61 protein-coding genes, 1 tRNA gene, 1 other RNA gene, 1 pseudogene and 1 riboswitch are annotated in these 55279 nt (G+C 56.8%); of the genes and pseudogenes, 26 read left to right on the top strand and 38 right to left on the bottom strand.

The genetic code is table 11. The annotated features are described in order from the left end of the window. Positions 1-320: 320 nt before the first annotated feature. From AKL27_RS16195 to fnr, 3 genes are all read left to right on the top strand, one after another. On the top strand, positions 321-932 hold the full coding sequence (locus AKL27_RS16195; RefSeq protein WP_050463889.1) for an OmpW/AlkL family protein: 612 nt from the start codon (positions 321-323) through the stop codon (positions 930-932). Positions 933-1087: 155 nt separating this feature from the next. Next, the gene (locus AKL27_RS16190) at positions 1088-2152 is read left to right on the top strand and encodes a fatty acid desaturase (RefSeq protein ID WP_050463888.1); all 1065 of its coding nucleotides are present in this window, start codon (positions 1088-1090) and stop codon (positions 2150-2152) included. A gap of 128 nt (positions 2153-2280) precedes the next feature. Then, positions 2281-3042, top strand: coding sequence for a fumarate/nitrate reduction transcriptional regulator Fnr (gene fnr / locus AKL27_RS16185; protein ID WP_050463887.1), 762 nt, complete (start codon positions 2281-2283; stop codon positions 3040-3042). 12 nt (positions 3043-3054) lie between these two features. Here the strand turns inward: fnr and AKL27_RS16180 are convergent, their stop codons facing one another. The 10 genes from AKL27_RS16180 to hemN form a co-directional block, all read right to left on the bottom strand. After that, positions 3055-3618 (bottom strand): FixH family protein, encoded by a 564-nt coding sequence (locus tag AKL27_RS16180; RefSeq protein ID WP_050463886.1) that lies wholly within the window; start codon positions 3616-3618, stop codon positions 3055-3057. Between the two features lie 37 nt (positions 3619-3655). After that, positions 3656-5068, bottom strand: a complete 1413-nt coding sequence (gene ccoG, locus AKL27_RS16175) for a cytochrome c oxidase accessory protein CcoG (protein ID WP_050463885.1) — start codon at positions 5066-5068, stop codon at positions 3656-3658. Beyond that, positions 5055-6008 carry a cytochrome-c oxidase, cbb3-type subunit III gene (ccoP, locus tag AKL27_RS16170; protein ID WP_050463884.1) on the bottom strand — a complete coding sequence of 318 codons (954 nt, stop codon included), beginning with the start codon at positions 6006-6008 and terminating at the stop codon, positions 5055-5057. Before ccoP ends, ccoG begins: the two co-directional genes overlap by 14 nt. Then, the gene (locus AKL27_RS16165; RefSeq protein ID WP_050463883.1) at positions 6001-6201 is read right to left on the bottom strand and encodes a cbb3-type cytochrome oxidase subunit 3; all 201 of its coding nucleotides are present in this window, start codon (positions 6199-6201) and stop codon (positions 6001-6003) included. Before AKL27_RS16165 ends, ccoP begins: the two co-directional genes overlap by 8 nt. Positions 6202-6203: 2 nt before the next feature. Next, positions 6204-6818, bottom strand: a complete 615-nt coding sequence (gene ccoO / locus AKL27_RS16160) for a cytochrome-c oxidase, cbb3-type subunit II (RefSeq protein WP_050463882.1) — start codon at positions 6816-6818, stop codon at positions 6204-6206. Continuing rightward, positions 6815-8281, bottom strand: a complete 1467-nt coding sequence (ccoN, locus tag AKL27_RS16155) for a cytochrome-c oxidase, cbb3-type subunit I (RefSeq protein ID WP_050463881.1) — start codon at positions 8279-8281, stop codon at positions 6815-6817. The genes ccoO and ccoN overlap by 4 nt, the downstream gene beginning before the upstream one ends. 97 nt (positions 8282-8378) lie before the next feature. Next, the gene (gene ccoS / locus AKL27_RS16150) at positions 8379-8603 is read right to left on the bottom strand and encodes a cbb3-type cytochrome oxidase assembly protein CcoS (protein ID WP_050463880.1); all 225 of its coding nucleotides are present in this window, start codon (positions 8601-8603) and stop codon (positions 8379-8381) included. Further along, a complete protein-coding gene (locus AKL27_RS16145) occupies positions 8572-11139 on the bottom strand; it encodes a heavy metal translocating P-type ATPase (protein ID WP_083439094.1) in 2568 nt (855 codons plus the stop codon). Before AKL27_RS16145 ends, ccoS begins: the two co-directional genes overlap by 32 nt. Beyond that, entirely contained in the window at positions 11136-11915 is a 780-nt protein-coding gene (locus tag AKL27_RS16140) for a sulfite exporter TauE/SafE family protein (RefSeq protein ID WP_050463879.1), read from the bottom strand. Before AKL27_RS16140 ends, AKL27_RS16145 begins: the two co-directional genes overlap by 4 nt. Positions 11916-11964: 49 nt before the next feature. Continuing rightward, complete coding sequence (gene hemN / locus AKL27_RS16135) at positions 11965-13383, bottom strand: oxygen-independent coproporphyrinogen III oxidase (protein ID WP_050463878.1); 1419 nt, start codon at positions 13381-13383, stop codon at positions 11965-11967. 331 nt (positions 13384-13714) lie between these two features. Here hemN and AKL27_RS16130 point away from each other — a divergent pair, with 331 nt between their 5' ends. The 3 genes from AKL27_RS16130 to ssrS all read left to right on the top strand — a co-directional run bounded on the left by AKL27_RS16130 (position 13715) and on the right by ssrS (position 14587). Next, a complete protein-coding gene (locus tag AKL27_RS16130; protein WP_050463877.1) occupies positions 13715-13945 on the top strand; it encodes a BRLZ domain containing protein in 231 nt (76 codons plus the stop codon). Next, positions 13942-14253, top strand: coding sequence for a cell division protein ZapA (locus AKL27_RS16125; RefSeq protein ID WP_050463876.1), 312 nt, complete (start codon positions 13942-13944; stop codon positions 14251-14253). The genes AKL27_RS16130 and AKL27_RS16125 overlap by 4 nt, the downstream gene beginning before the upstream one ends. Before the next feature lie 154 nt (positions 14254-14407). Next, a non-coding RNA gene (gene ssrS, locus AKL27_RS27225) (6S RNA) lies at positions 14408-14587 on the top strand. 188 nt (positions 14588-14775) lie between these two features. Here the strand turns inward: ssrS and nrdR are convergent. Beyond that, positions 14776-15252, bottom strand: coding sequence for a transcriptional regulator NrdR (gene nrdR / locus AKL27_RS16120; protein ID WP_050463935.1), 477 nt, complete (start codon positions 15250-15252; stop codon positions 14776-14778). 170 nt (positions 15253-15422) lie between these two features. Then, positions 15423-16670, bottom strand: a complete 1248-nt coding sequence (gene glyA / locus AKL27_RS16115) for a serine hydroxymethyltransferase (RefSeq protein ID WP_050463875.1) — start codon at positions 16668-16670, stop codon at positions 15423-15425. A gap of 141 nt (positions 16671-16811) precedes the next feature. Beyond that, positions 16812-16913, bottom strand: a riboswitch (ZMP/ZTP riboswitch). A gap of 157 nt (positions 16914-17070) precedes the next feature. Between glyA and AKL27_RS16105 the strand changes: the two genes are divergently transcribed. From AKL27_RS16105 to AKL27_RS16050, 12 genes are all read left to right on the top strand, one after another. Beyond that, positions 17071-17820 (top strand): SDR family oxidoreductase, encoded by a 750-nt coding sequence (locus tag AKL27_RS16105; RefSeq protein ID WP_050463873.1) that lies wholly within the window; start codon positions 17071-17073, stop codon positions 17818-17820. Position 17821: 1 nt separating this feature from the next. Beyond that, entirely contained in the window at positions 17822-18283 is a 462-nt protein-coding gene (gene ybgC, locus AKL27_RS16100) for a tol-pal system-associated acyl-CoA thioesterase (RefSeq protein WP_050463872.1), read from the top strand. Positions 18284-18441: 158 nt separating this feature from the next. After that, positions 18442-19149 (top strand): protein TolQ, encoded by a 708-nt coding sequence (tolQ, locus tag AKL27_RS16095; protein ID WP_050463871.1) that lies wholly within the window; start codon positions 18442-18444, stop codon positions 19147-19149. Then, the gene (locus AKL27_RS16090) at positions 19149-19586 is read left to right on the top strand and encodes an ExbD/TolR family protein (protein ID WP_050463870.1); all 438 of its coding nucleotides are present in this window, start codon (positions 19149-19151) and stop codon (positions 19584-19586) included. The genes tolQ and AKL27_RS16090 overlap by 1 nt, the downstream gene beginning before the upstream one ends. 1 nt (position 19587) lies before the next feature. Next, on the top strand, positions 19588-20508 hold the full coding sequence (gene tolA / locus AKL27_RS16085; protein ID WP_050463869.1) for a cell envelope integrity protein TolA: 921 nt from the start codon (positions 19588-19590) through the stop codon (positions 20506-20508). A gap of 3 nt (positions 20509-20511) precedes the next feature. Beyond that, positions 20512-21792 (top strand): Tol-Pal system beta propeller repeat protein TolB, encoded by a 1281-nt coding sequence (gene tolB / locus AKL27_RS16080; RefSeq protein WP_050463868.1) that lies wholly within the window; start codon positions 20512-20514, stop codon positions 21790-21792. 36 nt (positions 21793-21828) lie between these two features. Further along, a complete protein-coding gene (gene pal / locus AKL27_RS16075) occupies positions 21829-22359 on the top strand; it encodes a peptidoglycan-associated lipoprotein Pal (protein ID WP_050463867.1) in 531 nt (176 codons plus the stop codon). 5 nt (positions 22360-22364) lie between these two features. Continuing rightward, positions 22365-23126 carry a tol-pal system protein YbgF gene (gene ybgF, locus AKL27_RS16070; RefSeq protein WP_050463866.1) on the top strand — a complete coding sequence of 254 codons (762 nt, stop codon included), beginning with the start codon at positions 22365-22367 and terminating at the stop codon, positions 23124-23126. Positions 23127-23180: 54 nt separating this feature from the next. Beyond that, positions 23181-23256: transfer RNA gene (locus AKL27_RS16065), tRNA-Lys, on the top strand. 436 nt (positions 23257-23692) lie between these two features. Continuing rightward, positions 23693-25036 carry an MFS transporter gene (locus AKL27_RS16060; protein WP_050463865.1) on the top strand — a complete coding sequence of 448 codons (1344 nt, stop codon included), beginning with the start codon at positions 23693-23695 and terminating at the stop codon, positions 25034-25036. A 275-nt stretch (positions 25037-25311) separates the two neighbouring features. Further along, entirely contained in the window at positions 25312-26340 is a 1029-nt protein-coding gene (locus AKL27_RS16055; protein WP_083439093.1) for a ChuX/HutX family heme-like substrate-binding protein, read from the top strand. Between the two features lie 130 nt (positions 26341-26470). After that, complete coding sequence (locus tag AKL27_RS16050) at positions 26471-26845, top strand: DUF423 domain-containing protein (protein ID WP_050463864.1); 375 nt, start codon at positions 26471-26473, stop codon at positions 26843-26845. A 200-nt stretch (positions 26846-27045) separates the two neighbouring features. Here AKL27_RS16050 and AKL27_RS16045 read toward each other — a convergent pair whose 3' ends face one another. From AKL27_RS16045 to AKL27_RS16030, 4 genes are all read right to left on the bottom strand, one after another. Then, on the bottom strand, positions 27046-28374 hold the full coding sequence (locus tag AKL27_RS16045) for a DUF3100 domain-containing protein (RefSeq protein ID WP_050463863.1): 1329 nt from the start codon (positions 28372-28374) through the stop codon (positions 27046-27048). Positions 28375-28547: 173 nt separating this feature from the next. Then, on the bottom strand, positions 28548-30059 hold the full coding sequence (locus tag AKL27_RS16040) for an aldehyde dehydrogenase family protein (RefSeq protein WP_050463862.1): 1512 nt from the start codon (positions 30057-30059) through the stop codon (positions 28548-28550). Between the two features lie 47 nt (positions 30060-30106). Further along, a complete protein-coding gene (locus tag AKL27_RS16035) occupies positions 30107-31024 on the bottom strand; it encodes an NAD(P)-dependent oxidoreductase (protein WP_269749235.1) in 918 nt (305 codons plus the stop codon). A 98-nt stretch (positions 31025-31122) separates the two neighbouring features. Beyond that, positions 31123-32037, bottom strand: a complete 915-nt coding sequence (locus AKL27_RS16030; RefSeq protein WP_050463860.1) for a LysR family transcriptional regulator — start codon at positions 32035-32037, stop codon at positions 31123-31125. A gap of 172 nt (positions 32038-32209) precedes the next feature. Between AKL27_RS16030 and AKL27_RS16025 the strand changes: the two genes are divergently transcribed. Next, a complete protein-coding gene (locus AKL27_RS16025; RefSeq protein ID WP_232311006.1) occupies positions 32210-33412 on the top strand; it encodes an amidohydrolase in 1203 nt (400 codons plus the stop codon). Between the two features lie 14 nt (positions 33413-33426). Here the strand turns inward: AKL27_RS16025 and AKL27_RS16020 are convergent, their stop codons facing one another. The 4 genes from AKL27_RS16020 to AKL27_RS16005 form a co-directional block, all read right to left on the bottom strand. Further along, positions 33427-34239 carry an ABC transporter ATP-binding protein gene (locus AKL27_RS16020; protein ID WP_050463859.1) on the bottom strand — a complete coding sequence of 271 codons (813 nt, stop codon included), beginning with the start codon at positions 34237-34239 and terminating at the stop codon, positions 33427-33429. A 27-nt stretch (positions 34240-34266) separates the two neighbouring features. Further along, positions 34267-35181, bottom strand: a complete 915-nt coding sequence (gene ntrB / locus AKL27_RS16015) for a nitrate ABC transporter permease (RefSeq protein WP_050463858.1) — start codon at positions 35179-35181, stop codon at positions 34267-34269. Positions 35182-35247: 66 nt separating this feature from the next. Then, entirely contained in the window at positions 35248-36420 is a 1173-nt protein-coding gene (locus AKL27_RS16010; protein ID WP_408609775.1) for a CmpA/NrtA family ABC transporter substrate-binding protein, read from the bottom strand. A 448-nt stretch (positions 36421-36868) separates the two neighbouring features. Continuing rightward, positions 36869-37492: an ANTAR domain-containing response regulator gene (locus AKL27_RS16005; RefSeq protein WP_050463932.1), complete on the bottom strand. Its 624-nt coding sequence runs from the start codon at positions 37490-37492 to the stop codon at positions 36869-36871. A gap of 252 nt (positions 37493-37744) precedes the next feature. On the opposite strand from AKL27_RS16005, the gene AKL27_RS16000 reads away from it, so the two are divergent. The 3 genes from AKL27_RS16000 (at position 37745) to AKL27_RS15995 (ending at position 39357) form a co-directional block, all read left to right on the top strand. Continuing rightward, a complete protein-coding gene (locus tag AKL27_RS16000; RefSeq protein WP_050463856.1) occupies positions 37745-38602 on the top strand; it encodes a hypothetical protein in 858 nt (285 codons plus the stop codon). Positions 38603-38698: 96 nt separating this feature from the next. Next, positions 38699-38857 (top strand): DUF3309 family protein, encoded by a 159-nt coding sequence (locus AKL27_RS27220; RefSeq protein ID WP_083439092.1) that lies wholly within the window; start codon positions 38699-38701, stop codon positions 38855-38857. Positions 38858-39051: 194 nt separating this feature from the next. Beyond that, a complete protein-coding gene (locus tag AKL27_RS15995; protein WP_050463855.1) occupies positions 39052-39357 on the top strand; it encodes a hypothetical protein in 306 nt (101 codons plus the stop codon). Positions 39358-39596: 239 nt separating this feature from the next. On the opposite strand, the gene AKL27_RS15990 is transcribed toward AKL27_RS15995, so the two are convergent. From AKL27_RS15990 to AKL27_RS15935, 12 genes are all read right to left on the bottom strand, one after another. Beyond that, positions 39597-39812, bottom strand: coding sequence for a glycine zipper 2TM domain-containing protein (locus tag AKL27_RS15990; RefSeq protein WP_050463854.1), 216 nt, complete (start codon positions 39810-39812; stop codon positions 39597-39599). 172 nt (positions 39813-39984) lie between these two features. Beyond that, positions 39985-40212, bottom strand: a complete 228-nt coding sequence (locus AKL27_RS15985; protein ID WP_157056956.1) for a hypothetical protein — start codon at positions 40210-40212, stop codon at positions 39985-39987. Between the two features lie 193 nt (positions 40213-40405). Further along, positions 40406-40579, bottom strand: coding sequence for a CsbD family protein (locus AKL27_RS15980; RefSeq protein WP_050463852.1), 174 nt, complete (start codon positions 40577-40579; stop codon positions 40406-40408). Positions 40580-40745: 166 nt separating this feature from the next. Next, positions 40746-42782, bottom strand: coding sequence for a PAS domain-containing sensor histidine kinase (locus AKL27_RS15975; RefSeq protein WP_050463851.1), 2037 nt, complete (start codon positions 42780-42782; stop codon positions 40746-40748). 189 nt (positions 42783-42971) lie between these two features. Then, positions 42972-43412: a response regulator gene (locus AKL27_RS15970; protein WP_050463850.1), complete on the bottom strand. Its 441-nt coding sequence runs from the start codon at positions 43410-43412 to the stop codon at positions 42972-42974. 94 nt (positions 43413-43506) lie between these two features. Next, entirely contained in the window at positions 43507-44136 is a 630-nt protein-coding gene (locus AKL27_RS15965) for a response regulator (protein ID WP_050463849.1), read from the bottom strand. Between the two features lie 305 nt (positions 44137-44441). After that, positions 44442-44768, bottom strand: coding sequence for a BON domain-containing protein (locus tag AKL27_RS15960; protein WP_050463848.1), 327 nt, complete (start codon positions 44766-44768; stop codon positions 44442-44444). A gap of 105 nt (positions 44769-44873) precedes the next feature. Then, positions 44874-45251, bottom strand: coding sequence for a hypothetical protein (locus tag AKL27_RS15955; protein ID WP_050463847.1), 378 nt, complete (start codon positions 45249-45251; stop codon positions 44874-44876). 77 nt (positions 45252-45328) lie between these two features. Next, positions 45329-45907: a ferritin-like domain-containing protein gene (locus tag AKL27_RS15950; protein WP_083439099.1), complete on the bottom strand. Its 579-nt coding sequence runs from the start codon at positions 45905-45907 to the stop codon at positions 45329-45331. A 49-nt stretch (positions 45908-45956) separates the two neighbouring features. Continuing rightward, positions 45957-46268 (bottom strand): DUF883 family protein, encoded by a 312-nt coding sequence (locus AKL27_RS15945; RefSeq protein WP_050463846.1) that lies wholly within the window; start codon positions 46266-46268, stop codon positions 45957-45959. 184 nt (positions 46269-46452) lie between these two features. After that, a complete protein-coding gene (locus tag AKL27_RS15940) occupies positions 46453-46650 on the bottom strand; it encodes a hypothetical protein (RefSeq protein ID WP_050463845.1) in 198 nt (65 codons plus the stop codon). Positions 46651-46674: 24 nt separating this feature from the next. After that, complete coding sequence (locus AKL27_RS15935) at positions 46675-46869, bottom strand: CsbD family protein (protein ID WP_050463844.1); 195 nt, start codon at positions 46867-46869, stop codon at positions 46675-46677. A gap of 496 nt (positions 46870-47365) precedes the next feature. Here AKL27_RS15935 and AKL27_RS15930 point away from each other — a divergent pair, with 496 nt between their 5' ends. Beyond that, complete coding sequence (locus tag AKL27_RS15930) at positions 47366-47830, top strand: PA2169 family four-helix-bundle protein (RefSeq protein WP_050463843.1); 465 nt, start codon at positions 47366-47368, stop codon at positions 47828-47830. A gap of 121 nt (positions 47831-47951) precedes the next feature. Here the strand turns inward: AKL27_RS15930 and ispH are convergent, their stop codons facing one another. Next, a complete protein-coding gene (ispH, locus tag AKL27_RS15925) occupies positions 47952-48914 on the bottom strand; it encodes a 4-hydroxy-3-methylbut-2-enyl diphosphate reductase (RefSeq protein WP_050463842.1) in 963 nt (320 codons plus the stop codon). Positions 48915-48954: 40 nt separating this feature from the next. Beyond that, positions 48955-49410: an FKBP-type peptidyl-prolyl cis-trans isomerase gene (locus AKL27_RS15920; RefSeq protein ID WP_050463841.1), complete on the bottom strand. Its 456-nt coding sequence runs from the start codon at positions 49408-49410 to the stop codon at positions 48955-48957. 90 nt (positions 49411-49500) lie between these two features. Here AKL27_RS15920 and radC point away from each other — a divergent pair, with 90 nt between their 5' ends. From radC to rpmG, 3 genes are all read left to right on the top strand, one after another. Continuing rightward, a complete protein-coding gene (radC, locus tag AKL27_RS15915) occupies positions 49501-50175 on the top strand; it encodes a RadC family protein (RefSeq protein WP_050463840.1) in 675 nt (224 codons plus the stop codon). Positions 50176-50308: 133 nt separating this feature from the next. Beyond that, positions 50309-50545, top strand: coding sequence for a 50S ribosomal protein L28 (gene rpmB, locus AKL27_RS15910; protein ID WP_011871857.1), 237 nt, complete (start codon positions 50309-50311; stop codon positions 50543-50545). Positions 50546-50570: 25 nt separating this feature from the next. Beyond that, on the top strand, positions 50571-50738 hold the full coding sequence (rpmG, locus tag AKL27_RS15905) for a 50S ribosomal protein L33 (protein WP_007877024.1): 168 nt from the start codon (positions 50571-50573) through the stop codon (positions 50736-50738). Positions 50739-51191: 453 nt separating this feature from the next. On the opposite strand, the gene AKL27_RS15900 is transcribed toward rpmG, so the two are convergent. The 4 genes and pseudogenes from AKL27_RS15900 to AKL27_RS28460 all read right to left on the bottom strand — a co-directional run. Next, a complete protein-coding gene (locus AKL27_RS15900) occupies positions 51192-52388 on the bottom strand; it encodes a DesA family fatty acid desaturase (protein WP_050463839.1) in 1197 nt (398 codons plus the stop codon). 87 nt (positions 52389-52475) lie between these two features. Continuing rightward, positions 52476-53816 carry a mechanosensitive ion channel family protein gene (locus AKL27_RS15895; RefSeq protein ID WP_050463838.1) on the bottom strand — a complete coding sequence of 447 codons (1341 nt, stop codon included), beginning with the start codon at positions 53814-53816 and terminating at the stop codon, positions 52476-52478. A gap of 67 nt (positions 53817-53883) precedes the next feature. Continuing rightward, complete coding sequence (locus tag AKL27_RS15890) at positions 53884-55140, bottom strand: RsmB/NOP family class I SAM-dependent RNA methyltransferase (protein ID WP_050463837.1); 1257 nt, start codon at positions 55138-55140, stop codon at positions 53884-53886. 21 nt (positions 55141-55161) lie between these two features. Continuing rightward, positions 55162-55279, bottom strand: a pseudogene (locus AKL27_RS28460) (phosphoribosylglycinamide formyltransferase); the annotation flags it as partial.

Raw genomic sequence — 55279 nt, 5'->3', positions numbered from 1 at the left:
TCGGTGGTGAAAGTCCGCCTCTGTTGAACGCCATTGGCGGCATTTCCGTTGCCGCTCACCGGCCGGGGTTCGGAGTTACCGTGCTCTGGAATACCGGCTGTTGCCGCTGTCATTGACCAACAATCAGGCCACCGTGCCGGACCTGTGATCAGCATCCACCTCCCCTTCCAATCTGACAACGCACTTGCCGGCGCTGCAACACCTGGCGTCATCAGATTTGTCATGCACACCGGTGATCGCCTGTTTTTTGATCGACATCAATGTCACGATCGGCGCGTCGTCGTACCTTGTGATGGTCTTGCAACCAACACCATCACATCATGAAAAAAGCACTTCTCATTGCCGGCGTCATCGCCTTGTCCACTGCATCCGGTTTCACTCAGGCACAGGAAAGCCCATGGCTGGTCCGGGTGCGCGCCGTACATATCAATCCAGCCGACAAATCGGATCCGGTCGGTGGCGTCGGTGCATCGGATCGTCTTACCGTCAGCTCCAAGACGATTCCCGAAGTCGATATCAGCTATTTCTTCACGCCCAACTGGGCAGCAGAACTGATCCTGACTTACCCGCAAAAACATGACGTCTATCTGGACGGCAAATCCATCGGCACGTTCAAGCACCTGCCGCCGACACTGACTTTGCAATACCACTTCACACCGCAATACAGTTTCAGCCCTTACGTTGGCGCCGGCATCAACTACACCCGCATCTCCAATGTCGATCTGCTCAACGGCGCAGCCACACTGGATAACAACAGCTTCGGCCTGGCGCTGCAAGCGGGTATCGACTACAAGATCGATCGTCACTGGCTGGTCAACTTCGACATCAAGAAAGTGCAGATCCGCAGCGATGTCAACACTGCCGCCGGCAAGATCAGCAACGTTCAGGTTGATCCATGGCTGATCGGTGTCGGCGTCGGCTATCGCTTCTGATCACTGCCTGTCAGTCATCTTCCGGCCAGTGCGCGCTGCCAGCACAGCGCGTACTGGTCCGACGTTCATCGCAAGGATATCCATCCTGACCATTTCCCATACCAATGCCTGATACCCAACTCTCTGCTTCCGTTTCCATCCCGCCGGATACACCGATGCCACATCGCAAGGTCATTCGCTCATGGCTGCTGCCAATCTCCGAACGCAATACCGCACTGGCTTTGTTGCTGGTCGCTGTTGATCTGGTTTTATTTGCATTGGCCATCGGCGCCACGGTCTGGATCGCCAATCCCTGGCTCAAGACCGGCTTCGGCCTGATCGCCGGCTTCATCATCGGCCGCCTGTTCATCCTCGGTCACGATGCCTGCCATCAAAGCTATACCGTCCATCGTCGCCTCAATGTCTGGCTCGGGCGGCTGGTCTTCCTGCCGTCGCTGACGCCGTTCAGCCTGTGGCATACCGGCCATAATGTGGTGCACCATGGCTACACCAATCTGAAGGGTTTCGATTTCGTCTGGCAACCGCATTCACTCGAAGAGTTCCGTGCCTTGCCAGTCTGGCGGCGCGCATTGGAACGCATCTATCGCAGCGGCTGGGCGCCGTGGTTGTATTACTTCGTCGATATGTGGTGGAAGCGCATGTACTTTCCGTCGCGTCGCCAGATGCCGACCCGTCGCCGCGAATTTGTCGCCGACGGGATTCTGGTCACCTGCGCCGCATTGATCTGGATCGCGGCACTGACCTGGGCTGCCTATGCTACGGAACAATCAGTATGGCTGACGTTGTGCGCCGGATTTGTGGTGCCATTTCTGTTCTGGAATGCCATGATCGGTTTCGTTGTCTATGTCCACCACACGCATACCGGTGTCGCCTGGTATCAAAACAAGACGGAGTGGGCCGCAGCACAACCCTTCGTTTCCACTACCGTTCATCTGCAATTCAACTATCGCATCGGGGCCCTGTTGCATCACATCATGGAACACACCGCACATCACGTGGATATGGGTGTGCCGCTGTACCGGCTAAAACAGGCGCAGGCCTTGCTGGAGAAAAAATTGCCGGGCCGGATCGTGATTCAGAAATTTTCCTGGCGTTGGTATTTCGATACCGCACGCCGTTGCAAACTGTACGATTTTGATCGTTTGTGCTGGACCGATTTTTCCGGCAAAGCGACCAGCGAGTCACTAACGACACCAAGTCAGACCACAGCAACAATCTGATCGCAAGAATACAGTTAATTGTGCGAAGAAACGGGTGATTTATCGCCCGTTAGGCTCCCGTTCGTTCCTCGGATACCTTAAAATAGCGGCATTGAATTGCACCGCACAATCTGGCCGGGGAGCAGGAAATGAATCAGTCTTACTGCAGCGAAACTTCGCTGTCGAATTCACCGCTGTCGAATGCACACGTGGCGCACAATAGTTGTTCTTCGTGCGGCCTGCATCAGCTGTGTCTGCCGATGGGACTGGAAGAATCCGATATGCAGCGGCTCGACAAGATCATCGGCCGCCGCAAGGTAGCGCGCGACTGTCATCTGTATCGTATCGGCGACCGCTTCACTGCGCTGTATGCAGTACGTGTGGGACATTTCAAAACCTACCGCGCCAACCTCAATGGCGACCGGCAAGTCATCGGTTTTCAGATGAATGGTGAGTTGCTCGGCATGGATGCCATCGGCACCGACCAACATCAATGCGATGCCATTGCACTCGAAGACAGTGAAATCTGCGAGATCCCGTTTGCCCGGCTGGAGGAATTGTTTGTCGAGATTCCGACCTTGTTGCGCCATTACCATCGGATCATGAGCCAGGAAATCACGCGCGAACAAAGCGTGATCGTATTGCTCGGCAATATGCGGGCGGAACAGCGTATCGCCGCGTTCCTGGTGAACTTGTCATCACGCTATTTTGCGCGCGGTTATTCCGCCAATCGTTTTCTGTTGCGCATGACCCGCGAAGACATCGGCAATTATCTGGGACTGACTATAGAAAGCGTCAGCCGCCTGATCACCAAACTGCGCAAGGATGGTCTGCTCAAGGTCAACAACCGTGAACTGGAAGTGGTCGATTTACCGGCGCTAAAGCGGCTCGCCGCCGGCACCGACCAGTAACGCCCACCGCCGTCAATCGTCGGCGGCACTCCAGTCTTGCGCTTTCAGGTTGATCTGCGTTTGCGCGGGCAATGCCAGATTGCCGTGCAAACGCCAATTACGTTTTCCATCTTCAATCAGTACCCGCCAGCGTGCGTGATCCAGTGCAGGCACCGGCACACTGAAACGGCCGTCTGCCATCGGGTAAACAATCAGGCGGATATCCTTTTCAGGCAATGTCGGGTGCAACAACTGCAACTCCACCGCTCGCGGCAACGTTGAATTTCCAGTCGCCGCCGTCGGCTTGCTGTGCACGATGCCGTTGAGCTTGCCACTGCCGGCGTCGTAATTCAACCCGACCGTGATGCCTTGCCGCGAAGCTTCGCGGTCGCGACGCAAATCAAGATTGATGGCCTTGCCTTCCTTGTAATAATCATCCACCACCAAGGCGTCGGGCCGGCTGAACGCCAGCCAACCGGTATAGGTGCCGGCCACTACCACCACGGCCGGTCCCAGCATCAGCAGCCACGGCCAGCACTGGCGATACCACGGCGTTGAAGCGGGCTTGCGGGATGAAGACAAAACGTGTGCGGGCATGATAGATATCCGGCTGATGAGCGCTAAACCCGAAGGCTTAGCGCGGAATATAAAAGGCGGCTTTTTCAGAAGCCTTGTAACGCTCATTGTCCAGCGACTGCAAATCGAACACGATCTTGTTGGAACCGGGATGACCGATACCTGGCGGCACTCTGACACGCACCGGCAATGCCAGCGTTTCAGTCGCAGCCACCTCAACCACTTCCGGACTGGCCAGTGCAATGCCATCGACGCCGCTGACGCGAATACGATATCGATGCGCTGCTTCGTCGGTGTTGATGATTTGCAAGCGGTAGACATTTTCGATGATGCCGTCTTCGACTTCCCGCCCCATCACGCCGCGATCACGAATCACATCAAGCTTGAGCGGTATGCGAAACAGCAGCGTGCCGAAAAATGCAATCAGGATCAGCCACATGACGAGCGTGTAGATCACCACCCGCGGACGGAAGATGCGGCGCCGGATTTCTGCCATCGACAGTTTTTCCTTCATCGCATTTTCGGTGGCATAGCGCACCAACCCCGGTGCGCGTCCGATTTTTTTCATCACCGAATTGCAGGCATCGACGCAGGCGGCGCAACCAATACACATGTATTGCAAGCCGTCGCGGATATCGATCCCGGTCGGACACACTTGCACGCACAGGGTGCAGTCGATGCAATCGCCGCTGGCCTTGCCGACCGGTCCGCGTTGTTCACCGCGCTCGGCGTCATAGGTGATGATCAGCGAATCGCGGTCGAACATGGCGCTCTGAAAACGCGCATAGGGACACATGTACTTGCATACCTGCTCGCGCATCCAGCCGGCATTGCCATAGGTGGCAATCGCATAGAACACGATCCAGAACGATTCCCAGGGTCCGAGCGACCAGCTGATGACATCGCTCCACAAGGTGTGTATCGGCGAAAAGTAGCCGACGAAACTGAAACCGGTCCACAGCGCCAGCGCGCCCCACACCAGATGCTTGGCAAACTTGCGCGCCAGCTTGGACAGCGTCCATGACTGGCGGTCGCGACGCATGCGGGCGCTGCGGGTGCCTTCAATGCGATGCTCGATCCACATGAAGATTTCGGTATAGACCGTTTGCGGACAAGCGTAGCCACACCAGACCCGGCCGGCGACAGCGGTAAACAAAAACAAGGCGAATGCGCAGATGATCAGCAAGCCCGCCAGATAAATGAAATCCTGCGGCCACAGCACCAGCCCGAACAGATAAAACTTGCGCGCCGCCAGATCAAACAATACTGCCTGACGGCCGTTCCAGTTCAGCCACGGCAAACCGTAAAACAACAACTGGGTCAGCCAGACAAACAACCAGCGCAGACGCGTGTAGCGGCCATCGATCTGGCGCGAATAGATTTCTTCGCGGGCCGCATACATCTTGATGACTTGTACATCGTCATCGCCGCCGGCATTGCTGCCGGCGACCGTCGTGTCATCTCTTTTCATATTCACCGGTCTTGCTGTTGAAGCCGCTGTCAGTATTCGACAGACTCCAGACATACGCCGCCAGCACATGCACCTTCGGCTCACCGAGGAAGTCCTTGAATGCCGGCATGGTGTTGTCGCGACCCTTGCGGATGGTTTCCATGATGGTGTCAACACCACCGCCGTAGAGCCAGATCTTGTCGGTCAGATTGGGGGCGCCCAAGGCCTGATTGCCGGTACCGCCGGGACCATGACACGCCATGCAGGCGCCGAACTTCGACTTGCCGAATACCGCCTTGATCGGATCATGGCTGGAACCGGACAAACTCAGCACATAGTGCGCCACGTTCTTGACATCATCATCCGAACCGACTGCCGCGCCCATTGGCGGCATCACGCCATGACGGCCTTCCATGATGGTGGTCTTGATGATTTCGGGTGTGCCGCCGTGCAGCCAGTCGTTATCAGTCAGATTCGGAAAACCTTTGCTGCCGCGCGCATCCGAGCCATGGCATTGCGCGCAATAGGTCAGGAACAGGCGCTGACCGATGGCGTGCGCCTGCGGATCGGCGGCCACGGTTTTCAAATCCTGCTGCATGTATTGCGCAAACAGCGGACCGTATTGGGCATCGGCGGCTTTCAGCTCTTCCTTGTACTCACCGGTGGAGGCCCAGCTGAGTTTGCCGGCATACGAACCCAGTCCCGGATACAGCACCAGGTAACCGACCGAAAACACGATGGTGAGATAGAACAGCCACATCCACCAGCGTGGCAACGGATTGTTCAGTTCTGCCAGATCCTCGTCCCAGATATGACCGGTACTCGGATCAATTTTGCCGTCGGCAGTCCGGCGCACGGTACTGGTCGATTGCGACCACAATAGCAAGCCGCAGCCGACGATGCCGAGTACCGTCAGGACAATGATGAAGCCATCCCAGAAACCGCTGGTAAAGTCAGCCATGATGACGCTCCGCAGAAATGGAAGCGGCACCTGGCACGACTTCCGGTTCATCATCAAACGGCAACATCGCAGCGCGGTCAAAATCGTGCGCGCCACGGGTGACATACGTCCACCACAGGATACCAACGAAGGTGATAAAGCTGATGAGCGTGACCAGGCTGCGCACATCTGTCAGAAATTCGATTAACCGCATGATTACCTCTCCGCCTTGATCAATGTGCCCATTTCTTGCAGGTACGCGATCAGCGCATCCTGCTCGGTCTTGCCTTCCAGTGCCGCCGGCGCAGCAGCAATTTCCGCATCGCTGTACGGATCGCCCAGCCGTTGCAAGGCGCGCAGGCGCGGCACGATCTCTTGCGGATTGAGACGGCGCGTGGCCAGCCACGGATAACCCGGCATGTTGGATTCCGGCACCACATCGCGCGGATTATTCAAATGGGCGCGATGCCACTCGTCGCTGTAGCGACCGCCGACACGTGCCAGATCAGGCCCGGTGCGTTTCGATCCCCATTGGAACGGGCGGTCATACACCGACTCACCCGCCACCGAGTAATGTCCATAACGTTCGGTCTCGGCCCGGAACGGGCGAATCATTTGCGAGTGGCAGTTGTAGCAACCTTCCCGCACATAAATGTCACGCCCGGCCAGACGCAATGGTGAATAGGGCTTGAGGCCGTCAATCGGTTCCGTGGTCGACTTCTGGAAAAACAACGGCACGATTTCAGCCAGGCCGCCGACACTGACAACCAGTACCACCAGCGCGATCAGCAACCAGGGACTCTTTTCAATCCGTTCGTGGGTAAATTTCATGCAATTGCTCCGGAATCATTGAATGCCTGTGCTGGTTTGGCATGTGCATCGCGCATGGCGGGGATTCTGGCTTCCACCAGACGGCCGCCTTGCATGGTCTTGAACACATTGAATGCCATCAGCAACATGCCGCTCAGGTACAGTCCGCCGCCAAGGAAACGGATCACATAGTAGGGATAAGTGGCCTTGACGCTTTCCACGAAGGAGTAAGTCAGGGTACCGTCGCTGTTGACGGCGCGCCACATCAGACCTTGCATCACGCCGGCAATCCACATTGCAGCGATGTACAACACGATGCCGATGGTCGCCATCCAGAAATGGACTTCGATCATGTCTTTGCTCCACATCTGGGTCTTGCCGGCCAAGCGCGGAATCAGGTAATACATCGAGCCCATGGTGATGAAGCCGACCCAGCCCAGAGCGCCGGAGTGAACGTGGCCGATGGTCCAGTCGGTGTAATGCGACAAGGCATTCACGGTCTTGATCGCCATCATTGGACCTTCGAAGGTCGCCATGCCGTAGAACGACAGCGACACTACCAGGAATTTCAGAATCGGATCCGTGCGCAATTTGTGCCATGCCCCCGACAGCGTCATCATGCCGTTGATCATGCCGCCCCACGATGGCGCCAGCAGAATCAGCGAGAACACCATGCCCAGCGACTGGGTCCAGTCCGGCAATGCGGTGTAATGCAGGTGATGCGGACCGGCCCACATATAGGTGAAGATCAGCGCCCAAAAGTGGACGATCGACAACCGATAGGAATACACCGGACGTTCAGCCTGCTTGGGGATGAAGTAATACATCATGCCGAGGAAACCGGCGGTGAGAAAAAAGCCGACCGCATTATGCCCGTACCACCACTGGATCATGGCGTCTTGCACACCGCTGTAGGCGGAATACGATTTGGTCAGCGTGGCCGGCATGACCGCACCGTTGACGATATGCAGAATGGCGACGGCCAGAATGAAGGCGCCATAAAACCAGTTGGCGACATAGATGTGCGGCACCTTGCGCTTGAGCAGCGTGCCGAAAAATACAATCGCATACGCGACCCACACCACTGCCAGCAAGATTGCAATCGGCCACTCCAACTCAGCATATTCCTTGCCACGGGTATACCCGAGCGGCAACGTAATCGCTGCCAGCACGATCACCAGTTGCCAGCCCCAGAATGTGAATGCGGCCAGCTGATCCGAGAACAGCCGTACCTGGCAGGTGCGTTGCACCACGTAATACGACGTTGCGATCAGCGCGCTGCCACCGAAGGCAAAGATCACCGCATTGGTATGCAGCGGACGCAGACGGCCGAAACTGAGCCACGCGATGTCGAAGTTCAGTTGCGGCCAGGCCAGCTGCGCCGCAATGAACACCCCCACCAACATTCCCACCACGCCCCAGAAGATAGTGGCCACGGCAAATTGCCGGACCACCTTGTAATTGTAGAAAAGTGCTTTGTCCACCTAAGAGCCCCTTGTATCCGATAGTGGACCAAGCTTAGTTCTTAAGCGGTTGGCGATCCTTGATGTGAATCAAGCGCGCGCCAAACTGCAGAAAAAATCACGACAATTGTTGTTCGTGGGGCACGCGCGCCGCCTGATCGACACTGCCGTCGACCGGAGTTTCAGGCGCCGCTGCAACCACATTGTCGTCGTCATGCAGAATGCGCATGGCCGGACCGACCATATCGTCGAACTGACCACTGTCGGAGGCGCGAAAGAAAATCCACAGCGCGAAGAATACCGCCAGCGTGCTAAGCGGAATGAGCAGATACAGCGCTTCCATGCGGCTCCCTGGTCTGATCCGCCGCAGCGGTGGTGAAAAAAGTCCGCGTACGTCCGCGACCGCGCAGGCGCAGTGCGTTGCAAACCACGATGGCGGAACTGGCAGACATGCCGACCGCGCATAACCACGGATCGATCAAACCCATCGCAGCGGCCGGAATCGCCACCACGTTGTACAGCGTGGCCCAGGCCAGATTCTGGCGCATCACGCGCATGGTACGGCTGGCCGCAGCGGCAGTTTCGGCAAATGCCGACAACTGATCCTTGAGCAAGACCACGTCTGCATGGGCTTGCGCCAAGGCCGCACCGGCCCCCATGGCAAACGACACATCTGCGGCACGCAGCACTGCCGCGTCATTGATGCCGTCGCCAATCATCGCCACCACTTCGCCGTTCTGTTGCAAATGCCGTACGAATTCCAGCTTGCCCTGCGGCAAGCGCTCACCAATGGCATGCCCGATACCCAGACGACGCGCGACGACATCGACCACTGCCTGCCGGTCTCCGCTGAGCAAGATCACTTGCTTGCCATGCTGTTGAAACCACTGCACCGTGGCAGCGGCATCGGGGCGCAAGGCGTCTGCAATATCGAAACGCGCCTGCCAGCCATGCTCATTGCCCAGATAGACTTGGGTCGCCGCGCTGCTGCCGTCGTTGTTCAATGCCTGCGGCAACGGGGCGCGACACAAACCTTGCACAAAATCGCGGGTACCGAGCCGGTACGATATGCCCTCCACCTGCGCTGCCAGTCCGGCACCCGGCGTGGCGCATTCGGCACGGACCTGCACGGTACTCGCTGCGGCACCGGACGAAGCCTGAGCGGCAGCGATCAGCGCCTGGCCCAGTGGATGGGTACTGGATGCTTCCATCGCCGCCGCAATGCGGATACAGGTAGCGGCGTCCATGCCGTTGCCGGCGGCGGCCACCGTGGCGCAATGCAGTAACACGGGTCGTCCGCGCGTCAGTGTGCCGGTCTTGTCGAATACAATGACACTGGCGCGGTGCAGGGTTTCCAGAACATGTGCGCCGGCAACCAATACGCCTTCACGCAGCAGTCTGTCGGTGGTCGCTGCCAGCGCCGATGGCGTCGCCAGCGACAAGGCACACGGACATGACACCACCAGTACCGCCACCGCAATCAGCCAGGCGCGCGACGGGTCGTACCATTGCCAGAAACAGAACGTGGCGAATACCAACAGCAGCAACACCTTGACGAAACTGGCGGCAAAGCGGTCGGCGCGGCGCGCAATTTCCGGTTTGCCTGCACCCGCTTGTTGCGCCAGCAAGGCCAGTACCGCCAGCGTACTGGCACTGCTTTCCCGTTGTACCTGCAACACCAGCGGCTGCGACAGATTGACCGCGCCGCCTGGCACCAGGCTGCCGACAACACAGGCAGCAGGCCGGCTTTCGCCACTCAACAAGGACAGATCGATATTCGATTCGCCTTCCGCCACCACCGCATCTGCCGCTACCGCCTCGCCCGGACGCACCAGAATCATGTCACCGATCTGGAGTTGCGAGGAAGCCAGCACTTCCGTGGCGCGACTCTGCGGATACGCAGTCAGGCGCTGAGCCGAAGCAGGAAAAGCCTGATGCATGCGTTCCAGCGTTGCCGCCGATTTGCGACGCGCCGCCAGTTCCAGATAGCGGCTGCACAACAGCAAAAAGATAAACATGGTGACGGTATCGAAATACACGTCGCCGACATCGCGCACCGTAGCAATCACGCTCGCCACAAAGCCGACTGCAATCCCCAACGCCACTGGCACATCCATGCCGGCGCTGCCGGCCCTGAGATCGCGCCAGGCGCCTTTGAAAAACGGCAAGGCCGAATATGCGACTGCCGGCAAGGTCAGAAACAGACTGGCCCAGCGCATCAGCGCATGCATGTCGGCTTCGATGTCACCGGCGCCTGCCATATACACCGGAATCGCATACATCATGACTTGCATCATGCTGAGCCCGGCAACGAACAGTTGGCGAAACAAGGTATGCCGGTCCCGCCGGCGCTGCGCTTGCTGGCGCGCCGCATCGAACGGATAGGCTTGATAACCGATTGTGCGCAGGGCTTGCAAGATGCTGCGCAGGGAACACTGATCTTTGTTCCAGCGCAGCGCCAGTCTTTCCGTCGATACATTGAGCTGGGCCGATACCACACCCGGCATCCGTCCGACATGACGCTCGATCAGCCAGACGCAGGCCGCGCAGCGGATGCCATCCAGTGACAACAGGGCTTCACTGTCACCGTCCCGCGCAGCGCCGGCAGCAAATTCGCCTTGCGCTTCCATGCGCGCAATCATTTCCAGTTCCGGCGGCACCAACTCTGCGCCATCGGCGCGGGCCGGCAATTCGGTGCGGTTTTCGTAGTAGGCGGCGTTGCCGCTGGAGATGATCGCTTGTGCTACCGATTGGCAACCGGGACAACACATCGGGTGCGATGTGCTGCCCAATGTGACCGCCCAGCGACCGTCAGCGGCAGCAGCCGGCAACGCCTGGCCGCAGTGAAAGCATGCGATGTCGTCGGCGTGCGAACTCATGGCCGCTCCCGATCGAACCATTGCGGCGCGCTGGCATGCAGCGGCGTAATGCAAAATGCGTCAAGCCATGCCGATGGCGCGCCATTGACTGCACGCGCAATTCCCAGTAAGCCGAAGCTCAACACCACCAGCCCGGCCGCCAGCCGCACATTGCGGTTGGCGCTCCACTGCCGTACCCGCATGCCAAACATGCCGATCAACAGCAAGGTCGGCAAGGTGCCGAGACCAAATGCCAGCATCACCGCTGCACCGGATACGGCACTGCCGCTGAACATTGCCGTTACCAGCACGCTGTACACCATGCCGCACGGCAGCCAGCCCCAGATACCGCCGAGCGCCAGCGCCTTGAGCGAGGTATCCATCGGCAATAAGCGGCGCGCCGGTTTTTGCAGACGACGCCACAAACCCTGCCCCAATACTTCAACCTGCGCCAGCCCGTGCCAGACATTCATCAGCGACAAGCCGAGCGCCACCAGCATCAGATTGACCAGCCAATAACTCAACATCTGTACCTGCGTCAGCACACTGAACCAGCGCGCGCCTTCCACCAGTCCGCCGGCCAAGGCACCGGCCGTCGCGTAACTGGCGATGCGGCCGGTATTGTAAGCAAGGATTTTTTTACTATCGATCACGCTGGCCGTGACTGTGCGCACCGGCACCGGAAATGGTTTGCGTGGCCCGTCCGCTGCCGACAGCGCACTGACGATGCCGCCGCACATGCCGATGCAGTGCACGCTGCCCAGCAAGCCGACGATGAATACCGGAAGCAGATTCATGGGCGGACGGCCTCATGAAGGTTGAGTGTGGACTGCGGCGCGCAATGCGTCATATCGTGCGTGAGTAACGCGCGGTGCCGCCGGGTGTGCGCAAATACTGGTCGAACACCATGCAGATATTGCGAATCAACAGACGTCCGGCCGGCTTGACCACGATCCATTCGTGGTCGATGGCAAGCAGGCCATCGGCTTCGAAGGTTTTCAGTTGCGCCAGTTCATTGGCGAAGTAATCCGCGAAAACAATCGGATAGGCAATTTCCAGCGATGGCATCGACAATTCAAAATTGCACATCAAACGCTGAATCACGGTCCGTCGCAGCAAGTCATCCATGTCCAGACGAATGCCGCGTGCCACCGGCAGTTGCTGTTGCTCGATCCGTTCGTAATAGGCATCCAGCGTTTTCTCGTTCTGGCTGTAACTGCCGCCGACAGCGCTGATGGCCGAAATGCCGCAGGCAATCAGATCGGTTTCCGCATGCGTCGAATACCCCTGAAAGTTGCGATGCAAGCGGCCCTGCCGCTGCGCTATCGCCAGATCATCCTGGGGCCGCGCGAAGTGATCCATGCCGATATACACATAACCGGCGGCAGTCAGCCGGTTGATGCAAAGGAACAGCATATCAAGTTTGCTCTCGGCATTCGGCAAGTCGGCTTCATCGATGCGACGCTGCGGCTTGAACAGATGCGGCAAATGCGCGTAGTTATAGATGGCGATGCGATCCGGGTTAGCGTCGATCACTTTGGCCAGCGTGCGCGCCATGGTCATGACGGTCTGTTTCGGCAAGCCGTAAATCAGATCGATACTGACTGAACGGAATCCGGCATCACGCGCGGCAGCGATGATTTCCAGCGTCTGCGCCTGCGGCTGTATGCGGTTCACTGCCAGTTGCACGGTGTCGTCGAAATCCTGCACGCCGAGACTCAGACGGTTGAAACCCTGGCCACGCAACTGATGAATGCGTTCGGCCGATACCGTGCGCGGATCAACTTCGATGGCATACTCACCGACGCTGTCTTCAGCCAGTTGAAATGACTGCCGCAGATGCGTCATCAGCTCGCCCATCTGGGCGTCGGAAAAATATGTTGGCGAGCCACCACCCAAATGCACTTGCTCAACCTGGCTCATACCGGCAAACAGCTTGGCTTGCATGCTGATCTCGCGTTTGAGATATTCCAGATAGCGTACCGCCTTGCTGCGGTCGCGTGTCACTACCTTGTTGCAGGCACAGTAATAGCAAACGGTATCGCAAAACGGAATATGCAGATAAATCGACAGCGCGCGCCGCGCGCCCATCTCGCGCCGGTGCGCAACAGCTTCCAGATAGGCATCAGCGCGGAATTGATCGCTGAAGCGATCCGCAGTGGGGTAGGACGTATAGCGCGGGCCGAACTGGCTCATTTTGCGCAACAGGCCTTTGCTCATCTCCAGTTGCGATGATGGCAGGTCCTGCATGTAAGAAACGGACATACCGCAGCTCCCGGATTTCGACGAAAAAATATTGACCTGCAAAGATTAAGTGATCGCGCTGGCAAGCGTGTTGACATGGATCAAGGAAGCGCGGCTCATGCGGGAAGAATCGAATTGCCCGGGGATATCAATGCCGCAAAGAACAGAGACACGGCACGCGCAAATGCGCACTGAGCGAGAAATAACATTGCCAAAAAGAAAACTTCCCGCGAAATCGGCCCGAAATACGCTGCCGATTCTGTAACAGTCTGCAAGCAAGTCCGCATTTATACTGCTTCTTGCGCCCAACAGAATATAATGACGCTCATCTTTTGCGAGACCACCTCAGCCCATGAGCTCAGAATTTCACCAACTATCAGATAAAGTCGAACAACTTGCCGCGCTGGCGCAATCGCTGCGCCGGGAAAATGCCGACCTGCGTCTTCAACTGACGGCCATGACAACCGAAAATGCAGTCCTGGCACAGCGCATTGACGAAGCCCATCAGCGCGTTTCGCAGTTGCTGCAGCAACTGCCGGCAGCGGCCCCTGCTCCGACCTTGAGTGAGGAAGAAACAGCATGATTCAAATCAATGCCATGATCATGGGCCATGCCTATACGCTGGTCTGCAAAGAAGGCGAACAGGCGACCTTGCAACAAGCCGTGACTTACCTTGACGAAAAAATGTGCGCGATTCGTGACGCCGGCAAGATCAAGGGCACCGATCGCATTGCCGTGATGGCCGCACTTGGCATCGCTGCAGAGTTATTGTCGACGCAACCGACCGATGGTCCGTTTGCCGGACTGACGGTGGCCGAGTGGAAGCAAAATATTGCGGCCATGCACACAGTTCTGGATCAGGCGCTGACGCCCCAGGAAAATCTTTTCTGATTTGTCGTCCGCCATTCTTGCGTAACCGGCAAACCTGACACCGTCAATGTCGCGTGCAATAGTGGCGCAATGAAAACAGCCGCCGGTCAAGACAAATTCCTGCCAATATTTTTTCTTAAACGCTTTGACATGGAAGGCGAATGGAGTAGACTTCAATCTCCTGCCGTGTTCGCGATTGCCATATATTCCTTGAACCATTTATGTGCATAGGTTGCGGAATTTTGTTTGACAGGTGTGATCATCGCTAGTCCGATGAACCCGAAGTTGAACTAACTGTGACCGCCTTGAACCGTTTGGTTCAGGATGCCGGCATAGCGGCATTGGCGGGGCTGAATTTGGAAGCGACCATACAGATGTGTGGTCGCTTTTTTGTTTTTGCGTTTCTGTTTTGGCAGTCGGTTTACAGCGGCTGCCGACACACATCACACGAATGAAATCCGCATCAGGTTTGCTGCAAAACGCATGACAAACAAAAAGGCCAGCATCTCGCTGGCCCGCTGCATGCAAGACATCCCGCAATAATTACTCGGGTCGCTTCTTGCCTTTGCGCTCCTGCCCCACTTCGGCAATCGCATCTTCAAACTCGGCAACATCTTCAAAACTCTTGTAGACCGAAGCGAAACGGATATAGGCAATCTTGTCGAGGCGCTTCAATTCGCGCATCACCAGTTCGCCGACATGTCCCGACAGCACTTCACGCGCGCCGCTCGACAGCAGTTTTTCCTGAATGCTCTGGATCGCGGCATCGACGCCTTCGGCAGATACCGGACGTTTGCGCAACGCCAGCATCAGGCTGGCGCGCAACTTGGCCGGATCGAATTCGGTACGGCTGCCATTCTTCTTGACGATCACCGGCATCGTCAATTCAATGCGTTCGTAGGTCGTGAAACGTTTGTCGCAGTTGGCACAACGGCGACGGCGACGAATCGTGTCGCCCTCTTCGGAAACACGCGTGTCCAGCACCGGGGTATCGTCATGATTGCAAAAAGGACATTTCATAATGGCGGGCAGCAACTGACTGTAATGAAGCGGTTAAACATCTTGCTGCACCTGCGGCACTGCCGGCGGAACCTGGTCCGTCGCCATGTGCCGGCGGCTCCGGCTCACGCTCTCGCGAGCGCAACCCGAAGCCGCCGTGCCTGAAACACTTATATGACTATACGACTATCTTACGCAGCGTAGACCGGGAAAGCATCGGTCAATTTCTTGACTTCGGCCTTGACGCGTTCGATGGTTGCTGCGTCGTGCGGGTTGTCCAGCACGTCAGCGATCAGATGCGCCACCTTGACTGCTTCGGCTTCCTTGAAACCACGGGTAGTCATGGCCGGGCTGCCGATACGAATACCGGAAGTCACGAATGGCTTTTCCGGATCGTTCGGGATTGCATTCTTGTTGCATGTCATGTGAGCCGAACCGAGGATGGCTTCCGCTTCCTTGCCGGTAATTTTCTTGGCGCGCAGATCGACCAGCATCACGTGCGATTCGGTACGACCGGAAACAATGCGCAGACCGCGTTCGATCAGGGTCTTGGCCAGTGCATCGGCATTCTTGACCACTTGTTGCTGGTAGGTCTTGAATTCCGGCGACAGTGCTTCCTTGAAAGCGATGGCCTTGCCGGCAATCACGTGCATCAGCGGACCGCCCTGAATACCAGGGAAGATGGCCGAGTTGATGGCTTTTTCGTGCTCTGCCTTGGACAGGATGAAACCACCGCGCGGACCGCGCAGCGACTTGTGCGTAGTCGACGTCACGAAGTCGGCGTGCGGCACCGGATTCGGGTACACACCGGCAGCGATCAGACCGGCGTAATGCGCCATGTCGACCATGAAATAAGCGCCGACTTCCTTGGCGATCCTGGCGAAACGCTCGAAGTCGATGCGCAGTGCATATGCGGACGCACCGGCGATGATCATCTTTGGCTTCTTTTCACGGGCCAGACGTTCCATCGCGTCGTAATCGATTTCTTCCTTGTCGTTCAGGCCGTAGGAAACGACGTTGAACCACTTGCCCGACATGTTCAATGCCATGCCGTGCGTCAGGTGACCGCCTTCAGCCAGCGACATGCCCATGATGGTATCGCCCGGCTTGAGCATGGCGAAGAACACGCCCTGATTGGCTTGCGAACCGGAGTTCGGTTGCACGTTGGCTGCTTCGGCGCCAAACAATTGCTTGAGACGGTCAATCGCCAGTTGCTCGGCGATATCGACGAACTCACAGCCGCCGTAGTAGCGCTTGCCCGGATAGCCTTCGGCATATTTGTTGGTCAGTTGCGAACCTTGCGCTTCCATCACGGCTGGCGACGTGTAGTTTTCTGAAGCGATCAGCTCGATGTGCTCTTGCTGACGATGGTTTTCCTTTTGAATTGCCGACCACAGATCCGGGTCGATATTCGCGATGGTGTGATTCTTTGCAAACATGGTTTCTCCAATGGATAAGAATGCGCCTGAAGACAGATCAGACCGGCCGCGCAAATGGCGAAGACGACGTAATCAGACTTCCGGATCGAATGAGGGCCAACAGAAAGGGAATAGCAGGCAGCCTCAGTCGCACGTTCCATTCAGGGCTGCCCAGGCGCACGGCTAATGAAATCTCACGCTTCCCGATGGATATCCATCTTGTCCGGAGCAGGTCCGGTCTTTTCGCCAGTCACGTGAGACGAAATGGTCTGCGCATTGTAAGTGAAGGCATAGTTTTCGGCAAGATTCGGCGCGGCGCTGACCAATGAAAGTGTCTCATCTCGTTGAATCTTGCTTTCGGCTACAATTTCCGCTTGTTGCTCGTTCATTGCATGAAAAAAACTTACCCAGGAGAACACAGATGATCGTTTTGATTACAGGTGCAACAGCAGGCTTCGGCGCTGAAATGGCACGCAAATTTGCACAAAATGGTCACAAGGTCATTGCCTCCGGCCGTCGCAAAGACCGCCTTGACGCACTGGCCGCCGAACTCGGCGCCAATGTGTTGCCGGTGGTGCTTGACGTCACCAGCAAGGAATCCATCACGGCGGCGCTGGCCGGGCTGCCTGCCGGCTGGCAGGAAATCGATGTCCTGATCAACAACGCCGGTCTGGCGCTGGGCCTCGAACCAGCGCAACAGGTGGCGCTGTCGGATTGGGAAACCATGATCGACACCAACATCAAGGGTCTGGTTACGATTACCCATCAACTGTTGCCGGGCATGGTGGCGCGCGGACGCGGCCTCGTGATCAGTCTCGGTTCGATCGCCGGCGCCTATCCGTATCCGGGCGGCAATGTATATGGCGCTACCAAGGCCTTCGTTGATCAGTTCACGCTGAATCTGCGCGCCGATCTGGTGGGCACCGGCGTGCGCGCCACCAATATTGCGCCGGGCTTGTGCGGCGGCACCGAGTTTTCGAACGTGCGCTTCAAGGGCAACGACGCCGCAGCCGCCAAGGTCTACGAAGGCACTACCCCGCTCACCGCCGAAGACATCGCCGAGACCGCCTACTGGATCGCGACGCTGCCGGCCCACATCAACATCAATTACATTGAGATGATGCCAACCTGCCAGGGCTTTGGTCCGCTCAACATCAAACGCGTGCAATAACATGAGTGCCAGCAATGCCGCAGCAAGCGCGGCTGACGACAGCAGCGTCACCGCGTTTTCATGGAATGTGCGGGTGTATTACGAAGACACCGATGCCGGCGGCGTGGTGTTTTACGCCAACTATCTGAAGTTCTTCGAACGCGCCCGCACCGAGTGGCTGCGCGCCATGGGTTATTACCAGCACACGCTGGTGCAGACCGAGGGCATCATGTTTGTTGTCAAAAATACCTCGGTCGATTATTTTTCACCGGCGCGGCTTGACGATGAACTGAAACTGTCGGTCGTGGTCGAAAAGCAGCGCAATGCCTCGCTGGAATTTTTACAGGAAGCATGGCGCGTGAATGGCGCAGAGCAGACACTGCTGGCGCGCGGACGCATTACCGTTGTATGCGTCGGCGCGGCGAGCTTCAGGCCGCAAGCAATCCCGCAAGAAATGCTGGCCTGCATTCAGCGGGCTTTATAATCTGCACCAGCCCGGGAGCGTTCCGGGTTTTATCCGGAACACCGGCGCTGATCAACCAGCAATACGGATATTTACTGCTCTGTAGCGGAATTGAAAAGATTTGCACGTACAATTGAATTCCTCCGACGACCTACCTGACCGAACCCCCACATCCCCCCATGACTGTTACACAAGATCTTTCTTTCTTTTCCCTGATCACCAACGCGTCCATCCTTGTGCAACTTGTCATGTTGCTGTTGTTGACCGCCTCGGTATTCAGCTGGACCTACATTTTCCGCAAGATGTTCACGATTCGCAGCGCGCGCAGCCAGACTGAAGAGTTTGAGCGTTCGTTCTGGTCGGGCGGCAATCTGATGGCACTTTATCAAGATACCTTATCGAACCGTCGCAAAGCAGGCGGCAACGGTGGCGCGCTGGAACGGATTTTCCAGGCCGGCATGGGCGAATTCAACAAGGCCAAGGCCTCGCAGGCTGCCGGCAAAGGCAACACCATTGATTCGAGCGGCTTGCTGGATGGCGCACGACGCGCCATGCGGGCGGCCTATCAGCGCGAAATGGATGCGCTGGAATCGCATCTGGCATTTCTGGCGTCGGTCGGCTCGGTTTCTCCTTACGTCGGTCTGTTCGGTACCGTCTGGGGCATCATGAATGCATTCCGCGGCCTTGCCAATGTGCAACAAGCCACGCTGGCGGCAGTCGCACCGGGTATTGCCGAAGCCCTGATTGCCACGGCCATCGGTCTGTTCGCCGCGATTCCTGCGGTGGTGGCATATAACCGCTACTCGCACGATATCGATCGGCTGGCGATCCGCTTTGAAAGCTTCATCGAAGAATTTTCCAACATCTTGCAACGTCAGGCCCGCTAATGTCAGGTTCGTCTTCATTGCGGGGCGGACGGCCACGCAAATTCAAATCGGAAATCAACGTCGTCCCGTACATCGACGTGATGCTGGTGCTGCTGGTCATCTTCATGGTGGCCGCGCCGATGACCAATCCGAGCGTGATCAATCTGCCGACCGCCGGGAAGTCGACCGCGCCGCCGAGCGACTATATCGAGATCGCACTCAAACCGGACACCAGCGCCACGATTCGCGTAAACGGTCCGAAAAGCGGCGGAGCCAAACTGCAAACCGCATCCAATCGCGGCGACCTGACACAAAAGCTGCAAGCCTTGCATGCGGAAAATCCTGATCTGGCAGTCATGATCTCCGGCGACAAGGACATCAAATACGACGAAGTGGTCCAGGTCATTTCCGCCGCCAAGAAGCTCGGCATTACCCGGGTAGGACTTGCCACCAAGTAATATGACCGGTTCCGCACCTTACCAAGTACCAAGACAACCAGGCCGCTGGCGCGCCATCATGCTGGCAGTGGTAGTACACATGGCCTTGCTGGCGTTCCTGTGGGTCGGCATCCGCTGGCAGAATGAAACGCCGCTGACCGTCGAAGCCGAAATCTGGGATCCCCAAGTCCGCGAAGCAGCACCATTGCCGCCGCCGGTAGCCGAACCAGAACCGCCAAAACCAACACCACCGGTGCCGGCGCCGGTGGTCAAGGCCCCCCCACCGCCACCGAAAGTCGAAGAGACGCCGGTCGTCAAACCCGATATTGCCCTGGAAAAAGAAAAGAAAGAACAGAAGCGCAAGGAGCTGGAAAAAGAGCGTAAGGAACAAGAGAAAGAACGCGAGAAAGAAGCCAGGCTTGAACGCGAAAAAGCCGACAAGTTGAAAAAAGAGAAACAGGAAGCCGACCAGAAACTGGCCAGGCAAAAAGAAGATGCCGACGCCAAGAAGAAGGCGGAAGCCGACAAGTTGGCCGCCGAAAAGCGCCAGAAGCAACAAGCTGCCGATAGCAAGGCAGCCGAACAACGCCGTCAGGACGACCTCAAGCGCATGATGAGTCAGGCCGGCGGCACCGGTGATGCGGCCAAGTCGCAAGGACCGCGCGGCGACCCCGGCTATGCCAATAAAGTAGGGGCAAAGATCCGCTCCAACACGATATTCGAGGTGCCGGCCGGTCTGGCAGGAAACCCACCGGTAGAATATGCTGTCGAACTGCTGCCCGATGGCTCGGTGCGCGGCATTCGCAAGACCAGGTCGTCCAATGTGCCCGGTTTCGATGAAGCCGTGGCCCGCGCCATCGAGAAATCGCAGCCCTTCCCGCCCGACAAGGACGGCAAGGTGCCCGGCAGCTTTACCGTTATCCACAAACCGAAAGACCAGTAAACAATGATCAGAACCCTGCGTAACCTGACCCTGATTGCACTGACCTCCCTGGGACTGACATTCGCCGGCGTGGTGCACGCGCAGTTGCGGGTGGAAATTTCCGGCGTTGGCGCCAGCCAGATTCCGATTGCCATCGCGTCGTTTGCCAATGAGTCGGTAGCACCGCAGCAGGTGTCCGCCATCATCAAGGCCGATCTCGCCCGCAGCGGCGTATTCAAACTGATCGATACCGGCGACGTCTTGTCGGAAACCTCCACCATCAACTATGCCGACTGGAAAGCGCGCGGCGCCGATGCACTGGTCGTCGGCAGCGTGCAGCGTCTGGCCGACGGCCGCTTCGATGTGCGTTACCGCCTGCTCGACAACCTCAAGTCCAGCCAGTTGTCGGCATTGTCGATCGGCACCCCGCCACAACAGTTGCGCCTGACTGCCCACCGTATCGCCGATGACATTTATCAGAAACTGACCGGCATCCCCGGTATCTTCTCGACCCGCATCGCGTATGTCACCAAGGCCGGCAAGGAATTCCGCCTGGAAGTAGCCGATGCCGACGGCGAAGGCAATCAGGTGGCGCTGCGCTCGAATGAGCCGATCATTTCGCCAGCCTGGTCGCCGGATGGCAGCAAAGTGGCGTATGTCTCATTTGAAGCGAAAAAACCGATCATCTACGTGCAGAATCTGGTGACTCGTCAACGCACCGTCGTCGCCAACTTCAAGGGCAGCAACTCGGCGCCGTCATGGTCGCCTGACGGCTCGCGACTGGCAGTGGCGCTCACGCGCGACGGCCTGACGCAGGTCTACATCATCAATGCCGACGGTTCCGGTGTACGCCGCCTGACCAATACCAACGGTATCGATACCGAACCGCAGTTTTCCCCGGATGGCGGCAGCATTTACTTCACCAGTGATCGCAGCGGCGGCCCGCAAATCTACAAAGTCGGCATCAGCGGCGGCGACGCTCAGCGCGTGACCTTCAGCGGCAGCTACAACATCAGCCCGCGCCTGTCCCCTGATGGCAAGGTATTGGCGTATATTTCCCGGCGCGAAGGTAAATTTCAGCTTTATGCGCTGGATTTGACCAACGGTCAGGAACAACGCCTGTCGGACACCGTCAAAGACGAGTCGCCCAGCTTTTCGCCAAACGGCAAGTACATCATGTATGCAACAGAATCTGGTCGTCGCGGATCGCTCGCCATCGTGTCGGTGGATGGACGAGTCAAACAGCGCTTAACAACTCAGGCAGGTGATGTAAGGGAACCGACCTGGGGTCCGTTCATGAAATAAAGACAATTCACATTCATTCACGACAAGGAGTTTCAAATGCGCACACTTAGTTCGATTGCAATCATTCTCACCGGCGCTCTGCTGCTGGCTGCCTGCTCATCCCCGGTCAAGCTGGAAGACAAGGCTCCGGTTGAAAACCGTGCCGGCAGCGGCGCCGGTACCGGCGGTGCTGATCCGCGTTCGGTCAATACCGTCAACGCCGGTTCCACCGATCCGCTCAACGACCCGCAAGGCATTCTGTCCAAGCGCAGCATCTACTTTGACTATGACAGCTACAGCGTCAAGGAAGAATTCCGCTCGGTGGTGGAAGCCCATGCCAAGTACCTGAATGCACACAAGGATCGCAAGGTCATCATCCAGGGCAATACCGATGATCGCGGCGGCGCAGAATACAATCTGGCCCTCGGTCAGAAACGTGCCGAAGCAGTCCGCAAGGCACTGGCTTTGCTGGGCGTATCCGAAGCACAGGTAGAAGCAGTTTCGTTCGGCAAGGAAAAGCCGAAGGCACTGGGTAACGATGAAGCAGCATGGGCAGAAAACCGCCGCGCTGACATCGCCTATCAATAATCCGCATGCGTACCTCTCTCACATCTGCACTGAAGTCGGTATCCGCAGTGGCCATGCTGGCCGCTGTGGCGTATTTCCCGATGACGGCACATGCAGGTATTTTTGACGACGACGAGGCACGCAAGGCGATTCTCGATCTGCGCAACAAAGTCGATTCCCTGCAACGCGACATGGCCAACAAGTCGGACAAGAACAGCGCGCTGAGCCTGTCCGATCAAAATGATCAGTTGCGCCAGGAAATCGCCAAGTTGCGCGGTCAGGTAGAAGTCCTCACCAACGAACTGGCCAATACGCAACAACGCCAGAAGGACTTCTATGTCGACCTCGACAGTCGCATGCGCAAGCTCGAACCACAACGAGTGACGGTCGACGGCAAGGAAGTCAGCGTCGAAATAAACGAACAGAAGTCCTATGACGCTGCACTCGGCATGTTCAAGGGTGGCGACTACAAGGGCGCAGGCAATGCCTTTTCCGATTTCCTGAAACGTTATCCGCAATCCGGCTATGCCGCGTCGGCGCAATACTGGCTCGGCAATTCGCTGTATGCACAACGCGACTACAAGGGCGCCATTGCAGCTCAGCAGCTGGTCGTGAAAAACTACCCGGATAATCCGAAGGTAGCCGACGCCATGCTCAACATCGGCAGCTCGTATGCGGAATTGAAGGATAAGGCGGCAGCGAAGAAGGCTCTGGAATCACTGATTGCCAAGTATCCGGACAGCGCTGCGGCGCAAACCGGCAAGGAAAGACTGGCGGCATTGAAATAATTTACCGCGCTGTTTGACATGCCCGATTAATCTCTCATATAATAGCGGTCTTTCGGGTCGTTAGCTCAGCTGGTAGAGCAGCGGACTTTTAATCCGTTGGTCGCAGGTTCGAATCCCGCACGGCCTACCACGAATGCAAGCAGTACAAAGCAGCAAGCAAAAAACACAAGGGACTTCAAGCAATTGAAGTCCCTTTGTCATTTCCGGCATATTATTTCCGGGCGCGCATGCAAGCGCCCTCTTCTCTTCCTCCGGCATCGACGCGAGTTCCCCAAAAAAACCACATCACCACTGATGTCGTAACAGCGGTTCGCACACTGCCCGCTCTTCCCTGCCGGCATCCGACGCCGCATCATTCCGGCGCACTCGGCATTGGCGCCGGCCATATCCCGACAATCTTCATCAACACTTCAGCACGCCAATTCTGACGCATGGCACATTCTTTGCATTGCATTCCACTACAGGGGAAATGCGCACCAGAGATGTGCCGAAAGATCGCGACACCGGACCATCGCCAGCAGGCTTTTTGTCTTGACCGGCAACGCCTTCGCCAAAAGGGGAATTTCATGCACACGACAACCATCAGTCCAGACGTTGGAATTACCGTCAGCGCCGCCGACCGCGACATTACTTTTCGCCGGGTGATCTGGCGCATCATTCCGTTTGTCACCCTGATCTGGTTCCTCGCGTGGCTGGACCGGGTCAATGTCGGCTTTGCCAAACTGACCATGATGAACGATCTGCAATGGTCAGATGCGGTATATGGCGCCGGCGCCGGTATTTTCTTTATCGGTTATTTTTTCTTTGAAGTACCGAGCAATTTGTTGCTGCAAAAGATCGGCGCCAAAAAGACCATCATGCGCATCACCATCGGCTGGGGTGTCACCTGCATCTTAATGGCGTGGGTCCAGACCACTACGCAGTTCTACATTCTGCGGTTTCTGATGGGCGCATTCGAAGCCGGTTTGCAACCGGGCGTGATTCTGTATCTGACCTATTGGTTGCCGGCCCACCGGCGCGGCAAGGCGCTTGCGGTTTTCGTGTCGGCGTCGGCGATCTCTCTGGTGGTCGGCAGTCCGCTGGCCGCCTTCATCATGGAATCCATGCAAGGCGTCAGCGACTATCAGGGTTGGCAATGGCTGTTCGTGCTGGAAGGCATACCGTCAATCCTGGCGGGGCTGGCGGCGTACTTCCTGCTGACCGACCGGCCACGCGATGCGCGCTGGCTGAATGCGCGCGAAAAAGAACACATTGCCACCGAGCTTGCGGCAGAAGAACAGGCGCTGGGTCCGCGTGAGCACAGTTTCTTCAGTTCGTTGCGCAGCCTCAGAATGTGGACCCTGATCATGGTGTTCTTTTGCATCATCGCCGGCAATGCAACGCTGGTGTATTACGGCCCGAGCCTGGTCAAGGAAGTCGGATTTACCGACATGCAGACGCTGGGCTGGATCATGGCCGGGATTTATTGCTGCGGCTGGCTGGGCATGGTGATCAATGGTCATCTGTCAGATCGCAACAAGGAAGTGCACATGCACACCGCCGTCGCTGCCGCCATCGGCGCCATCGGCTTGTTGCTGACGGCTTTCTTCCTGACCGAGAAAAGTGCCGCCGGCGTGATCTTGTCACTGGCGCTGTCGGCCGCCGGCACCATGGGGGCGATCCCGACATTCTGGCAATTGCCGGGACGTTATCTTTCCGGCACGGCCATTGTGGTCGGGCTCGCCGTGATCAACTCCATCGCCAACCTCGCCGGCTACTTCTCGCCCCAGTTGCTCGGCTATCTGAAGAGCACTACCGGGCACTACAGCAAAGGATTGACCAGCATCGCGATTGTCGAATTCATGGCGACTGCACTGATTTTTCTGATCCTCAGGAAATTGTCAGGTTCGGGCACGAGGGAAAATGTCTGAGTACAGCAACGACAATGCGCCGCTGACAGGCATGTCAGGTCGATCAGGATTTTGTAAAAAAACATTTCCCTTCTTGCATTCAGGTGCGCTATCGAGAATAATAAACGAGAATTATTATCATCTGAAAAAATGTTTCAAGCAGCTTGAACCAGATACCAGAATACCCGGTCTGACACCGACACCGGCGTCAGACTCAAGCCTCATCACTGCCAGCATCTGGCCCTGCCCTCGCGGTACGGACGAATTGCACGGCAGACTGCAACAGGACCTGCCAAATGAATACCACCAACTCCAACGCCGCCGTGGCGGAATCCCTGCTTCCGGAAATCCCGGTATGCTGGCGCAATCCGACCGATGCCCAGCAACTGGCAGCGCAACCGAATGCGATTCGACTGCAAGGCCCGTTCGCGCCATTGCTGCAACGTCTCAATGAAGTCGGCAACGTCACCGATCTGACCTGCAATCATTCGGCCTCGCTCGAAAAGCACAATGTCAGCGGCGATATCTATCATCCTCACCTGAGCGATACTGACAACGAATCAGCCGAAGCCGTCCACCTGCGCATCTTTTATCCGCAATGGCAATATGGTTTTGCCCTGCTCGATGACGCCAATTGCGATGGTCCGCCGCAGTACAGTTTTCAGTTCTTCGATCATCGCGGCGAAATGATGCACAAGATCCTGATGCATGACTCCAGCGATCTTGACGCATTCCGTCGTCTGGCCGGCGACTTTGCATCGCCCGATCAGTCCTCGCCGTTGCAACTGGCTTCCGGCACGGCACAGGCCGACGGCATCGACAATACGATCGACATCAATGCGCTGCGCGCCGACTGGGCGCATGCCCACAGCCCCGATGACTTCCTGCAACAGCAGGAGCAATTCGATCAGCAACGCCTGCGCAAGCTGCGTCTGGCCGGCAAGGCGTTCGCCTATCAGGTCGCCAACGACTCGGCACGCATCATCCTGCAACGCATGGCTGAATTCGGTACCTCCGTGATGTCGCAGGTAGGCAATGCCGGCATCGTCCAGGCCTATTACGGCAAGATCAAGAACATCCGCAGCCGCGATTCGCTGATGGGTATCATGAACAGCGGCTTTCGCATGCAATTGCGCGAAGACCATATCGATTCGGTCTGGGTTGCCAAGAAGCCGACCACCGACGGCATCGTGACATCACTGGAACTGTTCAATCGTCAGGGCACGCGCATCGCCAGTTTCCTGAGCAAGAAAGGCAGCGGCCAGCCGGAACCGCGTGAATGGCGTGATGCCGTAATGCGACTGTTGCCGATCTTCGGCACCTGAATGCATTGCTGATGTATTTCCGTGACAGGCGTCTGAGACGCATGTCACCTTGCCCGGGCAAGCAGACGCCGGCAGCGTCATGCGGCCTTCGATTAGAATAAGCGCTTGTTTATCAAAATCCGGGATTTTCATGACCGCACGACTGCTTCTTATTCTGGCTTCGGCCAGCATGTTCATTGCCGTTGCCGCCGGCGCCTTCGGTGCGCACGGTCTGAAGAAAATTCTCGATGCCGATATGCTGGCGGTATGGCATACCGCAGTCACCTACCAGATCGCCCATTCGCTCGGCATGTTTGCCATCGCACTGCTGATGCAAAAACTGGCACCCGGCATTCTCGGCTGGGCCGGCGGCATCATGTTTGCCGGCATCGTGATTTTCAGTGGCAGTCTGTACCTGCTGGCGCTGACCGGCACCCGTATTCTCGGTGCCATCACGCCAATTGGCGGTGCGGCATTTTTACTGGCGTGGGCGATGGTCGGATGGGCCGCATACAAAAGTGCCTGATGCTCTTCAGAACGGCACTGCTTCCCTGAGCTGAAGCACCGCGATCACCGTATGGCCTCGCCATAAAAAAGCGCATTTCAACGTTGACGTTGAAATGCGCTTTTTGTTTGTTGCTGCATTTTTTACTTTGGTGACTGCCTCCAGCCATGCGTGAATTACAGCGCCTGCAAAGCAGACGGCTGCAACCTCACGAACAAATCTTAGTGGAAGAACTCGGCAATCAGTGTCGCACCAATGAAGGTGCCGGCATTGGCTGCGAACGACACCAGCACGATGCGCCATCCGAGTTTTCTGAATGCCGGAATATCCTTGGCAATCGACAAGCCGGCAAACGTCAGCATCGGTGTGATCACAGCCAGGAAGTTGACCTTGCCGGTAATCGCCACGATCTCGGCTGCCCATGGGCAGGCCGGCGAAGTCAGGAACATGGCGACCACGGTGACCCAGCACACCGCCGGGATTTTCTTTCCAGTCAGCGAGCGCAGCAAGTCGCCGACGAATACCGCAGCGACCATGATGGCGATACAGCCAATCGATTCCAGCGGTGTCACTTTGTAAGTGATCCAGTTGGCGATGATGGTCAGCACACCAGCGAACACCCAGGCGCCGAGACGCTGCACCAGGTTCAGCTCGGCAGTTTCCAGATGCGTTTCGCGATGCAGATTGTCTTCAGGTGTAGTCGACGACGATGTGGTGCGGCCGATGATCGGTTCCAGAACCCGGTAACCCCATACCGCCAGCGGCAAGGAAATAAACAGGGTGAAGTAGGTACCGATGGTAGTGGTGATCAGATTGCTGGCAGCCGCAAACGTTGCCACATCCTTGGCCACTTCAGGCGTCTGCTGCGCGGCAATGGCACCGGCAGCGGCGGCCATCATGCTGCCCGATCCGACACCGGCGCCCATCGCCAATGCATAAGGATGGAAAATATTCAGGCTGGCGATAAAGCCGGCAAACACCGCGATGAACACCGCGCCAAACAAAGTACCGGTGATGTATTCCGCCAGCACGCCACGGCCTTCCGGAGAATCCATGCCGTAACGCTCGCCGATGATCGCCAGACTCGGTTCACGACCAACCGAAAATGTCGCGCCGATTGCTTCGCGCTTGATCCCCAACAACAAGGCCAGCGGCAAACCGATCACGATGGTGCCGACGAAATGGCCGAATTCCTGGAATACCAGGGCCCAGCCCGACTCGATGATTTTTGGCAAAGAACTGCCGACCATCAAACCCAGTTTGGCGACAAACAGCAGCAATGCTGGCTGCAAAATGGCGGCGGCCCGGAATTGCAGTGGCTGCCCGAGCGATAACGGGCCCGGCAAACGCGATTGCAGGGATCCGAGGATGGCACCCATGATCAACGCCCACACCATCGGCAGTAATACGATCTTGCCGGGTCCGAGCTTGAAGGTCAGCGAACCGATGAATTCGGCGATGACCAGAATGACGGTCGCAAATACATATAATTTCCATGTTTGCTGGCCGGGATTTGACGCGGGTGCTTGTATAAGTGATGCAGCAGACATTTTTTCTCCGTGTTGAAAATCGACGAGACTGGCTCCCCCTGCCCCGTCAAAGCGTCAGATCATGACGCGACCCGCAATGATGCCCGTACATCGGCCTCACCACAATCATTTTAGAACTGGCCGGCACCGAATTTTCGCGTCCCGGCCAGTCCCGCGATTGCCTGCCGGCAGACTCAGGCGTAGCCGAATGTGGCAACCGGCGCCTGTGCCGTTTCTACCCAGACGCTCTTGGTATGCGTGTACTCATACAACGCCTCGACGCCGCTGGAACGGCCGTATCCGCTTTGGTTATAACCACCAAACGGCGACGTCACATTGATCGTCTTGTAGGCATTGATCCAGAACGTGCCGGCATTGATACTGGCTGCAACCCGATGACCGCGGCCGATATCATTGGTCCATACCGCACCGGCCAATCCGAAGTCACTGTCATTGGCAATCCGGATCGCCTCTTCTTCGGTATCGAATGGAATTGCCACCACCACCGGTCCGAAAATTTCGGTACGGGCCACACCCATGTCATTGCTCACATCGGCCAGCACGGTCGGACGCACGAAGAATCCTTCTTCCGCCGCCGGCTGCTCGCCGGTTGCCAATCGCGCGCCGGCTTTGACGCCGTCGGCAATCATGTTCATCACATGGTCATACTGTTTCCTGTTGGAAATCGGCCCGACTTCAGTCTGATCATTGAGCGGCTGCCCGACCTTGATCTGCGCCGCACCATCGACCAGCATCGCCACGAAACGGTCGTACACCGAACGCTGCACCAGCAAGCGCGAACCGGCGACACAGCTTTGCCCGGCAGAAGAAAAAATTGCCGCCTGCGCACCGAGGCAAGCGCGTTTCAGATCGGCATCTTCAAACACGATGTTGGCCGACTTGCCACCCAGTTCCAGTACGCAAGGCAGTAAGCGTTTGGCTGCGGCTTCGGCAATTTTCTTGCCGGTTTGCGGCGAACCGACGAACACCACTTTCTTGATCGCCTTATTGTCGATGGCCGCCTGGCCCACGGTATGACCATAACCGGCCAGCACGTTGATCAAGCCCACCGGCACGCCAGCCTGTTCCGCCAGCGATGCCAGCGCCAGTGAAGTAAACGGCGTCAGTTCGGATGGCTTGAGCAATACCGCGTTGCCCATCGCAATCGCCGGCGCCACTTGCCAGCCGCAAGTAAACAAAGGCGCATTCCACGGCGTGACCTGCAAGACGGTCCCCACCGGTTCCCGCCGCGTGTAGTTCAGATGCGTACTCGGCACCGGGATCACGTCGCCGTAAAACTTGTCGGCCCAGCCGCCGTAATATTCAAACATTTCGGCGACCTTGCCGACTTCACCACGGCAATCGCGGATCGGCTTGCCGGCGCTCAGTGCTTCCAGTTGCGCCAAGGCTTCCGCATGCTCGCGGATCTTGTTGCCCACCGCAAAAACGATGCGTCCGCGCGCGGCATGCGTCAGCTTCCACCATGCGGCTTGGGCGGTGGCCGCAGCCTCGACCGCAGCCTGCACCACCGACGCATCGGCGTCGGCGTATTGCAAGGTCGCCTGGCCATTGGCCGGATTTTGCAAACTGATCAATTCGCCCGCGCCTGGCAGCAAACGACCGCCAACGTATGAGCCGATGCCGGTGGCTTGCGGGAAAAACGGTACAAAGGCCGCCAACAATTGTTCTGCCTGATTCAACTTCATTTTCACTACTCCCTGTCGATGCTGTCGAGTTTCAATGACTGCCTGATTTACTTACCGGTGAACTGCACGATGCGATTGAAATCGGCATCATCGGCCACCACTGGCGCACTGGCCGCCCACAGTCGCCCGACCTCACTGGCCAGCGGTGCGGCAGTACCCAATTCGGACACCAGTCCCATTGCCAGACGCAAGTCCTTGCGCATCAGCTTCATCGTGAAACCGGAATCGAAGGCATCGTTGAAAATCCAGGTCGGATAATTGGCTTGCGTAATGCCGCTGCGACCGGAACCGGCATTGATGCCTTCAAAGATCTGCCGCGGATCAAGCCCCGCTTCGGCGGCAATACGCGCAGCTTCGCCGGCGACAATCAAATGCGCACCGCACATCAGGTTATTCAGCAATTTGGTGACATGCCCGGCACCGACCGGGCCGACATGGACGCGCTTGGCGCTCATCGCTTCGAGCACCGGCGTCACTGCCGCGACATCCTCGGCGCTGCCGCCGAGGACCATGGTCATGGTGCCGGTCGCCGCGCCTTTGGGGCCGCCACTGACCGGGGCATCCACGAAGCGTATCGATTTTTCTGCCAGTGCGGCAGCAACCTTGCGGGTGCTGGCCGGATCGGCGGTACTGGTATCGACCACCAGCAATCCGGGCCGGGCCCCGGCCAGAATGCCCTCGGTGCCGAACACCACCGCTTCGACCACATCCGACGTCGGCAAAGACAGGATCAATACATCCACGGCGGCAGCCAGCGCCGCCACCGAGGCAAATATCTGCACGTTTTCACGCGCCATGTTGTCGGCTGCGGCCGGCGACGGGTCAAATCCCGCTACCGTGAAGCCGCCACGCTGCAAGGACAGGGCCATGCCGCGTCCCATATTTCCCAAACCCGCTACGCCAATCGTTTTCATTCCGTGCTGCTCCTCTGCAAAATAACCCGATTGCCAATTCCATCCGGGAATCGACTCAACGGCCAGTGTGCGACGACAGCGAAACACGGTCAATTACAAGCAAAACAAAATATTGTTCTATTTAACAGAACACAGAATCGGGATTATCGTCAGCTGGTGACCTGAAATGCCTGCATCAGTGAACTGGAGTAAGACACGAAACGATTGGCCGCCACCGACAGCTTGCGTCCCACGCGCGTCACCAGATGCACTTCCGCCAGCGCCAGCACATCATCTTCGATGGGAATCGCAATCAGCTCCCCGGCCGCCAGTTCGGTCGATACCGCGAAGCGCGGCAGCAAGGTCACGCCGAGTCCGGATTTGACGAAATGCTTCAGCACATTGATCGAGTTGGTGGTCAGCAAGGGATTGAGTTTGATCTTGGCTGCGAACTCGGCCAGCGCCAGCAATTGCCGGGTGCCGTAGGACGAATGCATCAGGCCCAGCGGATACTCGCTCAACTCGCGCAGGCTGCATGTCTTGCTGTTCCTGAGCGGTGAATCGGGACTGACCACCAGTTGCATCGGCTGCCGCTGCAAGGCCCGCGTGACGATCCGGGGATCAGTCGGCGGGTTGTACACCAGGCCGATTTCAGCCACATCTTCCGCCACCAGACGCAATACATCATTGGTGCCGGCGAGATCAAGCGAGATCGAAATCTGCGGATGACGTTCACAAAAATAACGCATCGTGCCGCTCATGAAATCACTGACGAAACCCTCGCCGATCACGATGCTGACATGCCCCCGCGTGAGACCGCGCAAGGCCTGCAATTTCGATAACAGATCGGCCTGATGCGCACCTTGTTCGCGGTAATAATCGATCAGCAATTGTCCCGCTTCGGTCGGCACCACGCCGCGCCGGTGCCGCTCCATGACCGGTATCGCGATTTCCTGTTCGAGCAGGCTGATCTGCCGGCTCACTGCCGATGGCGCGATATCCATCTTGTCGGCCGCTGCACGCACGCTGCCGCATTGCACCGCTTCATAAAAATAGGCGAAGCGCTGTTCATTTAATTTTTTCATGTCTGGTTCCCTGAGCACAGCCAAGTTAAAATTGCTTTTTTGCAACTTTTACATTGACGCAATTCTGCGTTGTGCAAATCAGATCGATATCTGCAAATCGACATAATTTACAGGTAAAGCAGCGTTACCGCACCTGCCAACACCACACGCAGATACTGCAAAGGAACCAAGAATGGGCGCCAAACTGCTGAAGCTGGATGACGATATCGCATTACCTATGCAGCATTGGCGACAAACGCTGCACATGCATCCGGAGCTGGCATTTCAGGAACACCGCACCGCCCTGCTGATTGCCGATGTCTTGCGCAAGCTGGAACTGGACGTGACTACCGGGATAGCGCACACCGGTGTCGTCGCCACACTGCGCAACGGCGACGGGCCATCAATCGGGCTGCGCGTCGCCATCGACGCCACACCACAACAGGAGCAAGGCCGGCTGCCGCATCGTTCACGCCACTCCATCTGCATGCATGCCTGCGGGCACGATGGTCATGCGGCCATGCTGCTCGGCGCTGCGACCCAACTGGCACGTCACCGGCATTTTCGCGGCACACTGCATTTCATCTTCCAGCCGGCACAAGAGTCGGGTGAAGGCGCGGCTGCCATGCTGGCCGACAATTTGCTGGAGCGCTTTCCCTGCGATGCCATTTACGGCATGCACAACTGGCCCGGACTGGCATTGGGAAAATTCGGCATTGCCAGCGGCATCGCCACCGCTGCGCTGGACTATTTCGAAATCAATGTACACGGCAGTGGGGCCCATATTTCCCAGCCACATCAAGGCATCGACAGTCTGCTGTGCGCAAGCTACATCGTGGTTGCGCTGCAGACGATTGCCAGTCGCCGCATTGACCCGCAAGATGCCACTCTCGTTGCCGTGACGCAATTACTGGCGGGCGACCAGCAACATGTGGTGCCGCGCCATGCCGTGATTCGCGGCAGCATCCGCAACCTGACTCCGGCCACGCGCATGCGGGTACAGGAAATCATGGCGGAAATCGCCACCTTTACCGCCACCGCGCATGGCGCCTGTGCCGACATCGTATTTTCCAGACCGACGCCAGCCACCATCAACACCGGCCACGAAGCCGGTCTCGCCGCCAGTGCCGCACGCCGTGTTGCGGGCCGTCATGCCGTTGTCGCCACCTGCCCGCCGGCACTGGCAGCAGAAGATTTCGCCCACATGCTGCAACAGCGACCCGGTGCGTATGTGCTGCTCGGGGTCGATCCGCCGCGCAAAAAAACGCTTCCATTGAATCACGCGTGTTACGACTTCAACGACCAGGCGCTAGGCATCGGCGCCGGATTTTTTGTCGCCATCGCAGAACAATATGCCGGCGCTGAACAGCAACCCAGGCAGCACGCGCATGACTGATTTCAACCGCGTATTCAGGCAGCTTCCCGGGCCGGATGTGCCTGCTTCCGGTACAGGAATTCCAGCACGGCCGAACGATATTCCGTGTAGGCAGGATTGTTTGCCAACGCCACCCGTTCCCGCGGACTGGCCAGATCGACCTCCAGAATTTCACCAATGGTCGCAGCCGGGCCGTTGGTCATCATGACGATGTGATTCGACAGCAGCACCGCCTCATCGACGTCATGCGTCACCATCACTACCGTCGATTCCGTCTTGGCCACGATCTTGAGCAGCTCATCCTGCAAATGCGCGCGGGTCAGTGCATCGAGTGCGCCAAACGGTTCATCCATCAACAGTACCTTGGGTTCCATCGCCAACGCGCGGGCAATGCCGACACGCTGTTTCATGCCGCCGGAAATTTCATTCGGACGCTTGCTCTCGGCACTGCTCAATCCGACCAGCGCCAGGGCTGCACGAGTGCGATCACGCAGTTGCGTGCGATTCTCGGTAGCGCCGAAAACGCGCTCCACGCCAAGATGAATATTTTCGAAACAACTGAGCCAGGGCAGCAGTGAGTGATTCTGAAATACCACGGAACGCTCCGGCGACGGTCCGGCGATTTCGCGATTGGCGCACAACAACACGCCATCGCTCGGCTTGAGCAAGCCGGCAATCAGATTGAGCAACGTAGATTTACCGCAGCCGGAGTGGCCGATCAAGGTAACGAACTCGCCTTTTTTGACGCTCAGATTGATCTCGCGCAGCGCGTGAAATGAACCCTTCTTGGTATGGAATACCATCTCGACATCATGAATGTCGATGAATTTGCTGTTGAGGCCTTCCATGGAATATCCTTCCCGATTTTCAGTAATTCAATTGCTGACTTGTTCGTAAGTGAACGCCTTTGCCAACGCTACCAGCAACTGCTCCAGAATCAGACCGACCACCCCGATCACCACAATAGCGATGATGATGTGCGGCACATTCAGATTGTTCCACTCGTCCCACACCCAGAAGCCGATACCGACACCGCCGGTCAGCATTTCAGCGGCGACGATAACCAGCCACGCAGTACCGATGGCCAGCCGCACGCCCGTCAGCATGTAGGGCAAGACCGAGGGAAACAGAATCTTGGTCAGAATTTTCCATTCCGACAAATTGAGCACCCGCGCCACGTTCATGTAATCCTGCGGCACGCGCTGAACGCCCACCGCAGTGTTGATCACCATCGGCCAGATCGAGCAAATGAAGATCGACCAGATCGCCGCCGGATTGGCCGACTTGAAAACCAGCAGCCCGATGGGCAACCATGCCAGCGGTGACACCGGTTTGAGCAGGCTGATGATCGGTCCGAACATGCCTGCCAGAAACGGGATGCGGCCGATCATGAAACCCAGCGGAATGCCCACCACTGCTGCCAGTCCGAAACCAATCGCGACCCGCTGCAGCGATGCCAGCACATTCCAGCCTATGCCCTGATCGTTCGGACCGGTGCGATAGAACGGATCGGAAAACAATTTGATCGCTTCCTGCAAGGTCACCAGCGGCGTCGGAAAGCTGCCATTCTTGACCGCAATGATTTGCCAGATCAGCACCAGAAATGCCAGTCCCGCCAATGGCGGCACCACCCGCATGACCAGACCAGGCCAGCGTGATTTTGCGGTGCGCGGTTTGCTGCGCACGGCGACTGCCGGTTTCACGACATCAGCGCCGGCCAGCGCGCCGGCGCCCGGACCTGTCGCCGGCGCCGGCGGTTCACTGATGATTGTTTGCATGACTGCGCTCATGACGACTCCCTCTCTCATTGATGCGTTCGAACATGCGCCGCCGTGATCGCGCGGCGCAACTTGTGCTTAAGCCCGGACCTTGAACGATGCGGCATATGCCTTCGGATTCTTGCCATCCCATACGGTGCCGTCGAGCAGCTTCGAGGTGCGCAACAAGTCTTTTGGTACCGGCGTTTTGGTCATGGCCGCCGCCTCCTTGTAGAGGTCGACCTGATTGACAGCCTTGGCCACCGCCAGATAATCCGGATCGTCCTTGAGCAAACCCCAGCGACGATGCTGCGTCATGAACCACATGCCATCCGAGAGGTACGGAAAATTGACCGCGCCTTCGTTGTAGAACTTCATGTAGTTCGGGTCGTCCCAGGTCTTGCCCAGACCATTCTGATAGCGTCCGAGAATGCGTTGATCGATGACGTCCTTGCTGGTATTGACATACGATTTGTCCGCAATCACTTCCGCCATCTTGTTCTTGTTGGCCAGCGAGGCATCGATCCATTTACCGGCATCGAGAATCGCCGCCATCATGGCGCGGCAGGTATTCGGATTTTTCTTGACGAAGTCGGCCGTGGTGCCGAGCACCTTTTCCGGATGATCGCGCCAGATATCCTGAGTGGTGATGGCCGTGATCCCCACGCCATCGACAATGGCGCGATGGCCCCACGGTTCACCGACGCAAAATCCATCCATATTGCCGACCCGCATGTTCGCCACCATCTGCGGCGGCGGTACCGTAATGACCTTGGCATCCTTCATCGGATTGATGCCGTTGGCAGCCAGCCAGTAATACAACCACATCGCATGGGTACCGGTCGGGAAGGTTTGCGCAAACGTGTATTCGCGCTTGTCGGCATGCATCAGCCTGGCCAGCGACGGCCCGTCGACTGCGCCCTTGTCGGCCAGCTTTTTCGACAGCGTGATGGCCTGACCGTTATTGTTCAGGTTCATCAGCACTGCCATGTCTTTCTTCTGGCCGCCGATGCCCATCTGTACGCCGTAGATCAGGCCATACAGCACATGCGCCGCATCCAGCTCGCCATTGGCCAGCTTGTCGCGCACGCCGGCCCACGAGGCTTCCTTGCTGAGCACGATCTTGATGCCGTATTTCTTATCGAAGCCGAGCACTGAAGCCATGACCACCGAAGCGCAATCGGTCAGCGGAATGAAGCCGATCCGCACTTCTTCTTTCTCCGGCTTGTCCGAACCGGCCGCCCACGCCCCTGCGCTTGATAGTCCCAACATGCCCGCTCCTGCCGCAATCCCTGCGCTATGAATAATCTGACGACGTTTGACATCCACCTCTGCTACCTTGATTGCGCTAACGTCATGCGGCTGCTGTTTGCTTTCCATCGCTGCTCCCTGTTCACCCGACAAATAAAAAAGGCGTCCTTCGACGCGAATTGCTTCGTGTCGAAAGACGCCTTTGTCTTGTGCAATTCAACCGCCATTGGCTGAACCGTCATGCGCAAACCTTGCGCTATACCGCTACATCAGCAAAGAGCATGCCAGTCTGGAACAAACAACGCTGATTGCGCCTTCCAGCCAGTGAGGGAGGAGCGCCGTCAGGAACCATCACGTCCTCGGCCAGGCCCGCAAAGACACTTCAGGGCCGAAAAAATTGCACTGCATTTGTGCCTCGCACCAATTTGGAAGGGGTGGTGCCTGACATGACGTCCCGCCGGGCCGGCCCTCAGCCCAGCAAGTCTTCCACGTCCAGCAAGCGTTGTGCGATCTCGGACAGCTTCAGATTCTTGTTCATCGCCATGCTGCGCAATTTTTGATAGGCCTGCTCTTCCGACATCCGGTGACGACTCATCAATAGTCCCTTGGCACGCTCGACCACTTTGCGTTCTGCCAGTTTGTTGCGGGTGTCGGATAACTCGTCCAGCAATTTCTGCTCTTGCCTGAAGCGCGCCATTGCCACTTCCAGCACCGGCTTGACGCGTTCGCTCTGAAGTCCGGCCACGATGTAGGCGGAAACGCCGGCGGCCATTGCCGCTTCCATGCTGGACGTCTTGTTGTCCTGAGTGAACAGCACGATGGGTCGGCGCTCATCGCGCGTGGCGATGACGATATGTTCGAGCACATCGCGGGCATCCGAATCGGCATCGATGATGATCATGTCCGGCTGCAACTGCGCGATCCGCTCCGGCAAATACAGGTCTGCCGGCAGCGAGGCCACGATGTTATAGCCGGCCTCCAGCAATCCGATCCGCAATGCACTGCCGCGTTCTGCCTGCAACAGCAACGCAGCATCATTCTCGTCCTCGGCGCTGATGACGGTATTGACGACCACGATGCGTAAATTGCCCATGAAAAATTCCAGTGGATGCTGTTGGGATCTGCTTGTTGCCAACAGTTCATGCAAGATTCGCACCAGCATTTTGACGGTCACCATCTCTTACTGCCGATTTCGACTTTTCCTACAGGCAATTCAGTGCATCGCCGATCCTCTGTCAGATGCACACTCGTTAACATCAGGTACTGCTTTCGTATTTTGCAGGTTTTATATTCCCTTTCCCATTACTGACAGGCCCTGTCCGGCCCCGCATTTTCCGGAGGATTCATGCATACCCTTGGCCCACTGCGTCATACATTGCGCCACTCGTTACGCCACTCACTTCGTCATCTGGGAAAGATTTCCCACCTGGCTGCCGTCACCACGCTCGGTTTCAGTTCCGCGTCGGCGCTGGCGGATCCCTCGCCGGCGCTGGACCGGCTCAATTTCTCGGTGGGCGGCTATTACGTTGACCCGACCTTCAATCTGAGCGGCAATACCCGCTACGGCGCGGTCAATTCCGGCGACATCGACAGAAACCGCACCACCTTGCCGCGTGTGCGCGCCGAACTGCTGTTGTGGGATAGTCAGGGCCTGTCCTTTGACTACTTCACTTATCGCAAAACTTATTCCGGATCATTCGACCGCACCATCCCGGTCGGCAACAACTCCAGTCTCAGCGGCAATGCTGAAGCCAATATCGAAGTCGATCTGGCCAAGCTGGCTTATAAGTGGTGGATCGGCAATGGCAATGACGTGTTCGGTATCGGGGTCGGTGCCGGCTATTACCGCGCGCATCTGGATGCCAATGCCAGCGCCAGTCTCAACGGTGCCAGCGGGACCCTGAGCGAAGGCTACACGGAAAAGACGTTTGCACCGCTGCTGGAACTCGGCTGGAAACATGCCTTCAGCAAAAACCTGCGCATGTATGCCGAGGCATCCGGTGTCAAAAAGAACTGGGGCAACATTACCGGCCATATCTATAACGCGGCGGTCGGCATGGAATGGTATCCGCTCGAAAACATCGGTGTCGGCGCCGACTATGGCATCACGCGCATCAAGCTCAATCGCGCCAGCGAGAACACTGATGCCAACCTCGATATCCGTCTGAAAGGTCCCTCTGCCTATCTCAAGCTGCGCTTTTAATGTGCCTGGCCTCGCACTTCCCCGCTGTGCGACCGTGTTTTTTCCAAACGGTCACACGGTCCCTTTTGAAGTTTGCTGTCTGACAAGGAGAACAACATGACACTCGGCACCCTGCTCTTGATTATTCTGATCCTGATATTGATCGGTGCACTGCCAGCTTGGCCTCACAGCCGCGGCTGGGGTTATGCACCCAGCGGTATCGCCGGCACCATCGTGGTGATCCTGCTGATCTTGCTGCTGCTTGGCAGGATATGATGACAAACAGGCATTGAATACCGGATCATCACGCCGGTAAAAATCCTGCGTATCGCCCACAATAAACCGCTATGATGGGTAGTAATAGTATGATCACATCGCTGCAGCGGATGACACTCATCCGCTGCAGCGATGTTCACCAGGTACCAAGGGTACCGCTACTGCCATCCGGTAAATGATCAATAGGGGATACGATGAAGGTAAGTCGTTTTGTATTATTGTTGCTCACGGCAAGCTGCCTCAGCGGCATTGCTCAGGCCAGGAACCCTGCCAAAGAAGATGTCTCGGTACGCGATCCGGCCCGCTGGTATGAACCTGCCGATACCCCCGACGCGCATTTCCGCAATCTGAAAACCGAAGCCGGCGCAGCCTACGCTGAAGCGCTGGCGGAATGCAGAGCGCTCCGGAAAGAAGCCCCCAAATCTTGCAAAAAAGAAGCCAAAGCCCGCATGGAAAGCGATCTGGCGCGCGCCCACCGCATCCGTCAGGCGGCACAGTAAGCCACCGGCGGTTCCTGGCTGTCACGCCGGCGCCACCCCAAGCAAACCGGTGACAGCCATACCGGGCGCTGTCATTGCAAAGAATCCACCGCCATTATTTGTACCGTGGTTCGCCCGGGCGAACACCAGGCCCCGGCTACAGCGGCCACAAGGAGCCACGGACAAAACAAAGGGGAGCATGTCAGACATGGTCCCCTTTCACTTGGCGCCGGTCATGTGATGCCGGCCGCTACATCCGGTTATTTACCGACCTGATTACCGATCACACCGCCGACTGCGGCGCCACCGACAGTACCGATACCGCTACCGCCAGTCAGCACTGCACCGGCTACGCCGCCGACACCGGCGCCGACCGCAGTGCTCTTGTCACGTTGCGACATGTTGCCGCACGCACTCAGGGAAATCAGGGTGGTGACGGTTACGACCGTCAGCGCAATTCGTTTCAGGGTTTTCATGATGTACTCCATTCAATAAGTTGAGCTTCTGCAACAAGTCACCGGATTGCGACGATCGCGTCACATCGCCATGCCCTCAGAGCGGCATTACAACATCGGCGAACGCAGACAACTTTGTTCATCTGCGCTGGGATCATTGATGTCGCACATTTTTTTCTTTCTCAACGCATGTTCATACACAATGACCGCACTGCGAATCGCAGTGTTTTTGCGCTTCTGGACCATATCCAGATAAAGAAAATTCTTTGACGCCGGCACTGGCCGGGCTTTCGCCCGGTGTACGCCATGGGTGTTCCCGATCCGCAGACTGGCCGCGTATTCGTGCGCCCCATAGCGCGTCAATGCCGATGCTGAAGACGATGTGGCCATCAGCGCCAAGGCAATAGATATTGCCATCCATGTTTTTTTCATCGTTCCTCCCTCGCTACCGTTTTAAACAACGATCCGGGAACTGCTTGTTCGTTAATTTATTACATCCCTGACAATGGCTTGATCATTACAGAAGCGGGTGGCCGCGAGAAGCCGTGCTTCTCCCATTTTGTTGTCAGAGGATTCCTACACGAGGAAGAAAAAGGGGCCGCAGCCCCTTGTTCTTACTTGCCTTTCAGCACTTCCTTGGTGTCACCGACCGCCTTTTGGACGCCGCCTTCTACTTGCTTCGCGGCACCTTTGACCTGTTGATTGGTGCTGCCGACCAGTTCACCGGTTTTTTGCTGAACTTTGCCAGCAGCTTGTTTGATAGCGCCTTCGACTTGATCTTTATTCATGAGGACTCCTGAAAGTTGACAAGGCCAGCGACTGCCCTGAGGCCGTCTTGCTGGACGCGTTCCGTTGCTCGGAGAGACATGCCGGAATACGTTGAAGCCATCTTATCCCGCCCCCCGGTCCGCAACTATCGGACGGCGCCCCTTTGACACGTAGGAAAAGCGGTGATCAGGCGTCAGCGCCAGGCGACAATGGCAGCTCGACCGTAATCAGCGCGCCCTTGCCGGGCGTCGAGCGGATGTCGACATTGCCGCCAAAGAAGGTGGCACGCTCGCGCAGACCGCGCAAGCCGTAAGTCTTGTTGTTGTCCTTTCGTTCCTGCGCAATACCGATGCCATCGTCACGCACCGTCAGGGCGACGCGATCTTCGTCAATGTCGAGGATCACATCCACCTTGCTGGCCTTGGCGTGCTTGGTCACGTTATTGAGCATTTCCTGCAGCATGCGGTAAATGGCAATTTCCATTTCATGGCCGACATTGACGTCTTCATCCGGCAGACTGGCCTTGCATGCAAGACCGGTACGTTCGGCCAGTTCATCCAGCTGTTCGGTGATGGCCGCCTTGAGGCCAAACAGGTCCAGCATGTTGGGCCGCAACTCGGTTTGAATCCGGCGCGTAGTGTCGACCAGCGAACTCAACAAGCCCTGGATCCGGGTTTTGCGGTCCAGCCATTTGTCATCTTGCGGCAAGACCTTGTAGACGCTTTCCAGATGCATGCTCAGGGCGGTCAGCGAAGCCCCCATATTGTCGTGCAGCTCACGGGCAATCGCCCGCTTCTCTTCTTCCCGCACATTTTCCAGATGATTCGTCAATTCGCGCAGCAGCGCGGTGCGTTCGACCACCGTACGTTCGAGTTGCGCCTCGCGTTCGCGCAGCGAGTCTTCGGCACGTTTGCGCTCCGTAATATCAGTGCTGATGCCGATCACGCCCAGCACATTGCCGGCCTTGTCGAACCAGGGCACGGTCGTGGATTGATAGGTAAACACGCCATGCGGCAAATGCAAGGTTTGCTCCAGCGTCTCCGGCAAGCCGGACGCCATCACGCGGCGGTCATCCAGATCGATGCGGTCGGCCTCATCCTGATGCGCGAACAATTCACGGCTGGAACGATACAGCGCTTCTTCCCAGGTTTTCCCGACCTGCTGCAACATGGCCGGATTGGCGAACACCAGCAAGCCCTGCCGGTTTTTGACGAACATCGGTTCGCTGGTACTGTCGCTGACTGCGCTCAGCAAGGAGTTGGTTTCGGCCAGTTTGGCGGCGCTTTGCACGCGGGCGCCATATTCACGGTCAATGTTGCCGGCCGAGCGCCAGAAGATGAAGACCAGCAGCGAGCCATTGACCAGCGTCAGGAGCGGCAATACCAGATCCTGTGCGTAATATCCCTGTTGCGCGCCCCAGCCGACCAACAGGTTCAGCGCCAGAATCAGCAGCAACATGGAGGGCAGCAGCCGACGCAACATATTGCCGCCCGGCGCATTGCCGATAATGATCGCCATCAGCCGGTGCGAAGGCCGGGCCATCAGCAAGGCCGCGCCCAGCAACAAAAAGGTCAGTGCCGACAACATCGGCATGCTTTCGGGATAACCGAGAAAGGTCAGCGTATTGACACCGTACAGGTAGCCAACCAACGGAATCGCATTCAAACCGATCAGCAGGAAAGCCAGGTATTCCGCAGGATAATGACTGCCGCGAATACGGTAGTCTTGCAACAGCAATATCAGGGCGACGAACAGATGCCCAATCGCCGCCAACGGGTGAATCGCTTCACTGATGTGCCCATGCCACTGCGAGGCCGGATTCAGCGCCGGCACCCACGGCACCAGGCCGGCCAGGCTGTTGGCAAGGAATGCCAGCGCCAGCAGCAGCAACAACAGCGCCATCACCCGTACCGTCAACATTCGCCGCGAGCGCTCGTGATCAGCATGCATGCATTGCAGATAAAGCGCAGTCCCGGCCAGCATGAAGCCGATGGCGGTAGCTCCCTGCACGCTGATCAAATCATGCAGCATGGCCTGATACTGGCCGCCGGCATAGCAACTGATCAGCACGACCAGACCCAGCAACGCCACCATCATGCCCAGGCCCATTGCCACGGCAATGATACTGGCGAGATTAGCCTGCGCATCGGCGTATTGTTCAAACGCGGCGGTTTCGCCCGGTTCGCTGATGTCTCGTCTGAGGTTGGCTATCCGTCTGTGCATTAGGACCTGTCAAGATTTCATGTGGGAATCGCGGAGCAAGCCGCAGCAGCGTGGATCGGTGCCTGGCCTGGGGTGGAGGAATTTGATATGAGCAACATCGAACACCCCGGGCGTGAAATCATGCATGGATGCCGCCGATCTGCCGCGCCAGCCCCCGGCTGCGGCGAATATTATAGAGGGAAAATCTTGTCAGGCAGCAGCAAAACCATCGCGTCCGGAGCCGCTCAGCCGTTCAATCAACGTTCGCAATTTGGCAAATTCGGATGATTTGTCAAAAAAGAACTGCACACCGTATTGCTGTCCCACGCGGCGATAAGCCGAACTGACATGATTACTGAAAACAATCTTCAACTCTTCCTGGCGGCGCAAACCTGAACGCGACAAGGTCTGCAACAAATGCATGCCGTTCCCCTGACGCAACTGAATATCCAGAATCAGCACGTCATACTTTTCATGTGCCAGATGATCAACCGCATCCTCTTCCGTTTCCGAATATCCTGCCAGTTCAACCCCGGGGATTTCTCCCAGACCTTCCACGATCAGATCGCGGACGTCGGCGGAATCTTCAACCAGAAAAATTCTCAATGGTGCGGTGCTGCGACCCTCATTTCTTGTCGATATTTGTTTCATACCAGGTTGCCTGCTGCCTTGGATCGGAAGATGCGGTGCTGCAACGCTGTCCGACGCAAGCTCGTTGCCATGCCTCGCATTGCCTTTCTTCAGCTCAATCGATCAGATTATTCTTGATCGCGTAATAAATGATATCTGCATTGTTGGCCATATTCATTTTCTGCAATACCCGGGAACGGTAAGTACTGACCGTTTTTACGCTCAGGCACAGTTCATCGGCGATCTGCGTCACGCCTTGTCCCTGCCCCAACTTGTAAAATATTTCGTACTCCCGCTGCGACAGGGTTTCATGCAATGGCTTTTCGGAGTCGACCGGATCGCTGGTGAGCAACTCCGCCACGCCGTAACTGATGTACTTGTGGCCGCGCAGGATCGTATTGATCGCGCTTACCAATTCGGTCGCCAGGGCTTCCTTCTGGACATAGCCGCTGGCACCGCTGCGCAACACCTGTACCGCGTAGCGGCTTTCCGGGTGCATGCTCAGCATCAGCACCGGCAACGCCGGCTTTTCCCGCTTGATCTGCTTCAATACTTCAACGCCGCTCTTGTCGGGCATGGCGATATCGAGCAGGACGATATCCCAGTCCTGGGCACGCACCAGCTTTATCGCTTCTTCCGCGGTACTCGCTTCGCCACCGATTTCCATATTCGGAATCCCGGCGATGAAATGATGTACGCCTGCGCGTACTACTGCGTGATCGTCGACTACAAGTATTTTTGTCATAGTTTTTTACTGGCGGCGTCAACACCGCCGCGTGCATGTATTACGTTATTTATCAGGAAATTCAGAAAGGGCCCTTTTGAATGATATCGGTGACCGCCTTGACGACCGCGAATGCCGGTTTCCGATTCGATTGACGTTCGTCCCGCCCTATAGCGAAAAACGCAACAATCAACCCTGAGCAACTATACTCTATTCCGGTTGCCCCGCTGATGATACTGCAACAACATATGATTCGACGGACCAGCCGGGGTAGCCGGCCGGCCCGTACCTGCATCCTCAGACTATTTTTGCCTCGACAGCATCAATTACTTCAGACGCAAATCGTTCTTGACTGCCTTCACGCCGTTGACGCCGCGTGCCAGTTCAGTGGCGCGTGTCGAGGCAGTTGCCGAGCTGACAAAACCGCTCAGCTGGACTGTGCCCTTATAAGTTTCGACATTGATTTCAGTCGACTTCAGGTTCGGCTCGTTGAAAATGGCTGCTTTCACCTTGGTAGTGATGACCGAATCATCCACATATTCGCCAGTACCTTCCTTGCCGGAAGTCGAGGCGCAGCCAACCAGCGCCACCATGAACAGGGCCAGGAAGAAGCCGGCGAAACGTTTGGTCAAACTCATATTGGATAAAGTCATGAAAATCTCCTAAGGGATAAATTAACTACGCTATTGATACATCGATTTTTTTATGGAGAAAACTCCCCACGGCACTGATTGCTTATACTGCTTGCCTGATGCTGATTACTTGCCGTACTTGGCCTTGGCCGCAGTTTCACACTTGGTGTTTTCGGCACCGCTCAGTGCGTCGCATTTTTCCTTGGCTACCTTGTAATCGGCATCGTTCTTTTCGGCACGTGCATCCTTGTTGGCATCGGTAGTCTTGCGAGCGGCCTTGGCATTAGCGATGGCGGTCTTTTGCGCACCCTTGGCTTCCTTCATACAGACATCCTTTTCATTGCCCTTGAGCGGATCACATTTGGCCTTGGCTTCTTTATAGTCGGCGTCGGCACTTGCTACTGCCGCCTTGTATTGGGCTTTGACAGGGTCAGCCGCCATTGCAGCAGAATGCATACCCAGAGTGGCGGCGCTGAAAACCAGAGTGGCGATGATCTTATTCATTTATATTCTCCTGAAAAAATTGAAGGGGTAGTGCTGCACCGGCGTCCCGGTACGGAAAAACGGGGTTAAAAAACAGGTCACTCAAGCAGATCATGCATATCGTCTGCATGCTCTTCTTCTGCGGCCATGATGCCAACCAGCATCTGCCGCGTGGTAGGGTCGTTATCGCCGATATAGGCAATCATCTGGCGATAGGTTTCGATGGCAATCCGCTCCGCTACCAGATTGGCCCGGATCATGGCCTTGATATCCGATGAGTCGTCATATTCGGCGTGGCTGCGGCTCTCCAGTTGTCCCGGATTGAAATCCGGCTCGCCGTTGAGTTGCACGATGCGTTCGGCAATCTGGTCGGCATGCGTTTGTTCTTCCAGCGCATGCTCGAGGAATTCGGCCTTGATCGACTGATTCTCCAAACCGGTAGCGGTGTAATAGTGGCGCTTGTAGCGCAGCACACAGACCAGTTCGGTTGCCAGCGCATCATTGAGCATGTCGATGATTTCCTGGCGATTGCCCTTGTAGCCCGATGTCACGGCACCATCGCCGAGTTTTTTCGCAGCGGCACGGATGCCGTCCTTGTCGATATGAAAAGCTTGTTTCTCTGGCTTGGCGTCACCCGCATTGACGGGCTTTTCCTGGCTCGATGTCTTGTTCATCATCATGTCCTTATTCAATTCGTTGGCGATACAGAAGCATCAGCGGGCAGGATCAGCGATCACCGCAACGCGACACGCACAGTCCCACCAGCAAGCCGACGCCGGCAGAGATGGCAATCGCCCGCCATGGATTCGATTGCACGTAATCATCGGTGGTGGTGGCAATTTCCTTGCCGGTCTGGATCACGTATGACTGGATGCCCTGCGCCTTGGCAAAGGCCTGGTCGAGAATCTCATCGCCCTTGGCGCGCAATTCATCGGCCTTCTTGCCGGTAGCGGAAGCGGCCTGTACAAACAGGTTTTGCGCTTCTTCCAGCAATACCTGGACATCATTTCTTACAGTCTGGAATTTTTGCGTTTGCATCTTTTTCTCGCTTTCTCTAACTTGACTTGATCATTTCGCCGATTCGTCCATCACACAAAATATTGGAGAACGACCAGCATCAGCAACGGCACTCCGAGCAGCCAGACCAGCACGAATTTTTCCATGTCCGCCTCCCTCTTGACTCTGTTTCCCACGACATTGATCTGAAGCCAATGCTCTCGATTCAGGTGTTCGGATGATCCTCTGCGGCGGGCATTTGCGGCGTCAGAACAGTGCCGCCTTCGCCTTCCCACCGGTGCAGCGCCTTGCGCTGCAATTTCTTTTCCTGCCGCTCGGCCCGACTCGCAAAAATGTTGAGGACCACACATACGGCAGCACTTGCAATACCGACTGCCAGCAATAAACTTTTATTTGACTTCATCTTTTCTGCTCCCTTCAGACTTCATCAAGCCGACACGTTGCGCTTGAGTGAGCGATTAATGATTTGCCGTGCTTCCCCGATGGTGCGCTGGATATCGCCCTCGGTCTGCTTTTGTCTGGCATGATGTTGGCCTGCCCGGTCGCCACGCAATGTGGCCAATTTTTCTTCGAATTTCCCGATCACGATCTTGCAGGTGCCGGCAATCTGATCCTTGTTCATGAAGCCTCCGTCAACAGTGAGTGGTGATGTACTGATGCCATGGGGAAAATAGTAACAACGGGTGCCGGGTAACCCTATAGGACGCCCGCCGATTGTCTTGTAGGACAAGATGAGATCCCTTGCCAGCACTAGATTTGCGCATCAGCGAGGGCCCAGAAAACAAAATCGATCCGCAATTCCTACAGAATCTTGGGGCACCGTCTGATGGCTTGCGGCCGGCGCCGCCATTACGATGACAATCACTGGACGACGTTTCGCTTCACATGTGATGCAACGCCATCCACTCATTTCATATTTGCCGTGACGGCATGACCCGCTGGCCTTGACTGGTCAGCCTACTCAAGGAGCGGTAATGGGTAAATATTTTCTGGCCTGGTTACTCGGCGTTCCGGCTTTCGTACTGGTACTGGTTTATTTTTTCGTGCACTGATTTTTCGTAACCCGGCGCACGCAGAACCTGCACCAATCTTGATTCACTCTCACTGAAAGGAATGTCATGAACAACGATCATCTGATTTCCACACTGAACGACCTGATCCAGATTTCACGCGATGGCGAAGAAGGTTTCCGTACCTGCGCCGAAGATGCCAGCGAGCGCAAGGCTTACTACGCCAGCATGTTCCTCGACCGTTCGCGTGACTGTGCCCGCACCGTTCAGGAATTGCAGGATCTGGTGCGTGCACTCGGCGGCGAGCCGGCAACCCACAGTTCCGTCACCGGGACCTTGCATCGCCAATGGGTCAACCTGAAATCGGCACTGACCGGCAAGGATGACGAAAGTATTCTGAATGAATGCGAACGCGGCGAAGACGCTGCCGTGCAAGCCTATCGCAAGGCGCTGGCGCAAGACCTGCCAAATGATGTGCGCCTGATTGTCGAGCGCCAGTATCAGGGCGTAATCGCCAACCATGATCGCGTCAAAGCATTGCGCGATCAGGTCAAGGCCAGGAACGCAGCCTGAGCAACGCCGGCGCTGATTGATGAACGCCGGCTGTTGCCGGCATAAAAAAAGACCACCGAGAATATCCGGCGGTCTTTTTCATGTGGGGTGCCGGCCGCACCCGCAGGGTGGCAGCGGCAACTCAGGCCTGATTGCTGCCGGCGCGTGCGCCGCCCAATCCCTTGGGCATGGGGAAGGTGACATGTTCTTCAATGCCGTCCAGTACCCGCACACTGCGTGCGCCGCATTCTTTCAAACGATCGATCACTGCCTGCACCAGCACTTCCGGCGCCGAAGCACCGGCCGTCACGCCGATCCGGACTTTACCGGCAAACCAGTCAGGATTGATCTGCGCGGCGTTGTCGACCATATAGGCCGGCACCCCCTTTTTCTCGGCAACTTCACGCAGACGATTGGAGTTGGAGCTGTTGGGGCTGCCCACCACAATCACCACATCAACCTGAGGCGCCATGAATTTGACCGCCTCCTGACGGTTGGTGGTGGCGTAACAGATGTCACCTTTTTTCGGCTCGGTAATGCTCGGAAATTTTTCCTTGAGCGCGGCAATGATGTCAGCGGTATCGTCCACCGACAATGTGGTCTGCGACACGTAGGCCAGCATGTCCGGATTGCTGACTGCCAGCCGCTGCACGTCGGCCACCGTTTCGACCAGATACATGCCCTGCTCGGTCTGGCCCATGGTGCCCTCGACTTCGGGATGCCCCTCATGCCCGATCATGATGATTTCGCGACCTTCGCGCCGCATCTTGGCCACTTCGATATGCACTTTGGTCACCAGCGGACAGGTCGCGTCGAACACCGTCAGCCCGCGCTCTGCCGCCTCGGCCTGGACCGCCTTGGAAACGCCGTGCGCAGAAAAGATCACGGTGTTGCCGGCCGGGACATCGGCCAGTTCTTCGATGAAAATGGCCCCCTTGTTGCGCAGGTCGGCCACCACGTAGGCGTTGTGCACGATTTCATGGCGCACGTAAATCGGCGCGCCAAACTGTGTCAGCGCACGTTCCACGATTTCAATGGCGCGATCGACGCCGGCACAAAAACCGCGCGGCTGCGCCAGCAATACTTCAGCTTCTTGACTGTCCATGATTACATCCTTGATTGCGCTCGCAATACTTCAACGCCAACTACAGAATTCCAATGATTTTTACTTCAAATTTAATTGATTGGCCGGCCAACGGATGATTGAAATCAAACAATGCGCTCTGCTCATCCATTTCGCGCAGCACGCCGGCAAAGCGTCCGCCGCCCGGTGCCGCAAAATCGACCAGATCGCCGACGCGATATTGCTCGTCGAATGAGGAGTTTTCTTCGAGCGTCGTACGGGAAACGCGCTGAATCAAATCCGGGTTGCGCGGTCCAAACGCTTTCTCGGGAGGCAGTTCGAAGGTCTGATGCGTGCCTTCCGGCAAACCGAGCAGGCAGGCTTCCAGAAACGGCGCCAGTTGCCCTTGCCCGAACTGGAGCGTGGCCGGCTTTTCATCGAAGGTGCTGACGATGTTGTCGCCATTGAGGGCCGCCACGCGGTAATGCAGCGTGAGATAGGCGGTTTCGGTAACAACCGGTACTGAGACGTTGGACATGGACTATAGGAAGTAAGCGTGATAGCCCGCTATTGTAAGCCACGTTGTCACGGCGCGTAAAAATCACACGATAAACTCTGGAGGATTTCAATGGCAATCACCGACTGGCCGGCCGAACAACGTCCGCGCGAACGCCTGATCAAGCTGGGACCGCAGTCCCTTTCGGATACTGAATTGCTGGCGATTTTCCTGCGCGTGGGGGTGCCCGGCAAAAGCGCTGTTGATCTGGCGCAGGACATGGTGGACCGTTTCGGCTCGCTCAATGCGCTGTGTGCGGCGCCGCTCGAAGAACTGTCGGCCATCCACGGACTCGGCAGCGCCAAATACGCACAACTGCAAGCCACGCTGGAATTATCACGGCGCGCACTGGCAGAAACTTTGCAACAAGGCAATATACTGAATTCACCGCTGGCGGTGCGCCATTATCTGCAGGTGCTGTTCCATGGCAAAGCGTACGAAGCATTCGTGGTGCTGTTTCTCGACGTCAGGAACCGCATGATCTGCTCCGAGCAACTGTTTCGCGGCACGCTGACACACACCAGCGTTTATCCGCGCGAAGTGGTCAAGGCAGCGCTCACCAACAATGCGGCCTCGGTCATCCTGGCGCATAATCACCCCTCCGGCGAGCCATCGCCGAGCGCCGCCGACAAGTTGCTGACTCAGGGACTCAGGCAGGCGCTGCAGCTCGTTGACGTGCGGATACTCGATCACATCATCGTTGCCGGCCCGAGCTCTTACTCCTTTGCAGAGCATGGCGAGCTGTAAACCCGGCGCACAAACAATTGTGAACAACAAAAACAAATCGAGACACAATTGTTTTTCGCAAGTCATTGAAAAATAGAAGTTTTTTATATATACTCACTTTTTTTCCAATTTCTGGAATTTTCAAGGAGTTCATATGGCACGTGTTTGCCAAGTCACCGGGAAGGGGCCGATGGTCGGCAACAACGTTTCCCATGCAAACAACAAGACAAAACGCCGCTTTTTGCCTAACCTGCAAAATCGCCGCATTTTCGTTGAGTCTGAAAATCGCTGGGTTTCCCTGCGCTTGTCCAACGCCGGTCTGCGCGTTATCGACAAAATCGGTATTGATGCCGTTTTGGTCGACATGCGTGCTCGTGGCGAAAAAGTCTAACCAGCAGAATTAAAGGAAATCTATCATGGCTAAATCCGGCCGCGACAAAATCAAGTTGGAATCGACTGCAGGTACAGGTCATTTCTACACGACTACAAAGAACAAGCGTACTACGCCTGAGAAACTGGCGATCATGAAGTTTGATCCCAAGGCACGCAAGCACGTTGAATACAAAGAGACCAAGATCAAGTAATTGATCCTGTACTCGCAAGAAAAGCCCCGGCGAAATTTCCCCCGGGGCTTTTTTTCGTCCCTGCCAGGCCGCCTGCAATCGCACAATGCAAAACCCTGACCGCTGCGCATGCCCGCAGCACTGCGTCGCATGCCCTCCCTGCCCACTTCCGGCAAGACGCCCGCCACCCCTTGTTTCACCACCATGCGACCCGCCACATGATGCGCTGTTGAGCGCAAACGATAACCCCGCAGCGGCACACGCAAACAGATAATTACCCTCCCCGGCTGGCCGCAAGGAAACCGGAAGCGCTGATGACGCATGCAGCACGAATACCGGCATCACCACTTACGGCAACATGGCAAACCACGTTGATTCTGAATTATTGAGATCGGGAAGAGCAAGACTTGCGATTGCCGACATTGCATCGACAACGACCGCAAACCCCATGAGGTTTGCGGTCATGTATTACGATCAGGCGTAGCTGCGCAGACGCAGTGCAAAATCCCTCAGCGCCTGGATACCGGACGCTTCAGCACGTGCACACCAGTCTTGCAACTGATGCAGCAACTGTTCGCGGGTCGAATGGGAACGCTCCCAGATCGCACCGAGTTCAATGCGCATTTCATGCATCGTTTGCAGCGGCTTGCTGTGCAGGAACAACTCCGACAACTGTTGTTTCTGTCCGTCTTCCAGCTTGGCCGGCTCACGTTGCAGCAATTTCTTCGACGACTTCAGGAAACGCGATTCCAGTTTGGCCTTTTCCGCCAGATGTTCCAGCTCGTCATGCCATGCGCGCTTGAGCGACGCAGCATACTTGGCAGTCACATCGTAACGGTTGGCGATCACCGATTGCAGCGTGTCGAAATCGGCAACCAGCTTCTGGCGGTCGAACTTCGGTGCCGGCGCAATCTTCTTGACCTTGGCCAGACCCATCATTTCCAGAATGCGGATATACATCCAGCCGATATCGAATTCATACCATTTGGACGACAGCTTGGCCGAGGTGCCGAAAGTGTGATGGTTATTGTGCAGCTCTTCGCCGCCGATGATGATGCCCCATGGGAAAACATTGGTCGCAGCATCGTTGCAATCATAGTTGCGGTAGCCCCAGTAGTGGCCGATACCGTTGATGATGCCGGCCGCAGTAATCGGGATCCACAACATCTGTACCGCCCACACGGTCAGACCGACCACGCCGAACAACATGACGTTGATGATCAGCATCAGGCCCACGCCCTGCCAGCCGAAGCGGCTGTAAACATTGCGCTCGACCCAGTCGTCAGGTGTGCCGTGACCATATTTTTCCATGGTCTCGGCATTCTTCGACTCGGCACGATACAGTTCGGCACCTTCCAGCAATACCTTCTTGATACCGCGGGTCTGCGGGCTGTGCGGATCTTCTTCGGTTTCGCATTTGGCGTGATGCTTGCGGTGAATCGCAGCCCACTCCTTGGTGACCATACCGGTCGTCATCCACAACCAGAGACGGAAGAAATGGCTTGGGATAGCGTGCAATTCCAACGCACGGTGCGCCTGGCAACGATGCAGATAAATGGTGACACCGGCAATCGTGATATGCGTCACGGCCAGCGTGTAAAAGAAAATCTGCCAACCGGTTGCATGCAGCAGCCCGTTCGAAAGAAAGTCCAGAATTGTGTCTACGGTCATTACCACTCCAAAAGAGATACGTCACGGCAACCCATATTGCCAACAAAAAGCATCTATATTCTTGTATTTCCCGGCATTGTACGCTGATTATGTCAGTTTGGGCGCATCCGGTACCGAGCCTGCAACACTTTGATCAAAACTGCGCGGATCCATGACGCGGATGTCACGCTTGGGATGCGCAACTTTGATTCCATGGGTCTTGAATACCCGCCAGATGGCCCGATTGACATCTGACAACACATTGAGCCGGCCGTTTTCAGGATCGGTAATCCAGAAGCCAATTTCCAGTTCCAGCCCGTCAACCCCGATCTTGAGCAGCAAGGCTTGCGGCAATATCTGATCGGCAACCCGGTTAACACTACGTGTGGCCTGTTCCAGCAATGACAAGACGCTTTCGATGTCGTCCTGGTAGAGAATTGTGACTTGTGTTGACAGACGAATAATCTTGTTGGTCAGCGAATAGTTCTGCACCGGACTGGACATGAACATTTCATTGGGCAATACCGACTCGATGCCGTCCAACCCTTCGAGAATGGTGTAACGCGTATTGATTTGCGTCACCTTACCGAAATAGCGGTCGACATTGACCATATCGCCAATGGCCATGCTGCGCTCCAGCAGAATCACGAAACCCGAGACGTAACTGCTGGCAATCTTTTGCAAACCCAAGCCGAGCCCGACGCCGAGCGCACCGCCAAACACCGACAGCACAGTCAGGTCGATACCGACCAGTGACAGACTGACAAGAATTGCGATCAAAATCAGAATCGCCCGTGCCATGCGTGCCACCACCGTGCGCAGCGATGAGTGCATGGTGTTGAGCTTCATCATGCGGTCTTCCAGCATGGCGCCGGCCCACAGCGCAATCACCAGCGTTACCAGCACCGAGGCGCAGGCTTGCATGATGGTCAACAGGGAAGCTTTGTTGCGGCCCAGCGGAATGATGGTGCCGTCGAGATAGGAAATCAGGTCCGGCCACAAGCCGGTGATGTACAGGCCGACGCAAATCCAGACCAGGATTGCGAATACCTTTTCGAACAATTGCAGAAACGCGCCGGCGGTAGTCTCATGCACGAAGATACTGCGCAGCACATAAAACACGAAGCGCATCGCGACCTGCGCGATCATCAGCGGCATCATTACCTGCCACAGCGTGACCGGATGATGCATCTTAACCAGCAGCATCCTGCTCAATGCCAGCAGGATCAGAATCAGCAGCGGCGACAGCACCCGCACAAAGCTTTTGACACCGAGCCGCAACACATCCGAACTGTCATCCGACAGTGTGAACATCTTGCGCAGGCCACGAGACATGCCCCAGCCCAGCCCCATGCACAGCACAATGACAGCGAGCTGGCGCAGCACATCTGCCGGCGCCAGTGCGCCGAACAGGAAACTGTAGATATCGGAAAACAAGCCAGAAATCATGCGCTGTCAGGAATGATGAAAATCATCATTTTAGCAATTGCATCGTTCCCGGCATGTCGTCGCGGCATTATTTCTTGCGCTCCATGACCGCAGCAAAAAAGCCGTCGGTCTGATGCACATGCGGCATCAGCTTGAGATAGTCACCCATTTCCAGCGCAATCTTTTGCTCGGCCAGAACATCTTTCATCGGCACCAGCGAAAAATCAGGGAATGCCGCCAGAAATTCGGCAATGACATCTTCATTTTCTTCGTTGAGGAAACTGCAGGTACCGTAAACCAGACGACCACCCGCTTTGACCAGTCGCGACGCGCTGCCCAGAATGGCGACCTGCTTGGCATGCATTTCAACCACGCCTTCAGGAGTCTGACGCCACTTGGTATCCGGATTGCGGCGCAAAGTGCCGAGACCGCTGCACGGCGCATCGACCAATACCCGGTCAATCTTGCCTGCCAGACGTTTGACCTTGGCGTCGTTCTCATGCGCGATCAATACCGGATGGACATTGGACAAACCGCTGCGCGCCAGGCGCGGCTTGAGTTTGGCCAGTCGTTTTTCCGATACGTCAAATGCGTAGAGGCGACCGGTATTGCGCATACCTGCGCCCAGCGCCAGCGTCTTGCCACCAGCGCCGGCACAGAAATCGACCACCATTTCGCCGCGCTTGGCACCCACTACCTGCGCCAGCAATTGACTGCCTTCATCCTGCACTTCAATGGCGCCGCTCTTGAACAGCGGCAAATTCTGCAAGGCCGGTTTCTTGATCACCCGCAAACCCAGCGGCGCATAAGGCGTTGGCTCGCACAGAATCGGCGCCTGCGCCAGTTCGGCAATTACCGCATCGCGATCCGCCGTCAGCGCATTGACGCGCAAATCGAGCGGCGCCTGCTGATTCATGGCATCGGCCAGCGCCAGCGTCTGTTCTTCGCCGTAGCGTTCGACCAGCTTGTCGAACAGCCATGGCGGCAGATTGGTGCGCATCACCAGCGGTAACTGGGTGCGGTCAATCTGCGAAGTACGCGTGAGCCATTCGGTTTCTTCATCGGTCAGGCCGGCGATTGGTTCAATGCCAACCGCATCCATCAAGCCCAGCAGCGCCATGCGGCGCATCTGGGAACCGGCGCCGGATTCGGCGAAGTTGGTATAAACGGTGCGGTTGCGCAGCAAGCCGTACACTGCTTCGGCAATAACGCCGCGTTCGCGGCCGCCGAGACGCGGATGGTCCTTGAAATAACGCGACAACGTCACATCGGCCGGGCCGGTAAAACGCAAAATCTCGCGCAAGACTTCTTCCGTCTGGGGAATGATTGCGGGTGGCAATCTCATACTGCATCCTTCATAAAATGTTCAAGCCTGCTCAACGCCAGAATCGATGCGGACACGTCCGCCATCCAGGCCGAGCCGGCCTTCGATAAACCAGCGCACGGCGCGCGGGTAAATAATGTGTTCTTGTTGCAAGACCCGT

Source organism: Herbaspirillum autotrophicum (assembly GCF_001189915.1).
Classification (GTDB): domain Bacteria; phylum Pseudomonadota; class Gammaproteobacteria; order Burkholderiales; family Burkholderiaceae_D; genus Herbaspirillum; species Herbaspirillum autotrophicum.
The sequence above is the reverse complement of the archived record's forward strand: the minus strand, read 5'-3'. Positions and strand labels throughout refer to the sequence as shown.

Coding starts and splice junctions, on each gene's coding strand:
- AKL27_RS16195 (WP_050463889.1), top strand. CDS start 321: ATGAAAAAAGCACTTCTCATTGCCGGCGTCATCGCCTTGTCCACTGCA.
- AKL27_RS16190 (WP_050463888.1), top strand. CDS start 1,088: ATGCCACATCGCAAGGTCATTCGCTCATGGCTGCTGCCAATCTCCGAA.
- fnr (WP_050463887.1), top strand. CDS start 2,281: ATGAATCAGTCTTACTGCAGCGAAACTTCGCTGTCGAATTCACCGCTG.
- AKL27_RS16180 (WP_050463886.1), bottom strand. CDS start 3,618: ATGCCCGCACACGTTTTGTCTTCATCCCGCAAGCCCGCTTCAACGCCG.
- ccoG (WP_050463885.1), bottom strand. CDS start 5,068: ATGAAAAGAGATGACACGACGGTCGCCGGCAGCAATGCCGGCGGCGAT.
- ccoP (WP_050463884.1), bottom strand. CDS start 6,008: ATGGCTGACTTTACCAGCGGTTTCTGGGATGGCTTCATCATTGTCCTG.
- AKL27_RS16165 (WP_050463883.1), bottom strand. CDS start 6,201: ATGCGGTTAATCGAATTTCTGACAGATGTGCGCAGCCTGGTCACGCTC.
- ccoO (WP_050463882.1), bottom strand. CDS start 6,818: ATGAAATTTACCCACGAACGGATTGAAAAGAGTCCCTGGTTGCTGATC.
- ccoS (WP_050463880.1), bottom strand. CDS start 8,603: ATGGAAGCGCTGTATCTGCTCATTCCGCTTAGCACGCTGGCGGTATTC.
- AKL27_RS16145 (WP_083439094.1), bottom strand. CDS start 11,139: ATGAGTTCGCACGCCGACGACATCGCATGCTTTCACTGCGGCCAGGCG.
- AKL27_RS16140 (WP_050463879.1), bottom strand. CDS start 11,915: ATGAATCTGCTTCCGGTATTCATCGTCGGCTTGCTGGGCAGCGTGCAC.
- hemN (WP_050463878.1), bottom strand. CDS start 13,383: ATGTCCGTTTCTTACATGCAGGACCTGCCATCATCGCAACTGGAGATG.
- AKL27_RS16130 (WP_050463877.1), top strand. CDS start 13,715: ATGAGCTCAGAATTTCACCAACTATCAGATAAAGTCGAACAACTTGCC.
- AKL27_RS16125 (WP_050463876.1), top strand. CDS start 13,942: ATGATTCAAATCAATGCCATGATCATGGGCCATGCCTATACGCTGGTC.
- nrdR (WP_050463935.1), bottom strand. CDS start 15,252: ATGAAATGTCCTTTTTGCAATCATGACGATACCCCGGTGCTGGACACG.
- glyA (WP_050463875.1), bottom strand. CDS start 16,670: ATGTTTGCAAAGAATCACACCATCGCGAATATCGACCCGGATCTGTGG.
- AKL27_RS16105 (WP_050463873.1), top strand. CDS start 17,071: ATGATCGTTTTGATTACAGGTGCAACAGCAGGCTTCGGCGCTGAAATG.
- ybgC (WP_050463872.1), top strand. CDS start 17,822: ATGAGTGCCAGCAATGCCGCAGCAAGCGCGGCTGACGACAGCAGCGTC.
- tolQ (WP_050463871.1), top strand. CDS start 18,442: ATGACTGTTACACAAGATCTTTCTTTCTTTTCCCTGATCACCAACGCG.
- AKL27_RS16090 (WP_050463870.1), top strand. CDS start 19,149: ATGTCAGGTTCGTCTTCATTGCGGGGCGGACGGCCACGCAAATTCAAA.
- tolA (WP_050463869.1), top strand. CDS start 19,588: ATGACCGGTTCCGCACCTTACCAAGTACCAAGACAACCAGGCCGCTGG.
- tolB (WP_050463868.1), top strand. CDS start 20,512: ATGATCAGAACCCTGCGTAACCTGACCCTGATTGCACTGACCTCCCTG.
- pal (WP_050463867.1), top strand. CDS start 21,829: ATGCGCACACTTAGTTCGATTGCAATCATTCTCACCGGCGCTCTGCTG.
- ybgF (WP_050463866.1), top strand. CDS start 22,365: ATGCGTACCTCTCTCACATCTGCACTGAAGTCGGTATCCGCAGTGGCC.
- AKL27_RS16060 (WP_050463865.1), top strand. CDS start 23,693: ATGCACACGACAACCATCAGTCCAGACGTTGGAATTACCGTCAGCGCC.
- AKL27_RS16055 (WP_083439093.1), top strand. CDS start 25,312: ATGAATACCACCAACTCCAACGCCGCCGTGGCGGAATCCCTGCTTCCG.
- AKL27_RS16050 (WP_050463864.1), top strand. CDS start 26,471: ATGACCGCACGACTGCTTCTTATTCTGGCTTCGGCCAGCATGTTCATT.
- AKL27_RS16045 (WP_050463863.1), bottom strand. CDS start 28,374: ATGTCTGCTGCATCACTTATACAAGCACCCGCGTCAAATCCCGGCCAG.
- AKL27_RS16040 (WP_050463862.1), bottom strand. CDS start 30,059: ATGAAGTTGAATCAGGCAGAACAATTGTTGGCGGCCTTTGTACCGTTT.
- AKL27_RS16030 (WP_050463860.1), bottom strand. CDS start 32,037: ATGAAAAAATTAAATGAACAGCGCTTCGCCTATTTTTATGAAGCGGTG.
- AKL27_RS16025 (WP_232311006.1), top strand. CDS start 32,210: ATGGGCGCCAAACTGCTGAAGCTGGATGACGATATCGCATTACCTATG.
- AKL27_RS16020 (WP_050463859.1), bottom strand. CDS start 34,239: ATGGAAGGCCTCAACAGCAAATTCATCGACATTCATGATGTCGAGATG.
- ntrB (WP_050463858.1), bottom strand. CDS start 35,181: ATGAGCGCAGTCATGCAAACAATCATCAGTGAACCGCCGGCGCCGGCG.
- AKL27_RS16010 (WP_408609775.1), bottom strand. CDS start 36,420: ATGTTGGGACTATCAAGCGCAGGGGCGTGGGCGGCCGGTTCGGACAAG.
- AKL27_RS16005 (WP_050463932.1), bottom strand. CDS start 37,492: ATGGGCAATTTACGCATCGTGGTCGTCAATACCGTCATCAGCGCCGAG.
- AKL27_RS16000 (WP_050463856.1), top strand. CDS start 37,745: ATGCATACCCTTGGCCCACTGCGTCATACATTGCGCCACTCGTTACGC.
- AKL27_RS27220 (WP_083439092.1), top strand. CDS start 38,699: ATGACACTCGGCACCCTGCTCTTGATTATTCTGATCCTGATATTGATC.
- AKL27_RS15995 (WP_050463855.1), top strand. CDS start 39,052: ATGAAGGTAAGTCGTTTTGTATTATTGTTGCTCACGGCAAGCTGCCTC.
- AKL27_RS15990 (WP_050463854.1), bottom strand. CDS start 39,812: ATGAAAACCCTGAAACGAATTGCGCTGACGGTCGTAACCGTCACCACC.
- AKL27_RS15985 (WP_157056956.1), bottom strand. CDS start 40,212: ATGGATGGCAATATCTATTGCCTTGGCGCTGATGGCCACATCGTCTTC.
- AKL27_RS15980 (WP_050463852.1), bottom strand. CDS start 40,579: ATGAATAAAGATCAAGTCGAAGGCGCTATCAAACAAGCTGCTGGCAAA.
- AKL27_RS15975 (WP_050463851.1), bottom strand. CDS start 42,782: ATGCACAGACGGATAGCCAACCTCAGACGAGACATCAGCGAACCGGGC.
- AKL27_RS15970 (WP_050463850.1), bottom strand. CDS start 43,412: ATGAAACAAATATCGACAAGAAATGAGGGTCGCAGCACCGCACCATTG.
- AKL27_RS15965 (WP_050463849.1), bottom strand. CDS start 44,136: ATGACAAAAATACTTGTAGTCGACGATCACGCAGTAGTACGCGCAGGC.
- AKL27_RS15960 (WP_050463848.1), bottom strand. CDS start 44,768: ATGACTTTATCCAATATGAGTTTGACCAAACGTTTCGCCGGCTTCTTC.
- AKL27_RS15955 (WP_050463847.1), bottom strand. CDS start 45,251: ATGAATAAGATCATCGCCACTCTGGTTTTCAGCGCCGCCACTCTGGGT.
- AKL27_RS15950 (WP_083439099.1), bottom strand. CDS start 45,907: ATGATGAACAAGACATCGAGCCAGGAAAAGCCCGTCAATGCGGGTGAC.
- AKL27_RS15945 (WP_050463846.1), bottom strand. CDS start 46,268: ATGCAAACGCAAAAATTCCAGACTGTAAGAAATGATGTCCAGGTATTG.
- AKL27_RS15940 (WP_050463845.1), bottom strand. CDS start 46,650: ATGAAGTCAAATAAAAGTTTATTGCTGGCAGTCGGTATTGCAAGTGCT.
- AKL27_RS15935 (WP_050463844.1), bottom strand. CDS start 46,869: ATGAACAAGGATCAGATTGCCGGCACCTGCAAGATCGTGATCGGGAAA.
- AKL27_RS15930 (WP_050463843.1), top strand. CDS start 47,366: ATGAACAACGATCATCTGATTTCCACACTGAACGACCTGATCCAGATT.
- ispH (WP_050463842.1), bottom strand. CDS start 48,914: ATGGACAGTCAAGAAGCTGAAGTATTGCTGGCGCAGCCGCGCGGTTTT.
- AKL27_RS15920 (WP_050463841.1), bottom strand. CDS start 49,410: ATGTCCAACGTCTCAGTACCGGTTGTTACCGAAACCGCCTATCTCACG.
- radC (WP_050463840.1), top strand. CDS start 49,501: ATGGCAATCACCGACTGGCCGGCCGAACAACGTCCGCGCGAACGCCTG.
- rpmB (WP_011871857.1), top strand. CDS start 50,309: ATGGCACGTGTTTGCCAAGTCACCGGGAAGGGGCCGATGGTCGGCAAC.
- rpmG (WP_007877024.1), top strand. CDS start 50,571: ATGGCTAAATCCGGCCGCGACAAAATCAAGTTGGAATCGACTGCAGGT.
- AKL27_RS15900 (WP_050463839.1), bottom strand. CDS start 52,388: ATGACCGTAGACACAATTCTGGACTTTCTTTCGAACGGGCTGCTGCAT.
- AKL27_RS15895 (WP_050463838.1), bottom strand. CDS start 53,816: ATGATTTCTGGCTTGTTTTCCGATATCTACAGTTTCCTGTTCGGCGCA.
- AKL27_RS15890 (WP_050463837.1), bottom strand. CDS start 55,140: ATGAGATTGCCACCCGCAATCATTCCCCAGACGGAAGAAGTCTTGCGC.